At 62.8% G+C, this 48,236-nt stretch carries 37 protein-coding genes; 27 read left to right on the top strand and 10 right to left on the bottom strand.

Annotated features, from left to right (window positions below; translation table 11 throughout):
• Nucleotides 1–255: 255 nt before the first annotated feature.
• From ACRESJ_RS21325 to ACRESJ_RS21335, 3 genes are all read right to left on the bottom strand, one after another.
• On the bottom strand, nt 256–792 hold the full coding sequence (locus tag ACRESJ_RS21325) for a TetR/AcrR family transcriptional regulator (protein ID WP_431759669.1): 537 nt from the start codon (nt 790–792) through the stop codon (nt 256–258).
• Nucleotides 793–903: 111 nt separating this feature from the next.
• Nucleotides 904–2,226, bottom strand: coding sequence for a spinster family MFS transporter (locus ACRESJ_RS21330; RefSeq protein ID WP_431759670.1), 1,323 nt, complete (start codon nt 2,224–2,226; stop codon nt 904–906).
• Nucleotides 2,223–3,206: a flavin reductase gene (locus ACRESJ_RS21335; protein ID WP_431759671.1), complete on the bottom strand. Its 984-nt coding sequence runs from the start codon at nt 3,204–3,206 to the stop codon at nt 2,223–2,225. The genes ACRESJ_RS21330 and ACRESJ_RS21335 overlap by 4 nt, the downstream gene beginning before the upstream one ends.
• A 197-nt stretch (nt 3,207–3,403) precedes the next feature.
• Here ACRESJ_RS21335 and ACRESJ_RS21340 point away from each other — a divergent pair, with 197 nt between their 5' ends.
• The 6 genes from ACRESJ_RS21340 (at nt 3,404) to ACRESJ_RS21365 (ending at nt 12,722) form a co-directional block, all read left to right on the top strand.
• Nucleotides 3,404–4,840, top strand: coding sequence for a coniferyl aldehyde dehydrogenase (locus ACRESJ_RS21340; protein ID WP_431759672.1), 1,437 nt, complete (start codon nt 3,404–3,406; stop codon nt 4,838–4,840).
• Between the two features lie 55 nt (nt 4,841–4,895).
• A complete protein-coding gene (locus tag ACRESJ_RS21345) occupies nt 4,896–6,548 on the top strand; it encodes a methyl-accepting chemotaxis protein (RefSeq protein WP_431759673.1) in 1,653 nt (550 codons plus the stop codon).
• A 109-nt stretch (nt 6,549–6,657) separates the two neighbouring features.
• Complete coding sequence (locus tag ACRESJ_RS21350) at nt 6,658–8,226, top strand: amidase (RefSeq protein ID WP_431759674.1); 1,569 nt, start codon at nt 6,658–6,660, stop codon at nt 8,224–8,226.
• Nucleotides 8,227–8,527: 301 nt separating this feature from the next.
• On the top strand, nt 8,528–10,249 hold the full coding sequence (locus ACRESJ_RS21355) for an FAD-dependent oxidoreductase (RefSeq protein ID WP_431759675.1): 1,722 nt from the start codon (nt 8,528–8,530) through the stop codon (nt 10,247–10,249).
• Nucleotides 10,246–11,946 carry an FAD-binding protein gene (locus ACRESJ_RS21360; protein WP_431759676.1) on the top strand — a complete coding sequence of 567 codons (1,701 nt, stop codon included), beginning with the start codon at nt 10,246–10,248 and terminating at the stop codon, nt 11,944–11,946. Before ACRESJ_RS21355 ends, ACRESJ_RS21360 begins: the two co-directional genes overlap by 4 nt.
• Nucleotides 11,943–12,722, top strand: a complete 780-nt coding sequence (locus tag ACRESJ_RS21365) for an SDR family oxidoreductase (protein WP_431759677.1) — start codon at nt 11,943–11,945, stop codon at nt 12,720–12,722. The genes ACRESJ_RS21360 and ACRESJ_RS21365 overlap by 4 nt, the downstream gene beginning before the upstream one ends.
• Nucleotides 12,723–13,485: 763 nt before the next feature.
• On the opposite strand, the gene ACRESJ_RS21370 is transcribed toward ACRESJ_RS21365, so the two are convergent.
• Nucleotides 13,486–14,271, bottom strand: coding sequence for an enoyl-CoA hydratase (locus ACRESJ_RS21370; protein WP_431759678.1), 786 nt, complete (start codon nt 14,269–14,271; stop codon nt 13,486–13,488).
• A gap of 140 nt (nt 14,272–14,411) precedes the next feature.
• Between ACRESJ_RS21370 and ACRESJ_RS21375 the strand changes: the two genes are divergently transcribed.
• The 10 genes from ACRESJ_RS21375 (at nt 14,412) to ACRESJ_RS21420 (ending at nt 26,048) form a co-directional block, all read left to right on the top strand.
• Nucleotides 14,412–15,197 (top strand): SDR family oxidoreductase, encoded by a 786-nt coding sequence (locus ACRESJ_RS21375; protein ID WP_431759679.1) that lies wholly within the window; start codon nt 14,412–14,414, stop codon nt 15,195–15,197.
• A gap of 56 nt (nt 15,198–15,253) precedes the next feature.
• Nucleotides 15,254–16,222: a bifunctional MaoC family dehydratase N-terminal/OB-fold nucleic acid binding domain-containing protein gene (locus ACRESJ_RS21380; protein ID WP_431759680.1), complete on the top strand. Its 969-nt coding sequence runs from the start codon at nt 15,254–15,256 to the stop codon at nt 16,220–16,222.
• An 8-nt stretch (nt 16,223–16,230) separates the two neighbouring features.
• Nucleotides 16,231–17,364 (top strand): acyl-CoA dehydrogenase family protein, encoded by a 1,134-nt coding sequence (locus tag ACRESJ_RS21385; protein ID WP_431759681.1) that lies wholly within the window; start codon nt 16,231–16,233, stop codon nt 17,362–17,364.
• Nucleotides 17,336–17,755: a MaoC family dehydratase gene (locus ACRESJ_RS21390; RefSeq protein WP_431759682.1), complete on the top strand. Its 420-nt coding sequence runs from the start codon at nt 17,336–17,338 to the stop codon at nt 17,753–17,755. The genes ACRESJ_RS21385 and ACRESJ_RS21390 overlap by 29 nt, the downstream gene beginning before the upstream one ends.
• A 17-nt stretch (nt 17,756–17,772) precedes the next feature.
• The gene (locus tag ACRESJ_RS21395; protein WP_431759683.1) at nt 17,773–18,951 is read left to right on the top strand and encodes a lipid-transfer protein; all 1,179 of its coding nucleotides are present in this window, start codon (nt 17,773–17,775) and stop codon (nt 18,949–18,951) included.
• Nucleotides 18,952–18,961: 10 nt separating this feature from the next.
• Complete coding sequence (locus tag ACRESJ_RS21400) at nt 18,962–20,131, top strand: acyl-CoA dehydrogenase family protein (RefSeq protein WP_431759684.1); 1,170 nt, start codon at nt 18,962–18,964, stop codon at nt 20,129–20,131.
• Between the two features lie 65 nt (nt 20,132–20,196).
• The gene (locus tag ACRESJ_RS21405) at nt 20,197–21,402 is read left to right on the top strand and encodes an acyl-CoA dehydrogenase family protein (RefSeq protein ID WP_431759685.1); all 1,206 of its coding nucleotides are present in this window, start codon (nt 20,197–20,199) and stop codon (nt 21,400–21,402) included.
• The gene (locus ACRESJ_RS21410) at nt 21,399–22,541 is read left to right on the top strand and encodes an acyl-CoA dehydrogenase family protein (protein ID WP_431759686.1); all 1,143 of its coding nucleotides are present in this window, start codon (nt 21,399–21,401) and stop codon (nt 22,539–22,541) included. The genes ACRESJ_RS21405 and ACRESJ_RS21410 overlap by 4 nt, the downstream gene beginning before the upstream one ends.
• Before the next feature lie 349 nt (nt 22,542–22,890).
• Nucleotides 22,891–24,573: a class I adenylate-forming enzyme family protein gene (locus ACRESJ_RS21415; protein WP_431759687.1), complete on the top strand. Its 1,683-nt coding sequence runs from the start codon at nt 22,891–22,893 to the stop codon at nt 24,571–24,573.
• Between the two features lie 92 nt (nt 24,574–24,665).
• Nucleotides 24,666–26,048 carry a DUF1329 domain-containing protein gene (locus ACRESJ_RS21420; RefSeq protein WP_431759688.1) on the top strand — a complete coding sequence of 461 codons (1,383 nt, stop codon included), beginning with the start codon at nt 24,666–24,668 and terminating at the stop codon, nt 26,046–26,048.
• 307 nt (nt 26,049–26,355) lie between these two features.
• On the opposite strand, the gene ACRESJ_RS21425 is transcribed toward ACRESJ_RS21420, so the two are convergent.
• Both ACRESJ_RS21425 and ACRESJ_RS21430 read right to left on the bottom strand, forming a co-directional pair.
• Complete coding sequence (locus tag ACRESJ_RS21425; RefSeq protein ID WP_431759689.1) at nt 26,356–26,811, bottom strand: nuclear transport factor 2 family protein; 456 nt, start codon at nt 26,809–26,811, stop codon at nt 26,356–26,358.
• A gap of 68 nt (nt 26,812–26,879) precedes the next feature.
• On the bottom strand, nt 26,880–28,208 hold the full coding sequence (locus ACRESJ_RS21430) for a spinster family MFS transporter (protein ID WP_431759690.1): 1,329 nt from the start codon (nt 28,206–28,208) through the stop codon (nt 26,880–26,882).
• Nucleotides 28,209–28,458: 250 nt separating this feature from the next.
• Between ACRESJ_RS21430 and ACRESJ_RS21435 the strand changes: the two genes are divergently transcribed.
• The 11 genes from ACRESJ_RS21435 (at nt 28,459) to ACRESJ_RS21485 (ending at nt 44,049) form a co-directional block, all read left to right on the top strand.
• Complete coding sequence (locus ACRESJ_RS21435) at nt 28,459–29,544, top strand: alkene reductase (RefSeq protein WP_431759691.1); 1,086 nt, start codon at nt 28,459–28,461, stop codon at nt 29,542–29,544.
• The gene (locus tag ACRESJ_RS21440; RefSeq protein ID WP_431759692.1) at nt 29,541–31,394 is read left to right on the top strand and encodes a long-chain-acyl-CoA synthetase; all 1,854 of its coding nucleotides are present in this window, start codon (nt 29,541–29,543) and stop codon (nt 31,392–31,394) included. Before ACRESJ_RS21435 ends, ACRESJ_RS21440 begins: the two co-directional genes overlap by 4 nt.
• Nucleotides 31,387–32,472 carry an MBL fold metallo-hydrolase gene (locus tag ACRESJ_RS21445; protein ID WP_431759693.1) on the top strand — a complete coding sequence of 362 codons (1,086 nt, stop codon included), beginning with the start codon at nt 31,387–31,389 and terminating at the stop codon, nt 32,470–32,472. The genes ACRESJ_RS21440 and ACRESJ_RS21445 overlap by 8 nt, the downstream gene beginning before the upstream one ends.
• Before the next feature lie 67 nt (nt 32,473–32,539).
• Entirely contained in the window at nt 32,540–34,207 is a 1,668-nt protein-coding gene (locus tag ACRESJ_RS21450) for a DUF1302 domain-containing protein (RefSeq protein ID WP_431759694.1), read from the top strand.
• A gap of 84 nt (nt 34,208–34,291) precedes the next feature.
• On the top strand, nt 34,292–35,503 hold the full coding sequence (locus tag ACRESJ_RS21455; protein WP_431759695.1) for a thiolase family protein: 1,212 nt from the start codon (nt 34,292–34,294) through the stop codon (nt 35,501–35,503).
• A gap of 4 nt (nt 35,504–35,507) precedes the next feature.
• Nucleotides 35,508–36,458, top strand: coding sequence for an OB-fold domain-containing protein (locus ACRESJ_RS21460; RefSeq protein WP_431759696.1), 951 nt, complete (start codon nt 35,508–35,510; stop codon nt 36,456–36,458).
• 1,073 nt (nt 36,459–37,531) lie between these two features.
• Nucleotides 37,532–38,518, top strand: coding sequence for a WD40/YVTN/BNR-like repeat-containing protein (locus tag ACRESJ_RS21465; RefSeq protein ID WP_431759697.1), 987 nt, complete (start codon nt 37,532–37,534; stop codon nt 38,516–38,518).
• Between the two features lie 14 nt (nt 38,519–38,532).
• Nucleotides 38,533–40,956: an efflux RND transporter permease subunit gene (locus ACRESJ_RS21470; protein WP_431759698.1), complete on the top strand. Its 2,424-nt coding sequence runs from the start codon at nt 38,533–38,535 to the stop codon at nt 40,954–40,956.
• A gap of 96 nt (nt 40,957–41,052) precedes the next feature.
• Nucleotides 41,053–42,303 carry a helix-turn-helix transcriptional regulator gene (locus ACRESJ_RS21475; RefSeq protein ID WP_431759699.1) on the top strand — a complete coding sequence of 417 codons (1,251 nt, stop codon included), beginning with the start codon at nt 41,053–41,055 and terminating at the stop codon, nt 42,301–42,303.
• Between the two features lie 133 nt (nt 42,304–42,436).
• Nucleotides 42,437–43,204, top strand: coding sequence for an SDR family oxidoreductase (locus ACRESJ_RS21480; RefSeq protein WP_431759700.1), 768 nt, complete (start codon nt 42,437–42,439; stop codon nt 43,202–43,204).
• Between the two features lie 11 nt (nt 43,205–43,215).
• Entirely contained in the window at nt 43,216–44,049 is an 834-nt protein-coding gene (locus ACRESJ_RS21485) for an SDR family NAD(P)-dependent oxidoreductase (RefSeq protein ID WP_431759701.1), read from the top strand.
• A gap of 205 nt (nt 44,050–44,254) precedes the next feature.
• Here the strand turns inward: ACRESJ_RS21485 and dmpG are convergent, their stop codons facing one another.
• The 4 genes from dmpG to ACRESJ_RS21505 form a co-directional block, all read right to left on the bottom strand.
• Nucleotides 44,255–45,283: a 4-hydroxy-2-oxovalerate aldolase gene (gene dmpG, locus ACRESJ_RS21490; protein ID WP_431759702.1), complete on the bottom strand. Its 1,029-nt coding sequence runs from the start codon at nt 45,281–45,283 to the stop codon at nt 44,255–44,257.
• A gap of 10 nt (nt 45,284–45,293) precedes the next feature.
• On the bottom strand, nt 45,294–46,220 hold the full coding sequence (locus ACRESJ_RS21495) for an acetaldehyde dehydrogenase (acetylating) (protein ID WP_431759703.1): 927 nt from the start codon (nt 46,218–46,220) through the stop codon (nt 45,294–45,296).
• Between the two features lie 28 nt (nt 46,221–46,248).
• Nucleotides 46,249–47,040, bottom strand: a complete 792-nt coding sequence (locus ACRESJ_RS21500; protein WP_431759704.1) for a fumarylacetoacetate hydrolase family protein — start codon at nt 47,038–47,040, stop codon at nt 46,249–46,251.
• 75 nt (nt 47,041–47,115) lie between these two features.
• Nucleotides 47,116–47,889 carry a glucose 1-dehydrogenase gene (locus ACRESJ_RS21505; RefSeq protein ID WP_431759705.1) on the bottom strand — a complete coding sequence of 258 codons (774 nt, stop codon included), beginning with the start codon at nt 47,887–47,889 and terminating at the stop codon, nt 47,116–47,118.
• Between the last annotated feature and the right edge of the window lie 347 nt (nt 47,890–48,236).

Genomic DNA, 48,236 nt, shown 5'->3' on the forward strand with positions numbered 1-48,236 from the left:
AGCCATGCTCCCACAGGTTTTTGTGTTGTCCATGGATTTTGTGGTCGACGAAAGAACCTGTGGGAGCGGGCTTGCCCGCGAAGAGGCCGGCAGCCTCAGCATCTTCGTTGCCTGACACACCGCTTTCGCGGGCAAGCCATGCTCCCACAGGTTTTTGTGTTGTCCATGGATTTTGTGGTCGACGAAAGAACCTGTGGGAGCGAGGCTCGCGAAAAACGTTAACGATGACGTGGACATCCTGAATGGGCGCGGCGCCTAAATGTTTTTCGCGAGCAAGCTCGCTCCTACAGTTTTATGTGTTGGCTTGTGATTTTCGATAATGCAGGTCGCAAGGCTGGTGAGCGCATCGGTGAGTTGCGCTTCAGTCATTTCTTCGTTGTACCACTGTGATTGCCCAAACAGCAGAACGATGACGGTATTGGCCGTCCAACGGATGTCATGCGCAGACATGCCTGCCTTGCCATACTCATCACTGATGATTGCGCCCAAAAGCGATGAGTATTTGTCCTTCAGCTTCTGGATCTGATCCTTCTGTTCTTCACTGAGGTTGGCGAATTCACGGGTAATCAGGGCCAGTTTGTTTCTTTCACTGAAGTTGAAGGCGACAAAGGCTTGAATGAATAACCGCAGACGCTTGCCAGGGCTTCGGGCGCCTTTCATTCGATGCGTCGTATCCAGCAAAAGGTCTGACAAACCGGTTTCGATCAGTTCGAACAACAAGGCCTGTTTGTTTTCGATGTGATGGTACAAAGAGCCTGCATGCAGCCCCAGGTAGCTCGCCAGATCGCGCAAGCCGATGGCCTGAAAACCGTGGGTGGCAAAGAGTTCAACCGCCGCGTCGAGAAGTCGATCGCGGGCGCTCGGTACTGCGTTGGCTATTGCGATGTTCGTGGCCATGGTTGTTTATCCCGCGTGGCGGTAGTTTGATCTGGAAGCATGCCGGGCCGTGCGCATCAGTAGCAGCACCGAACAAATCACTGGCAGGTTCACCAGCAGCAGCGCATATCGCAGTGACTCGCGGCCAAACACAGGCAGCAGCATGTCGCTGAACAACCCGGTGATCAGCGGCCCGACGCCAACCCCGAGCAGGGTACTGACGATGGTTTGCAGGGCCATGGCGGAACCGCGGCGGCTGGGCGGCACCAACTGGGTGACGAGGTTGTAGGACGGGGCAACCCACCACACGGCAAAAAACGAATACAGCGCACACCAGAGCATGGCGGCTGGAATCGGCACATCACCCAGGCGCACCAGCAAGGTGTCGGACCACAGCAGGTAGGGGACCAGCGCGCAGAGGGCTGCCAGGTGGCCCAGTACAGGAATGGACACTTGCCAGTGGGGATGGCGACGGCACAGGCGATCGCTCAACCAGCCACTGAACAGGCCGCCAATGCCGGCTGAGATACCGCATATCACCCCAGCCAGCAAGCCTGCGTGTTGCAGCGACAAGCCATGGGAGCGCACCAGGAAACTGGTGTTCCACATGCCGATGGCATAGGAGCTGAGCGTGGTCAGGCCACCGGCGAGGATCAGGCAACGGTACGCTGGCAACGCCCAGAGCTTGCGCGCTTCGGCGCCCATCCCCAGCAGCGCAGTGTGAGCATGGGGCGTGAGATCCCAACGGCCACGCTGCGGCTCACGCACGAAAAACGCCAGAACCGCAGCAAACGCCAGGGCCGGTACGCCCAGGGCAATGAACGCGGTGCGCCAGCCATATTGCTCGACCACCCAGGCGCCGATGCTCAAACCGATGATCGAAGAAAACGTCGGTGCCGCGGTAAAACAACTGATGGCGAACGAGCGTCGTTGCGGCGGATACAGGTCTGCGATCAACGACAGCGAAGCCGAGGTGGTCGGCGATTCGCTGATTGCCACCAGCATCCGCGCACCGGCCAGCGCCAGGAAGCTGCCCGCCAGCCCGCAGGCCATGGTCGCCACGGCCCAGAGCACGCACGACATGGCCAGCAGGCGAATACGCGGCATGCGATCCACCAGTCGACCCGCTGGCAGGCCCATCAGCGCGTAGACAGCCGCAAACGCCAGGCCCGAGATCAGGCCAATGGCGGTATCGCTGACGGCGAATTCGGACTTGATCGGTTCGACCATCACCGCGAGGATCTGGCGGCCGACAAAGTTGTCGGCAAACACCATGGCCAGCAGCAACAGCAAGCCATGGCTGCCCCAGCCGACCGTGGTGGGCAGCAGTGCACCAGCGCGGGCGGTCATCGCGGCGCCCACAGATCCGGCAAGCCGGGATCACTGACGACGATCAGGCGCTTGAGCAAAACCTTCAATGCCTGTGCGTCAGCGGCACCGAGCTTGGCCGAGAGATCCTCTTCCACCGCCTTGGCCAGCGCCAGTTGATGCAGTGACATTTCGCGGCCTTGAGCGGTCAGGACAAAACGCAGCGATTCTGCCGAACCCTCGAACGCCACCAGCCGCTGGCGTTCAAGAAAACGCATGCTCGCCAGCGTCACTTCACGGCCGGTGTAGCTGACGAAGGTGTTGATTTCTTCGAGCGTCATGTTGTCGCGAATGCACAGGATCGACAGGATGAAAAACGTCTGTTCGTCCAGCTGCTGGCTATTGAGCAGTTGCCGCAGGGCGTCGAGTGCCTGGTAATGCCCGCGCCCGAGCAGGTAGCCGAGCAAGTCCTCGGTGTAGCTGCATTCCGGTGGCGGCGGGGTGGTCGCCAGGCGAAGCTCGCTACGCGGCTTGCGCGTAGCCAAGGCATATTGACCGCTCTGGAAGGCCAGCGGGGCACGGTCGCTGTGATCGAAGGCGAGCACTTCGCCGACGAAGATCACGTGGTCTCCGCCTTCGTACTGGAACGCCGTGCGGCACTGGAAACGCGCGGTGCAATCCTGCAGCAGTGGCGCCTCGCTGACGCCATCATCGAGTTCGATCTCGGCGAACTTGTCCTCGCCCTGGGTGGCGAAACGCCCCGACAGGGTTTCCTGCTCGGTGGACAGCACGTGCACGTTCCAGTGTTTGCCGTTGCTGAAGACCGGCAGGCTGCGCGCTTGCTTGGACAGACTCCAGAGCACCAGCGGCGGGTTGAGCGACACCGAGTTGAAGCTGTTGGCGGTGATGCCTACCGGCGAGCCATCTTCGCTCTGGGTGGTGATGATCGTGACACCGGTGGTGAACGTGCCGAGGGCGGCACGAAAGGCCTGGGGATCGAAACTGATGTTTTGCATTGCCATGACTGGCCTCATGGAGTGGGATTTTCGTATGGCCAGTATTGGGCGATTGCATGGCCCTAACATCGTCTCAACGGACTAACACTAATGCGGGTCTCTCGTCCGATTGGACGAGGCGGCGCGGCGGTCCGCGAGGCTAGGGTGGCGCCAGGCGCATCGGGCGCTCACCGGCCATCGAGCCAACCTGCAAGGGGATAACAATGAGTTCAGCCACGTCTTCCGTCGACGGCCTTTGCGGCCTGCTGGCACAACAGAAAAACGCCTTTGCCGGCGCCGGCCATGTCAGCGCCGACACCCGCCGCCAGCGCCTGCAACAAGTGATCGATCTGTTGGTGCAAAACCATGAAGCATTGACCACGGCGATCGACCAGGATTTTGGCGGACGGCCCGCCGGTTTCTCCTTGATGAATGATGTGCTGGGCTCCCTGGCTTCGCTCAAATACGCCCGTGACCACCTGCAGGATTGGATGCCGGACGAACCGCGCGAGATGTTTTCCCCTTATGACCAGCTCGGCGCCCGGGCCTGGGTGATGTACCAGCCAAAAGGTACGGTGGGCATCCTCGGTACCTGGAACGCGCCGCTGTATACCCTGTTCAGTCCATTGGCCTCGGCCCTGGCGGCCGGTAACCGGGCGATCCTCAAACCTTCGGAGGTGGTGCCGCGCACCGCTGAACTGGTGGCGCGCCTGTGCGCCGAACACCTTGACCCGCTGGTGGTGGCGATGGTCAACGGCGGGCCGGAATTGGGCGACGCATTCAGCAGCCAGCCTTTCGATCACCTGGTATTCACCGGCAGCACGGCGATTGGCCGACAGGTGATGAGCAATGCCGCAAAGAACCTGGTGCCCGTGACCCTGGAACTCGGCGGCAAGTCGCCGGTGATCATTTCCCGCAGTGCCGACCTGAACAAGGCCGCGTTCAGCATCGCCGCAGGCAAGGCCAGCAACGGCGGGCAAATTTGCATCAACCCGGATGTGGTCTACGTGCCCAAGGCCCGGCTCGAGTCGTTCCTCGATGCGATGCGCGGTACTTATCGCGACCTCAATCCGACCGTGACGGGCAACCCGGATGTGGTGGCCGTGGTCAACCAGCGTCACCTGGACCGGGTCGAAGGCCTGGTTGAAGACGCAGGCCAGCGCGGTGCGCGCATCGAGTGCCTGCCTGAAGCGCTGGCCATCGATGCCCATGACCGTCGCCGACCGCTGCGGGTGGTGATTGATCCGGCGTCGGACAGCTTGATCATGCACGAGGAAATCTTTGGCCCAGCCATGGTCGTCTTGAGTTATGACGATCTGGATCAGGTCATCGCTGACATCAACGGCAGGCCGCGTCCCCTGGCGTTGTACTACTTCGGTGAAGATGCCCAGGAGCAACGTCAGGTGCTGGAAAACACTTTGTCCGGCGGGGTCACCCTCAACGACGTGATGATGCATGCGGCCATGCACGATGCGCCCTTCGGCGGCGTGGGCGCGTCGGGCATGGGCCATTACCACGGTCGCGAAGGCTTTCTCGAATTCAGTCACATGCGCACGGTGTTCAAGGCCTCGGCCCACGACCCGCGCCGCGAGTGGGGCCTGTTGCCGCCGTACGGCGAGCACTACCTGGCAGCCATGCTGGCCGGGGTCACCTCCGACTGATTCCAGCGCGGGGTGTGTTCACACCCTGTTCGCTGCTTGAGACAGGCCATTGAAAATGTTCAAGGCAATCACTATCGCCCAGCGCCTGTGGCTCTGGGCGCTGTTGGCCACGTTGCTGTTCGTGCTGGCGGTGCTGTTGGGGGCCTATGGCCTGCAACAGGCGCGTGACAGCCTGCGGGCAATCAATGAGGACAACCTGGCAACGCTGATGAGGTTCGGTGACATCCAGCACCGCCTCGATGAAAGTCGGCGGCAGGTACTGCTGGCGATCCAGCACGATCCGGAAGGCCCGCTGGTGGCAGCGTTCGATCGTCCGGTAGAAGCCACACTCAGTGCCATCGAGAGTAACAACCGGGCACTGGCGGAAATCTGGGCGAGCTATCGCCAGCGCTCGTTGAGCGGTGAAGAGCAGCAGGCGGCCGATGCCTTCGACCAGCATTACCAGGCGTGGCAGGACGAGTTGGGCATCCTGGTGGAATCCTTGCGAGCCGGGGACTTTCGCTTGTCGGGCGTCTTGTCCTTTCTGCGCATGGCCGAGCCTGAAGGCAATGCCGCCGTCCTTGAGTTGAGCAAATTGCAGGCTTTGCAGAAGGCCAGTGCCGCGCAAGCCTACGAGGCGGCGCAGCAGCGCTATCGCTCGACGCTGCTGGCTTACATGGCGCTGGCGGTGGTGGGTGGGCTGGCGGGCAGCCTCACCGCGTTTTCCACTTTGCGCCGTCTCAGGCGTGCCTTTGCCCAGGCCGGTTCCAGTGTGCGTGCCATTGCCGGTGGCGACTTGTTGCAACCGATCGAGATCAAGGGCAGCGACGAGTTCGCGCTGATGCTGCGCGACATTGCCCAGATGCGTGACGGCCTCAACGGGCTCATTTCACAAATGCGTGAACTGGTGCGTCGGGTCAGTCGAGAAGCGGCGCACATGGCCGAATCGGCGGAGCTGGCGAGCGCGGCGACCCAGCAACAGGCCGATGCGGTTCGCGGGATTTCCCGGGCCGTGGAGGATTTGTCCGGGTCGATCAACGAAGTGGAAAGCCATGTCGGCGTTTCGCGGGACATCACCCAGCATTCGGCGGGGCGCTCGGGCAAGAGCGAGGGCTTTATCCGCGGCATGGCCCAGGAGATGAATCGCATCAGCGATGTGATCAGCGATACGGCTGTGCACATCCGCGAACTGGAAGGATTTTCCGCAGACATCAGCCACGTGCTCAAGGTGATCCGCAACATTGCCGAGCAGACCAACCTGCTGGCGCTCAACGCCGCTATCGAGGCTGCGCGGGCCGGTGAGGCGGGGCGCGGGTTTGCGGTGGTCGCTGACGAAGTACGCTTGCTGGCCCAACGCACGGCCAGCTCGATTGGCGAGATCGACCTCACGGTGCAGCGCATTCAAGAGGGCACCCTGGCCGTGGTCGATGGCATGGGCAGGGTGGTCAGTCGAGTGCGCGACGGCGTCAGCCTGGCCCATGAAGCCGGTGATTCAGTGGCGCAAATTCGCAGTGGCACCGATGATGTGATCCGTAGCGTCGACACCATTGCCACGGTGATTACCGAGCAGGTGCGGGTTACCCGGGAAATGGTCACGCGGGTCGAGAGCGTCTCCAGCGGCACCGATGCGCTGTCCGCCAACGCCGGGCGCAGCGCGGAGGCCGCCACAGACCTGAAGCAACTGGCGCGGGAGCTGGATCAGTTGTCCGCACGTTTCAATGTCGGTTGAACGGTTGGTTTATGCCAAGTGAGCACCGCAGTTCCTGCGCGAGCGAACCCTCGCGCAGGAATCAACACCCGAATCCCCAATAACCCATAACAAGGGCGCGATCATTCCCATGGAAAACCACGAAAACGAAGCATTCCAAACCACCACGGGCTGGCCGCGTCGCAGCGTGCTAAAGGCCGGTGCCGTCGCGCTCGGCGTCGGGCTGCTGGGGCGGTTTGCCGACGTCCGCGCGCAAGGGCTTTCGGCCAGCGATTACCAGGCCATGGATGCGTGGGCCATGAGCCAGGCGATCCGCAGTGGCGAGCTCAGTGCCGAGGATCTGTTGGCGGCGACGCTGGCCCGCTACAACGAGGTCAACCCGAAGGTCAATGCCGTGAACATGCTGCACGAAGCCTACGCCCGCAACCTGCTCGCCCAGCGCCGTGCGGCCGGCACCCTCAATCAAGGGGTGCTGGCCGGTGTGCCGCTGCTGATCAAGGACCTCAACACCGGACTGCAAGGCACCATCACCAGCAACGGCTGCCGGATGTTCAAGGACGCGCCGCCCGCCACCCGCACCAGCACCCTGATCGCTCGCTATGAACAGGCTGGTGCGGTGCCATTTGGCAAGACCACGTGCCCAGAGTTCGGCTTGACCACCACCACGGAATCCCTGGCCTGGGGGCAGACCCACAATCCATGGAACCTGGCCATGAGCGCCGGCGGTTCCTCCGGTGGTGCGGCCGCAGCGGTGGCGGCCGGGATCGTACCCGTGGCCCACGCCACCGACGGCGGCGGTTCTATCCGCATTCCGGCGTCCTACTGCGGTCTGGTGGGGCTTAAACCCAGCCGCTATCGCACCCCGAGCGGGCCGTTGCATTTCGAAGGCTGGTTCGGTGCCAGCGTGGCCAACGTGGTTTCGCGCTCGGTGCGCGATACGGCGCTGTTCCTCGATGTCGGCCAAGGCCATGAACCGGGCAGTAACTATTGGCTGCCTCCATTGGCGCGACCCTATGTCGAAGAGTTGCAGCGCGAGCCGGGCAAACTGCGCGTGGCGGTGGTTCGCCAGTCGCTGACCGGTGCCCCGCTGGAACCGGCAATTGTCGCGACGCTGGAGCAGACTATCAAGCAGCTACAGGCCCTTGGGCATGAGCTCGACGAGTTGACCCTGAACGTCGACCCGCGCCAGCTGTTCGGCGCCCATGGCATGGTCATCGGTACCGCGTTGCGCACTCTGATCCATGATCGTGAGCAGGTACTTGGACGGGCGGCCACGGCGCAGGATCTGGAGAAGATCACCTTGGTCAACCTGGAGCGATCGAAGGGCACCAGCGGTGAGGACCTGTACCGCGCACGCCAGTCGTTCGAAAGCATCGGCGCGACCATGGAGCAGCACTTCGAACGCTACGACGTGATCCTGTCGCCGGTCACCGGCAGCCTGACCCCGAAACTCGGCCTGTTGTCACTCGACCAGCCATGGGAAAGCTACGCCCACCACGCCATGGGCAGCGCCGGCTTCACCGTGCTGGCCAACGTCAGCGGCCAACCGGCCATTTCCCTGCCGTTGGGGCAAAGCGACAGCGGGATGCCGGTGGGCATGATGTTCACTGCGCGGTTGGGTGGCGAAGACGTGCTACTGCGTTTGGCCAGCCAACTGGAACAGGCGCATCCGTGGGCGGCGAGGCGGGCGGCGGTGTAATCCGGGCTCCCGGTAGATCGTTCCCACGCTCTGCGTTGATCGTTCCCACGCTCTGCGTGGGAATGCCGCCAGAGACGCTCCGCGTCTCGCTGTCTACGGGGGTGACGCGGAGCGTCACGGGATGCATTCCCACGCAGAGCGTGGGAACGATCAGTAATGGGGAGGGCGAGTCTCGCCGCCCCTAGTCCACTTTGACGATGAGCCCATCCCCCCGCAGCCCTGATCATGGGCTGCACTCCGCCAGCGCACCCGCTGCGTCGTCGGCGGTTTTTTTCTGACCTCAGCTAATGGCATAACAACAATGACGGCTCAAGTTCAGTCACAGACCTATTACGACGTGATCGTCGTCGGTTCGGGCGCCGGTGCGATGACGTCGGCGGTATTTCTCGCCGACCAGGGTTTAAGCGTACTGGTGGTGGAAAAAAGCAACCAGTACGGCGGCACCTCGGCCATCTCCGGCGGCGGTATCTGGATCCCCAACAACCACTATTTCGCTCGCATGAGCAGCAACGACAGCTACGCCACGGCGCTGACCTACCTGAAGGCGGCCGCTGGCGAGCATGTCGATGAAGTGCGCCTGCGTGCCTACCTGGACAATGCGCCGAAGATGATCGAACAGCTCACCCGCACCAGCCGGGTACGCTATGCGGTCGCGGCCAAATACCCCGATTATTACCCGCACCTGCCGGGGGCTCTTGCCGGTGGCCGCACCCTGGACCCGGAGCTGTTCGACACCAGCCTGTTGGGTGATGAACTGGCCAACCTGCGCAAGCCGTCGCCTTCAACCCTGCTGATGGGGCGCATTGCCTGGACGGCGCGTGATGCGCACAAGGCCATGGCCCGCAGTTTTGGCTGGCGCCTGCTGATCATGAAGCTGATGCTGCGCTACAAACTGGATTTCAAATGGCGACGCAAGAGCAAGATGGATCGCCGTGCGTCCCTGGGCAGTTCGCTGGTGGCCTCGCTACGGCGCTCGCTGATGGATCGCAACGTCCCGCTGTGGCTCAACACTGATTTTTCCGGGCTGATCACCGAAGGCGGACGGATCGCCGGCATCACCGTGCAGCAATCCGGCAGCGAACGGCAACTGCGTGCGCGCCACGGGGTAATCCTGGCCTCGGGGGGCTTCGAGCAAAACCAGGCCCTGCGCGACCAGTACCTGCCCAAACCCAATCGCAAGGCCTGGAGCGCGACACCCCCGGGCAACAACACCGGCGCGGCGCTCGTTGCTGGCATCGATCAAGGGGCGGCCACCGCATTGATGGACTGGGCCTGGTGGGCGCCGACCATTGCCGTTCCGGGTGAAGACAAGCCCCGTGGGATCTTCGCTGAGCGTGCGTTCCCCGGCGCCATCGTGGTCAACAGCCAGGGCCAGCGTTTTGTCAACGAAGCGGCGCCGTACCTGGAGTTCGTCGATGCCATGTACAAGGACGACGGCAAAACCGCCGGCAAATCCGTTCCGGCCTGGGTGATCTTCGACGGCCATTTCCGTTTCAACTACGCCATGGGCCCGTTGATGCCCGGTCAAGTCATGCCCGACAGCCGCCTGCGCAAGGAGTGGCTCAACAACCTGTACTGGAAGGCCGACACCCTCGCTGGCCTGGCGCGGCAAATCGGCGTCGACAGTGCCGGCCTGGAAGCCACGGTGGCCAAGGTCAACGGCTACGCAAGCTCCGGTGTGGATCTCGACTTCGCCCGGGGCGGCAACGTCTTTGACCGTTACTACGGCGACTGCAACGTCAAACCCAACCCGTGCCTGGCGCCGTTGCGCAAAGGCCCGTACTACGCCATGCGCCTGGATGCCGGTGACATCGGCACCAAGGGCGGCCTGCTGACCAACGAACATGCCCAGGTGGTGCGCGAAGACGGCACGGCCATCGCCGGGTTGTACGCCATCGGCAACTGCTCGGCGTCGGTGATGGGCACCAGCTATCCCGGCGCCGGTGGCACTTTGGGGCCGGCGATGACCTTCGGCTATGTCGCCGCCAACCACCTGGCCAGTCAACGTCAGGAGCGCAAATGACCAGTTTCGAAAATCTACCCAGCACCGAAGTGCTGCCACCCTTGCAAGTGGCAGACGGCAGCCAGGTGGCCTGGGACGAACAGTGCGACGTACTGGTCGTCGGCTGGGGTGCGGCGGGTGCCTGCGCCGCCCTTGAGGCTCGCGCTCAGGGCGGCGACGTCATAATCGCCGACCGCTTCACCGGCGGTGGGGCCAGCGCCAAGAGCGGCGGGGTTGTGTATGCCGGTGGCGGCACGCGGCATCAACGGGCGGCGGGCTTTAACGACAGCCCCGAAGCCATGTTCGATTACCTCAAGCACGAAACGCAAAACGTGGTCAGCGACGACACCCTGCGGCGCTTCTGTGCCGACAGCGTGAGCAACCTGGAGTGGCTGGAAAGCCACGGCGCACCCTACGCCCATCAGATGCCCCCGGGCGGCAAGACGTCATATCCGTCCGATGGCTACTTCCTCTACTACTCGGGTAACGAGCTGGTGCCGAGCCATGGCGGGCCATTGCCGGCCGCGCCACGCGGTCATCGCACCGTGGGCAAGGGCCAGGGCGGCGCGGTGCTCTATGCCCACCTCAAATCGGCATGTCTGAAGGCTGGGGCTCGGCCGCTGTTGCAAGCGGCGGCGCGACGGCTGGTGACCGACTCTCAGGGGCGGGTGCTGGGTGTCGAATTTCTCTGCATGCCTGCAGGCAGCAAAGAAGCGCAGCTGCATGCGCGATTGGCCGCTCGCGCAGAGCGCTTGCAGAATTTTGCCCCTGGCTACTGCAACAAGTTGCGCCGCAAGGTCTGCCAGCTCGAACGGGATTTCGCCCGGCCGCGATGGGTGCGGGCTCGCAATGGCGTGATCCTCAGCACTGGCGGTTTCATCTTCAATCGCCAGTTGCTCGATCAACACGCGCCCAAGTTCCGCCGCAACTTCAAGGTCGGTGCCACCGGTTGCGATGGCAGCGGCTTGCGGCTGGGCGCCAGTGTCGGTGGTCAGGGGAAGGGGCTTGAGCGGGTATCGGCGTGGCGCTTCCTCAACCCGCCGTACAGTTGGCACAAAGGCATTGTGGTCAATCGCGAAGGGCGACGCTTCTGTAACGAAGAGGTTTATGGCGCGACTCTGGGCCAGCCCTTGATGGAGGAGCAGGGCGGCAAAGCCTGGTTGGTGCTGGATGCGCCGTTGCGCAAGAAGGCCATCCGCGAGGCACTGTTCGGCGGCTACTGGTGGTTCCAGAGTTTTCCGGCTTTGGCGCTGATGCTGTTCAAGGTGCGCAAGGGCAAGAGCCTGAGCGAGCTGGCCAATGCGACATCCATGGACCCGGAGATACTGCGCGCCTCGGTGCTGGCGGCCAACGCCGCCGCCCGTGGCGAGGCGCCGGAGCCGTTCGGCAAGTCCGAGGGCGGGCGTCATGTGCTGATGGAGGGGCCGTTCTACGCCTGCGATATTTCCGTGACCAACCCGGTGTTTCCGCTGGGGGCGCTGACGTTGGGCGGACTTCGAGTCGATGAGCGCAGCGGTGCCGTGCTGGACGAGCAGGGCCAGCCGATCGCGGGCTTGTACGCGGCGGGGCGCACGGCCCTGGGGATTCCGTCGCACTTGTACATCAGTGGCCTGTCCCTGGCGGACTGCGTGTTTTCCGGCCGACGTGCCGGGGCCAGCATCGCCCGCGCCCAAGGCCAGCCATCGCCAATGACCCACGCACATGAGATGACACGATGATGCTCGATCAACAAAACAATAATGGCCGGGTAAATGGCAAGGTGGCGCTGGTCACCGGCGGCGCCAGGGGTATCGGCGCTGCCTGCGCGCGACTGCTGGCGGCCGAAGGTGCCCAGGTGCTGATCAGCGACCTCGACGTCGAGGCCGGCCAGACCCTGGCCGCCGAGATCGGACCGAACGCTGCGTTTATCCGCCACGACGTCAGCAGTGAAGAGGAGTGGCGGCAGGTCATCGGTCATGTGCGCGAGCGCTACGGTCGGCTGGATATCCTGGTCAACAACGCCGGTATCCTGATCTGCGGCAGCCTTGAAGAAACGAGTTTGGCCGATTGGCACAAGATGCTGCGGGTGAATGCCGACAGTGTGTTTTTGGGCTGTCGCGAAGGGATTGCGTTGATGAAGGACGGTGGTGGTTCAATCATCAACCTGTCGTCCATCGCGGCATTGGCCGGGCGTGACGATTATCTGGCCTACAGCGCTTCCAAGGGGGCGGTGGCGGCGTTGTCGCGCTCGGTGGCGGTGCTGTGCCGTCGGCGTAAGTACCGCATTCGTTGCAACACCTTGCATCCGGATGGGGTGCTCACGGATATGACGCGTGGTGGTTTTCCTGAAGGTGTCGATCCGGATCGTTTGACCATCGATAGTGACCCGATGAATCGCATGTGCCGGCCTGAGGATGTGGCGGCCAGTGTTTTGTTTTTGGCTAGCGATGAGGCGAGGGCGATTAATGGGGTGGAGTTGCGGGTTGATAGTGGACAGATGGTGATGAGTATCTAGCGAAGGCTATTTGCTGGTGTACATAGCCATTGCTGCGGTAACGGCTGTTGGTGCTCTTACTGTGGGGGCTGGCTTGTCGGGTCGCCGCATCGCAGCGATGGCGGTTTAGCGGTGTACATATCCATTCCTGCGGTAACGGCTGCTTATGGTTTCGCCCTTACGGCGAGTCCCTTTGGCAAACGCCCCAAAGGAACCAAAGGTCTTGCCCCAGCGTCCGGCCCCTCGCTGGGGCTCGGCGTTCCTTCGCTCCGGCATCCATCCGGGGGCATCGCCTCCGGTTTGCTGCGCTGCACCTCCTCTCGATGTGTTCGACTGCGTCGGTCACACAGCCATCGCCAGCAGGCTGGCTCCCACAGAATTCTGAGGCGTTCAAAATATTTGGCTCAACCACAATCCCTGTGGGAGCTGGCTTGCCAGCGAAGAGGCCGGCACATTCAACATCTTCATTGCCTGTCACACAGCCATCGCCAGCAGGCTGGCTCCCACAGAATTCTGAGGCGCTCAAAATATTTGGCTCAACCACAATCCCTGTGGGAGCTGGCTTGCCAGCGATGAGGCCATGCCAGGCGACATCTTCATTACCTGTCACACAGCCATCGCCAGCAGGCTGGCTCCCACAGAATGCTGCGACGCTCAAAGTATTTGGCACAACCACAATCCCTGTGGGAGCTGGCTTGCCAGCGATGAGGCCATGCCAGGCGACATCTTCATTACCTGGCACACAGCCATCGCCAGCAAGCCGGCTCCTACAGGATCTGTGTTGTCAGTTCCCCTCAAACCGGGCCGGTCGCTTGTCAATAAACGCCTGCATCCCTTCCTTCTGATCCCGCGAGGCGAACAGCAGGGCGTTGGCTTTGCGCTCCAATGCCAGGCCGGCCTCGAGCGGGGCGTCCATGCCGGCGAGGATCACTTCCTTAATCTGCTCGGCGGCCAGTGCCGGCATCGCCGCGATGACTCGGGCCAGTTCCAGGGCATGGGCCTGCACCTGGTCGTCGTCCACCAAGTCGCTGACCAACCCGGCCACCCAGGCTTCCTCGGCGCTGATCGGTTGGCCGGTGAGTGCCATGCGCATGGCCTTGACCTTGCCCACGGCGCGCACCAGGCGTTGGGTGCCGCCGATGCCGGGCATGATGCCGATGCGGATTTCCGGTTGGCAGAAGCGTGCGCTGCGTCCGGCGACGATCAGGTCGGCGTGCATGGCCAGTTCACAACCTCCGCCATAGGCGTATCCGCAGACCGCCGCGATCACTGGCTTGGGGCAGTGCTGGATCGGCCCCCACACTCGCTCGGTGTGGCGTTTGTAGATATCGATGGCGCCCACCCCGGCCATGCTGTTGATGTCGCCACCGGCGGCGAACACCTTGTCGCCGCCCGTCAGCACGATGCAACGCACCTGAGGGTCAAGTGCCAGCTCACTGAAGTGACGCGACAGCAGCGCCTGCAATTCCAGGCTCAAGGCGTTGGTCGCCTGGGGCCGGTTGAGCCGCAGCAGGGCGACACCGGGCAGGGGGTGTTCAAGCAGAACCGGTGCTTCGGACAAGTCGGACATGGGCATTCTCGCAAACCAATCAAGGTGTAAATGGGGCCAGTGTCCTGTTCGCGAGGCGCAATTTTCATCGTCCGTTCAGACGTAGTTTGGCCCGCAGTTCGTCCCTAGAGTGACCCTTGTCAGTAGAAAAGGAGCACATGATGGAGCTGCATTCGGGTCTTGATTACAGCGGCAAGGTGGTATTGATCACCGGGGGCACCAAAGGCATCGGCGCGGGTATCGCGCTGGGGTTTCTGGCCGCGAACGCACGGGTGATCGTCTGTGCCCGGCGCGAACCTGAGCAGGTGCCGACACTCGGCAACAAGCGCGCAACCTTCATCGCCGCCGATGTGCGCGACCACGATTCCCTGCAACGACTGTTCACCTCGATTGAACGCGACTTCGGTCGTCTCGACGTGGTGATCAACAACGCCGGTGGCAGCCCCAACGCCGAGGCGGCCACGGCGTCGCCGAGGTTTCATGAAAGCATCATCGGCCTGAATCTGATCGCACCGCTCAACGTCGCCCAGCACGCCAACCGGCTGATGCAGGCACAAACCCAGGGCGGTTGCATCGTCTTTATCGGCAGCATCAGCGCGCTGCGCTCCTCGCCGGGCACCGCCGCTTACGGTGCGGCCAAGGCCGGTGTGCTGGCGTTGGTGCAATCGCTGGCCGTGGAGTGGGGGCCCAAGGTGCGGGTGGTCACGGTCAGCCCTGGATTGGTGCTGACCGAGCAGGCCCATCTGCATTACGGCTCCGAGGCCGGTATCGCCGCTGTTGCGGCGGGTATTCCAGCGGCGCGCATGGCGGTGGCCGACGACATCGCCAACGCTTGCCTGTACATCGCATCGCCACTGGCCAGTTACGCCAGCGGTTGCAACCTGCTGTTGCATGGCGGTGGTGAACGCCCGGCATTTTTGGGTGCCGCGCAGGTGCTACCCACCTGATCGACCTATTGCGGCGGCCGGGTCCGGTCGCCGCCTTCAATCTGAAGGAGACGACTTTGGCTGATCCACAATTGCTGTCCAATGTGCGCGCCCTGGTGGGGCGCCAGTACGGCCGGGTGTATGCCTGGGACGAGGTCAATGCCCCGATGATTCGCCAATGGTGCGAAGTCATGGGCGTGGACAACCCGTTGTACACCGACCCGGCATTTGCCCTGGGCACCCGGCATGAGGGCCTGATTGCTCCGCCTGCGATGTTGCAGGTGTGGACCATGGAAGGCCTGCATGCCAACAACTATCCGCCTGGCTCCACCGACGAGAACCCCTACGAGGTGCTCAAGGAAATGGAAGCCTACGACTATTCCTCCACCGTAGCGGTGAACTCCGAGCTGAGTTTCACCCGTCCGGTTCGCCTGGGTGAAAAGCTCTACTACACCACGCGACTGGATGCGGTCAGCGATGAGAAAACCACGGCCCTGGGCACCGGTTTCTTCGTCACGCTGGTCATGAGCCACTTTGTCGAAAAGGTTGGCGGTGATGAACCGGTGGGCGAGTTGCTGTTTCGCGTGTTCAAGTTTCGCCCCGCCAATGCCCAGGCACCGGTCAAGGTCGAGGCCGCACCGCTCAAGCCCAAGCGCCCGTTGCCGGGCATCAGCGACGACACGCGATTCTTCTGGGAAGGCTGCGAAAAAGGTCAGTTGCTGATCCAGCGCTGCACCGCCTGCCAAACCCTGCGCCATCCGCCTGCGCCGGTGTGCATCGAATGCCACAGTTTCGACTGGGACACCGTTCAGGCCAGTGGCCAGGCGACCTTGTATTCGTTCGTGGTGATGCACTACCCCGAAGTACCGCCGTTCGATTACCCCAACCCCATCGGCCTCATCGAGCTTGCCGAAGGCGTGCGCCTGATCGCCGGCCTGGTCGGTGTCGAGCGCGAGCAATTGCAGATCGGCCAGCGTTTGCAGGTCGAGTTCCAGACCTTCGATGACCAGCAGACCCTGCCGATGTTCCGGCTGGTAGAGGCATAGGAGCCCCCATGGATTTCGAATTGAGCGAAGACCAGCGCGCCATTGCCGAGATGGCCGATGGGCTGTTTGTCGACCATTGCCATGACGACTACATGCGCCAATGGGACGTCAGCGGCGAGCCGACGATGGCGCCGCTTTGGGCGTTGTGCATCGAGACCGGCCTGCATGCCTTGGCCATCCCTGAAGAACACGGCGGCAGCGGCCTGGGCATGACCGAGCTGATGCTGGTGTTGCAGGCCCAGGGCAAGGCCTTGGCGCAGGTGCCGTTGTGGCGTCATCAATTGGCCGCCGCGACGCTGGCCCGTTACGACGCGAGCGACAAGGGCGGGTGGATTGCCAAAGCGGCGTCCGGCGAAGCGCTGCTGAGCCTGTCACTCGATGGCTTGAGCAGTGCCCTGGGCATCGAGTTGCAGGCGCAACCGAGTGCCGGTGGCTGGTCGATCAGTGGACGGGTTGCGGCCTTGTCCCAAGGTGATCAGGCCGGCGCCGCACTGGTACTGGTACAGGTCGAGGGCCAGCCCCGCCTGTTGCTGCTCGACCTGTCGGCGCCCGGGATCAAGCGCGTATCGGCGGTGCTGACCCACGGCGAAGCGGTGGCCGATCTGCACATTCAGGATTTGACGGTTGACGCCTCGGCGCTGTTGCCGGCAGAGGCGGTCGCCTGGCTGGAACTGCGCTGCATCGCGGCATTGGCGGCCCTGCAACTGGGGGTCAGCGAAGAGCAGATCCGCCGCACCGTGGGCTATGTCAGCGAGCGTCGCCAGTTTGAACGCAGCATCGGCAGCTTCCAGGCCGTGCAGATGAGCATGGCCGACAGCCATATCGCCGTCGAAGCCTTGCGCTCGGCGTTGTGGCAATTGGCTTATCGCATCGATGCCGGCCTGCCCGCACCGAGCGAAGCGCTGGCCGCCGCCTGGATGGCCTGTGAAGCGGGGCACCGCATTGGTCATGCCGCGCAGCATGTGCATGGCGGCATCGGCGTCGACCTGACGTATCCGATCCATCGTTTTCTCTACTGGAGCCGTGGCCTCTGCCTTGCCCTGGGTGGTTCGGCAGCAAACCTGGAACGTTTGGGCGACTGGCTCAACGATAACGACAAGCTGGGATGGAAATATGACCTCGAAGAACACCAAGCGCTTTGAAGACGTGCGCCCCGGCGAAGCACTGCCGGAGTTGGCGGTGCCGATTACCGTGACCCTGATCAACGGCGGCGCGATTGCCACCCGTGATTACTTTCCCGGACACCATGACGCAGAAGCGGCCCGTACCCTGGGTTCACCGCACATCTTTATGAACATCCTCACCACCAACGGCCTGGTGCAGCGGTTCGTCGAGCAGTGGGCCGGTCCGCTGGCGGAATTTACCGCGCTGAAAATCAAGCTCGGCGCGCCGAATTATCCCGGCGACTGCATGACCTTCAGTGGCAGCGTCACCGCTGTCGATGCGCACACCCGTTCAGTGGAAATCACCTTGAGCGGCAAAAATTCCATGGGTAACCACGTGACCGGTACGGTCGCGCTGGTCCTGCCCTGATAGCCGGAGAGACACAGATGACTGATTCATCGATTTCCGGACGTGCCGCGATCGTTGGTCTGGGCGCGACCGAATTTTCCAAGAACTCCGGGCGCACCGAATTGCGTCTGGCCATGGAGGCCACCTTGAGCGCGCTCAAGGACGCCGGCATCGACCCGAGCGAGGTCGAGGGCTTCAGCTCCTATTCGGTGGACAAGGTCCCGGAATACGAGATCGCCCGCTTGCTGGGGTGCAAGGACGTCAAGTTCTTCTCCCAGGTGCCCCATGGCGGCGGTGCGGCTTGCGGCCCGGTGATGCATGCGGCCATGGCCGTGGCCACCGGGATGGCCAAAGTGGTGGTGGTGTATCGCGCCATGAACGAGCGTTCCTGGTATCGCTTCGGCACCGGCAGCTACGGCTTTGCCTCGACACCGACCTTCGACAACGTCAACTACGGCTGGTACATGCCCCACGGCTTCCATACGCCGGCGGCCTGGGTCGGAATGTTCGCCCAGCGCTACATGCACACCTATGGCGCCACCAGCGAAGACTTCGGCCGGGTAGCGGTGGCGGCGCGGGATTTTGCCTCCACCAATCCGCAAGCGTTCTTTCACGGCAAGCCGATCACCCTGGAAGAACACCAGGCCTCGCGCTGGATCTGCGAACCGCTGCACCTGCTCGACTGCTGCCAGGAATCCGATGGCGCGGTGGCGATGGTCATCACCTCGGCGGAGCGCGCCCGTGACCTGCGACAGAAGCCGGTGACCATCAAGGCCGGCTCCCAGGGCATCAGCCATGGCCAACAGAGCATGACCTCGTTCTACCGCGAAGACATCACCGGGCTACCGGAAATGGGCGTGGTTGCCCGCGAGCTGTATCGCCAGTCGGGCCTCGGTCCGGAGGCGTTCCAGACCGCGGTGATCTACGACCACTTCACCCCGTTCGTGTTGCCGCAGCTTGAAGAGTTCGGCTTCGTCAAACGTGGTGAAGCCAAGGAATTCATCCGCGCCGGGCACCACGCCCGAGGCGGCAAACTGCCGATCAACACCCACGGCGGGCAACTGGGCGAAGCCTATATCCACGGCATGAACGGCATCGCCGAAGCGGTGCGCCAGGTGCGCGGAACGGCGGTCAACCAGGTGGCGGATGTGCAGAACGTGCTGGTCACCGCCGGCACCGGCGTGCCCACCAGCGGCCTGATTCTCGGCGCAGCCTAAGGAGCAGCAGATGTTCGTCGACCTCACTCCCGAACAACATGCCCTGCGCCACAAGGTGCGGGACTATTTCCAGGCCCTGATGACCCCGGACATGCGCGACCAGTTGCGCGGCAAGGAAGGCGGCGAGCTGTTTCGCCAGACCATCCGCCAGATGGGTCGCGATGGCTGGCTCGCCGTCGGCTGGCCCAAGGCCCACGGCGGCCAGGGATTCGCCGCCACCGAACAGTTGATCTTTTTCGAAGAGGCCAACATCGCCGGTGCGCCGCTGCCGTTCGTGACCATCAGTACCGTCGGCCCATCCTTGATGGCCCACGGCAGTCCATTGCAGAAAGAACGCTTCCTGCCCGGCATCGCCGCAGGCGAGATCATGTTCGCCATCGGCTATTCGGAACCGGATGCCGGCAGCGACCTGGCAGTACTCAAGACCAGCGCTCGCCAGGACGCCGACGGCTTTGTGGTCAATGGCAACAAGCTGTGGACCTCGGGCGCCGAATCGGCTGACTTTGTCTGGCTGGCGGCCCGTACTGATCCGACCCAGGCGCGACACAAGGGCATTTCGCTGCTGATCGTCGACACCACGACACCGGGCTTCTCCCACACCCTGATCCCGACCACCAGCATTCCGACCACGGCCACCTACTACGACAACGTGCGGGTGCCGAACGAGATGCTGGTGGGCGAGTTGCACGGCGGCTGGAAGATGATCACCTCGCAACTCAACCACGAGCGCCTGGGCCTGGGCACCTGGTCGGACAAGGTGGTGGCGCTGTTTCGCCGGGTCTACCTGTGGGCGCGGGCCCGTGACGAGCAGGGGCGGCGGGCGATGGACAAGGCCTGGGTGCGCAGTTCCCTGGCTGAGTGCTACGCGCGTCTGGAGGCGATGCGCCTGATCAACATGCGCATCGCCGCCGACCTGGAACGCGAGCGCATGGACGTGGCGTTGAGTTCGACCACCAAGGTGTACGGCTCGGAGTCGGCCATCGAGATCCTGCGCAAGCTGGCGGCGATTGTCGGCGCCAATGGCTCGATGCGCAGCGGCTCGGCGGCGACCCTGCTGCAGGGCGAACTGGAATATGAGCTGCGCAGTTCGGTGACCCTGACCTTTGGCGGTGGCACCAATGAAATCCAGCGCGAGCTGATCGCCCAGTTTGGCCTCGGCATGCCGCGCACCCAACGCTGACGTACGTCCATCAACAACAAAAACCGAACTCGCCCCGAAGCCGGGGCGAGTCGAAGGGGACATTCATGAGCACTATCGAGCAATTCCGGCACGACACCCGTGCCTGGCTGCAGGACAACTGTCCGCTGTCGATGCGCACCGGCATGGCGGAAGGCGATGTGGTGTGGGGCAGCCAGAACCCGCAATTTCCCTGTGAAGACGCACGCCTGTGGTTCGAACGCATGCGCGACAAACGCTGGTTTTGCCCCGAGTGGCCCGAGGAGTATGGCGGCGCCGGCTTGAGCGACGAGCAACTGGCGGTGCTGGAAAGCGAGATGCGCCGCATCAAGTGCCGGCCACCGCAGATCAACCTCGGCATCTGGATGCTGGGGCCGGTGCTGCTGGCCTTCGGCAGCGAAGAACAGAAACGCGATCTGCTGCCCCCCATCGCCCGTGGTGAAGTGCGCTGGTGCCAGGGTTTCTCCGAGCCGAACGCCGGTTCCGACCTGGCCAGCCTGAAAATGGCTGCTCGTGATGCAGGCGATCACTTCGTGGTCGACGGCAGCAAGATCTGGACCTCCTACGGCGACAAGTCCGACTGGATGTATGCCCTGGTGCGCACCGACTTCAGTGCGCCGAAACACGAAGGCATCAGCCTGATCGTGCTGGACATGCGCAGCCCTGGGGTCAAGCCGCAACCGATCGACTTGATCAGCGGTAAATCGGCCTTCTGCCAAGTGTTCTTCGATGGCGTGAAAGTGCCCAAGAGCCAATTGATCGGTCCGTTGAACGGCGGGTGGAACCTGGCCAAGTACCTGTTGCAGCACGAACGCAAGGCGATGTCGAAATTCGGCGAATTCAGCCTGCCGTCCCACGTCGACCTGCTGGGCCTGATGCGCGAGTACGTACCGGCGCCGCAAAGCCAAAGCGAGCATGGATTGCATGCGCGGGCCACGGCCTGTGCGATGAATGAGCACGCCTACAACCTGACCGTGCAGCGCATGGGTGAAGAGGCGCGGGCGGGCGATGACATCGGCGGCCTGATGTCGATCATGAAATTTGTGCACACCGAGCAGGAGCGCGACAAGTTCGAAGTACTGCTCGATGCCATGGGTGGACAGGCCTTCGGTTGGGAGAGCACGGCGTTCAGCGAGCAGCAACTGGCAGTGACCCGTTCGTGGTTGAACAGCTATGCGCTGACCATCTCCGGTGGCGCTTCGGAGATTCAACTGAATGTCATCGCCAAGCGCGTGCTGGGCTTGCCGGACGGTAAGAAAGGAGTGAAAGCATGAGCCTGCGTTATAGCGATGAACAGCGGTTGCTGGCCGACAGTGCCAGGGATTTTCTTGCCGCCCGCAGCCCGGTCAGTGTCCAGCGTCGGTTGCGTGATGAGGCTGTGGTTCTTGGCTTCGAGGATCAGGTTTGGCGCGATGCCGTTGATTTGGGCTGGAGCGCGATTCCTTTTCCGGAAGCTTTCGGTGGCCTGGATTTTGGTTGCAAGGGCCTGGGGCCGATCTTCGAATCCATGGGACGCAACCTGTCTGCCACGCCGTTGCTGTCCAGCGTGGTACTCGCGGGTTCGCTGGTGCATCTGGCGGGCAACTCGGAACAACAGATGCACTGGCTGCAAGCCGTCATCAGTGGAGAGCAGCGCCTGGCCCTGGCCGTGGACGAACACCCGCGTCACGACCCGAGTCGCATCGCGCTTCAAGCCGTGGCCAACGATGCGGGCTATCGCTTGCACGGTGAAAAATTCTGGGTGGTCGATGGCCTGGGTGCTGATGCCTATGTGGTGGCTGCGCGCACGTCCGGGCAGCCGGGCGACACACAGGGCATCAGCCTGTTCCTGGTGCCGGCCGATGCACAGGGCTTGACCGTCAGCGCCTTGCCGCTGATCGATTCGCGCAACAGCGCACGCGTGCAACTGGATCAGGTGCAAGTGGGCAGCGAAGCCTTGCTGGGAGCACTGGGCGAGGGCTGGGGCGCGCTGGAAACTGCGTTGGACCGTGGTCGTACTTGCCTGGCGGCGGAGCTGTTGGGGATGGCCGAGCAGTTGTTCGAAACCACCCTGGAATACCTCAAGACCCGTGTGCAGTTCGAAACGCAGATCGGCACCTTTCAGGTTCTGCAACATCGCGCCGCGCAGATGTACATCAACCTGGCGCTAAGCCGCAGCGCCCTGATGGCCGCGCTGGCGACCCTGGATGACGCCAATCTCGACACTCGCGAACGCGCACGATTGGTCAGCCTGGCGAAATGGAAAGCGGGCGACACGGCGATCAAGGTGGCCAACGAGGCGGTGCAGATGCACGGCGGCATCGGCGTCACCGACGAGCTGGATGTCGGCCTGTACCTCAAGCACGTGCGCGTCGCGCAGAGCTGTCTGGGGGATCGGGATTTCCATTGCGAACGGTATGCGGCTAACGCCTAGCACCCGGCATTGAACAACACCCAAATCCTGTGTACGACCGCGGACCACTGTGGGAGCTAGCCTGCTGGCGATGACGGAGTGTCAGTCACCATTGATGCTGGATGTGCTGGCCCCATCGCGGGCAAGCCCGCTCCCACAAGGATTCGCAGGAGCACGCAGCATTTGCGTACGACCCAAATCCCCTGTGGGAGCTAGCCCGCTAGCGATGACGGAGTGTCAGGCAACGCAGATGCTGGATGTGCTGGCCTCAACGCTAGCAGGCTAGCTCCCACAGGGAACAGTGGAGCATTCGGCATTTGAATACGACCCAACGCCCACAGACCCTTCAGCTGTTCTGGAGAAAACAAAAATGAACATAGAACCCTGGCAAACCGCGTGGCGGCAACTGGTTGCCCCCGGTGCGCCGTTTGAAGTGGTGACGCCCGATGACGGCGCTCCGCGCTATTTCCGTCACGCCGCCCATGACCTGTTGCAGGTGCTGGACGCCGGTCGCGTCCACGGTGATCGTGAGTTCCTGATCTGGCAGACGCAGCGCCTGACCTTCAATCAATTCTTCGATCAGGTCGACCGCCTGGCCGGGCAGATGGTTGCGCGCTTTGGTTTGCAACCCGGTGAGCGCGTGGCGATTGCCATGCGCAACCAGCCGGCGTGGCTGGTGGCCTTTGCCGCGATCCAGCGCTGTGGCGCGGTGTGTGTGCCGCTCAACAGCTGGGGGCTGCGCGACGAGTTGCAATACGCCCTGCAGGACAGCGGGTCGCGTCTGTTGCTGTGCGATGAAGCGCGCCTCAATACCCTGCACGAAGACCTGAGTCGCGAGCAGCGGGCGACGATTGTCGTCGGGGCAGGGGAAGGGCTGTTGCCCGAATATTGCCTGGGTTTCGAAGCACTGATCAGCGCTCCGGCATTGCCGGTGCCCGCGCTGCAAATCGATCCCGACGCACCGGCACTGATCCTCTACACCTCCGGCACCACCAGCCGCGCCAAGGGTGTCGTGTCCACTCACCGGGCCATCTGCCAGGCGCTGTTCGCGCTGGATTTCCAGGGCGCGTTTTGCGCCATGAGTTCTCCCGAACGCGTCGGCGTGGTGATCAACAGCGGCTACCCGCCAACCACCTTGGCAGCGGTGCCGATGTTTCACGTCAGCGGCCTGCATGCGCAATTCCTCTCGGCTTTGCGTGGTGGGCGGCGCTTGTTGCTGATGTACAAATGGGATGTGGAAACGGCGCTGGACCTGATTCGTGATGAGCGCTGCACTCAGTTCAACGGGGCACCGGTGATGATGCAGCAACTGCTCGCCTCACCGCGCTTTGGCACCGAGCACACCGCCAGTCTGTTCGGTCTGGGCCTGGGCGGGGGTGCCTCGTCCGCCAACGTGCTGGACAACATGCTCAAGCTCAAGCCCGACGTCATCGGCGGTGCCGGCTACGGCCTCACCGAAAGCAATGGCATCGGTGCGGCGATTGGTGGCGATCCGTTCGTGTACAAGCCGGCGACGGCGGGCTGGGCCTTGCCGATCGTCGATATACGCATCGGCGACGATCCGCAGCAGCCACAACCGGCGGGCACTCGCGGGGTGATCTGGCTGCGCTCGCCGACCTTGATGAGCGCCTACTGGAACCTGCCCGAGGCCACCGCACAAAGCGTGCGCGACGGTTGGTTCGACACGGGCGATATCGGCTGTCTCGACGAAGAAGGCTTCCTCAGCATCACCGGTCGGGTCAAGGAATTGATCAACCGTGGTGGCGAGAAGATTTCTGCGGCTGAAATCGAAACCTGCATCCTCGACATGAACGGCGTGCTGGAGGCGGCGGCGTTCGCCGTTGCCGATCCGCTGCTGGGCGAAGTGGTGGGGCTGGCCGTGCATGGGCAGGCCTCGTCGCTGCCCCAGGAGGCACAAATCTGCGCGTTCATCGCCGAGCGCCTGGCCGCCTACAAGGTGCCTGCGCAGGTCTATCGCTCACTCCAGCCCTTGCCACGCAATGCCACCGGCAAGGTGCTCAAGGCACAGCTGCAAGAAAAGTTGGGCGTCTGACGCCTGCGTAGTCTTTCCGGACGATGTTGGGGCCGGCACAACGAGAACAAAGTGTCCCTACCACAACGCCTTATCAGCGAAGGAGGCAATACATGAAAATAACAAGAACAGGTCTCATGCTTGCGGCCGCAGTCACAGCCAACAGCGGGCTGATCGGTTATGCGCACGCCGAAGTATCAGCCCAGGAAGCCGCCAAGCTGGGCAAGGAGCTGACCTGTGTCGGCGCCGAGCAAGCGGGCAACGCCGAGGGCACTATCCCGCCGTATACCGGCAAGTACCTGGGAGAAGTGCCGGGCTGGAATCATGTGAAGTTCTCGGGCGATCAGCCTATTGATCCCTATGCCGCAGAGAAGCCGATCCTGGTGATCACGGCGCAGAACATGAGCCAGTACGAGGCCCACCTGACCGAAGGCCAGAAAGCCCTGCTCAAGAAATACCCGACCACCTACAAGATGAACATCTACCCAGGCCACCGGGATTTCCGCTACCCCGACTACGTCTGCCGCCGCGCGATGAGCAACGCGCTGAACGCCAAACTGGTCAATGACGGTGCCGGTTTCACCGGTTTGGGCCAGGTGCCGTTCCCGATTCCGAAGAACGGCATGGAATTGCTGTGGAACCATCAACTGCCGGCACGTGCCTACACCGAGGAAAAAACCACCGATCTGGCTTCGGTCCTGCCCAACGGCAGCATCGGCTGGGGACGTGCATTCGCCCGTAACCTGTCGCAAGCCAACTCGCCAACCGTAGAGCCTTCTACCGACGGCAAGATCCAGGCCATGAGCAACAACATGACCCTTAAGCCGGCGCGGGACAACGGTACGCTCAGCATTGCCCACGAACCGTACAACTTCGTCACGGAATCGCGTCAGGCCTGGTCCTACAGCCCATCGACTCGTCGCGTACGACAACTGCCGGGTTACGGTTACGACCAGCCAATGATCGGCACCAACGGCACCATGACTGTCGACGAAGACCGCTTGTTCAACGGCTCGCCGGAGCGGTTCAGCTGGAAGCTCATCGGCAAGCGTGAGATCTACTCGCCGGCCAACGCCTTCAAACCTAACGCCGGTACCCTCAAATACGCCGACATCCTGACCCCCAACCACCCCAATCCTGACGTCATGCGCTATGAACTGCGTCGTGTCTGGGTGCTGGAAGCCGATTTGAAAGAGGGCTTCCGTCACGTCTATGGCAAGCGTGTGCTGTTCATCGACGAGGACACCTGGAACGCCGTCATGGCCGACAACTACGATGCCCGTGGGCAGCTGTGGAAACACGCCATGATCAACTACTACTACCACCCTGACATGAGCGGCTGGCAGGCCGGTTCGCAGTTCTTCCTCGACTTGAACTCCGGCCAGTACACCGGCTACGGCATGTCCAACGAAGCGAAGAAAGGCCCTGTGCTCAACGAAGGCAAGTTCACCCCCGACCAGTACACCGCGGATGCTGCGCGTGCGATAGGGCGCTGATCGCTTCGGCAACACCGCAATAAAAAAGGCCTCGCCGGATCACGGTGGGGCCTTTTTTGTACGCAATACCATTCCCTGCGGGAGCGGGCTTGCCCGCGAAGAGGCCAGAACATCCAACATCTTTGTTGATTGGCACACCGCAATCGCTAGCAGGCTAGCTCCCACAGTTTTGATCACTGCCGAACACAACCTCCGCATCCACCACAAATTCCTGTGGGAGCTAGCCTGCTAGCGATGAACCTGAGAGCGCCGCGGGGTATCAGATTCTCCGCATCATCGTTGACGTCCATCGCGAGCAAGCTCGCTCCTACAGATCCAGTGGGTTACCCAGGGTCAGCAGATGCCCACTCAAATCCCCAATCATGTCCAGGTACGAATAGTCCCGAAAACTGAACCGCCAAACCCCGTCGACACACTCGAACTCATCCACATAACGCCCGCTGGCGATGGGTTGCAGGGGCAGGGTGTCGGTGGCCTGGAGCACGGTGTAGCACGAACGAACCTTCGCGGTTTGCGAGGCTTCGTCGATGTGGATGATGGGGTTGCTGATGATGTGTCGGGTGCGGGGTGTGCCGCAGGGGTAGAGCTTGATGCGTTGCTGCCAGATCTGCAGCAGGGCGGTGTGATCGAGAAACGCTTCATGACTCTGCACCTTGATGCGGGCATGGCGAAACAGCTCGGCGGCCTCGATCAGTTGGCCGCTGTCCATGCATTCGGCATAACGGTAGAGCAGGTTGCTGATGTAAATGGCGTGGGTACTCATGGTGATCCTCATAAAAAAGCCGCTGCAACCCGACAAGGTTGCAGCGGCGTTTTGGTGCGAAAAGGCGATCAGGCAGTTACGGTCTGTACCGGTGCGATAGAGGGGGCGGGACTCTTCATCTGTTGTCGATAAAGTGGCAGCGCCAAGGCGAGGAATACACTGGCCAGCACCAGCATCGACACGGACGAAGCCAGGGCATAGCGCAACGACTCACTGCCCAGGGTCGGCAGGAAGAAGTCGCTGAGCATGCCCACCAACAGTGGCCCGACACCGACACCCAACAACGTCATGGCCATCACGAAAATGGCCGTCGCCTGCGCCAGACGGGTCGCCGGGAACAGGTGGGTGATGGCGCTCAGGCACGGCGTTGCCCACCACACGCCAAAGAAGCCGAAGGCGCTGTAGAACAGGAACGCTTGCGGTACGGCGATACTGCCGATGTGGAACGCCGTGCCCTGGGGCCAGAGGAAGTAGGCGAGGGCGAAGGGGATGCTGATCAGTGTGCCCAGCAAGGGAACGCCGATCTGCCAGCCGGCATCGCGCCGAGCCATGCGGTCGGTGAGCACGCCGCAGACCAGGGTGCCGATGGTCGACCCGGTGCCGCCGACCACGCCCACCAGAAAGCCGGCCTGTTGCAGGTTGAGGCCGTGGGAGCGGATCAGGAAGCTCGGGCTCCAGGTACCGATGGCGTAGCCGGCAATCGCCGCCGCGCCGCCAGTGAGCACCAGCAACAGGAACGAAGGCATGCGAAACAGCTCGACGAGGGTGGCCAGCCAACCCTCCTGTTGCAACTGGACCTTACCCAGTGGCGCTTCCTTTTTCGGAGTTCGCACAGTCAACAACAGCAGCAAGCCAAGGAAAATCCCCGGAGCACCGATCAACAGGAAGGCATAGCGCCAGCCATGATGCTGGGCGATCCAACCACCCAGCCCCAGGCCGACGATCGCCCCCAGGCTGGAACCGAGCATCAGCACCGCCAGGGCAGTGGAACGGCGGTTCGCCGGGTACAGGTCCGAAACCATCGCCACCGACGGCGCCGTGCCACCTGCTTCACCAACAGCCACACCGATGCGCGCCAGTACCAGGGTCAGGAAGTTACCCGCCATGCCACAGAGCATGGTCATCAGGCTCCAGGCGATGCAGCTGAAGGCGATTACCGGCTTGCGCCCGATGCGGTCCGACAGGCGCCCCAGCGGGAAGCCGAACACGGTATAGAACACCGCGAAAGTCACCCCGGACAGCAGGCCGATTCCGGTATCGGAAATACCGAATTCGAGCTTCACCGGCTCGATCAGAATCGCCATCAGCTGGCGGTCGATGTAGTTGAACACGTAGATGCTGGCGAGCACGAACAGCGCGTAGTGCGTTCGCCATGTCACGGGGGTGGATGGGTTCACTGCGGGTACTCCCGGTTTTGTTCTAGTTGACGCGATGCTCGGTCGGCTGCGGGTTTTTCTCATCGTCCATTTAGACGATTTTCCGGTTCACCGGACGACCAGCACGCACGATAGCCGACCTAGTCTTGTCGGACGATGTTTCCCTCTCGCTCCAGGTCAATCATTCAGCCCATCTTCGCTGGCGTGCCAGCTTGCCCAGCTGTGGCAAGCCCACGACAGCCTGCAAACAATAAGAAGCTGAGGAATTGAAATGAGCGTCTTGTTCGAGCCGGTCACCCTGGGTGAGCTGCAACTGGCCAACCGCATTGTCATGGCGCCCATGACCCGCAGCCGTGCCCTGGCCGATGCGGTCCCTGGCAGCGATATGGTCGAGTACTACCGCCAGCGTGCCAGTGCCGGGTTGATCGTGGCCGAAGGCACCGCGCCGTCCGCCAGCGGCCTGGGCTATTGCCGCACGCCGGCGATCTACAGCATCGAACAGATGGCAGGCTGGCAGCGGGTCACCGACGCCGTGCACGCCGAGGGTGGGACGATTGTCCTGCAACTGATGCATGTCGGCCGCGCCGCCAGTCAGCACAACAAACCGGCGGGGGCGACCACCGTGGCGCCTTCGCCATTGCGTGCGCGGACCCAGGTGTTCAGCGACAGCCATGGCCTGGTCGACACCGACGAGCCACAAGCGCTGACGCTGCAAGGCATTGCCGAGGTCATCAATGACTATCGTCAGGCCGCACTGAATGCGCGCCTGGCCGGTTTTGACGGGGTCGAACTGCACTGCACCAGCGGCTACCTGCCGATGCAGTTCATGGCCTCCGGCAGCAATCAGCGCAGCGATGCCTACGGCGGCGATGTCACCGGGCGCGTGCGTTTCGCCAAGGAAGTGATCGAGGCCATGGCCACCGCGATTGGCGCCGGGCGCGTGGGTTTTCGCCAGTGCCCGGGCAACCCCTACAACGACATCGACGACCAGGACCCGGCCGCCACTGCCGCAGCCTTGTGCCAGGCCGTGGCGCACCTGCCGCTGGCTTACCTGCACATCATGCGCTCGCCGCTGGTGGAACTCGATGCCTTCGCCCTGGCGCGCCAGCACAGCCCCCATGCCTTGATTCTCAACGATGGTTTCGACGGCCCTTCGGCCAGTGCCGCTCTCGCGTCGGGCGAGGGGGCTGCCGTGTCGTTCGGCCGTCACTTTATTGCCAACCCTGATCTGGTTGAGCGTTTGAAACGTGGTTTGCCGCTGAGCCGCTTCGATCGCAAGACGCTGTATACGCCGGGCGCAGCAGGTTACTCGGATTACCCCTGCAGCCAAGCCATCGCCCAGGAGGTGACGCAATGAACATGAATGAATTGCCCAACGTCCTGACAACCGGCGTGGTGTCACGGGAGCAGACTCAGGCGCTGCTTGACCAACGCTCCGCCGCCGCAGGAAAGATCAAGCCACGCGACCTCTACACCCTGGCCGACCGCCTTGAGCAACAGGCACAGCAACACGGGGATCGCCCGTTCCTGATCTACGGCAAGCAGACCCTGAGCTACGCAGAGGTTGATGCGCGGGCCAATCAGATGGCCCACACCTTTTACGCCAATGGCCTGCGCGCCGGCGATGTCTGCGCCCTGGCCATGGAAAACCGCCCGGCGGTCTTCTGCACCTGGTTTGGCCTGGTCAAGCTCGGTGTGGTGGTGGCCTTCATCAACACCCAGGTTAGCGGCAAGCCTTTGCTGCATGCGCTGCAAACCACCGACGCCAAGGCCTTGGTCGTTGGCGAGGAATGCCTGGCCAATGTGCAGGCCACCGCAGGTTTTCCAGACCTGCCGTGCTGGCTGATCCGCGACCCGGAAAATCCCTGGACCGAAGCGCTGCCCAAGGGCATCGACGGGCATTTCGCTGCGCGCCTGGAGAAGGCCCCGCGCACGCCGTTCCCCCGTGATATCCGCGCGCACATCGAGGCCCAGACCCCAACCCTGCTGATTTTCACCTCGGGCACCACCGGCTTGCCCAAGGCGGCGCGCTACAGCCACATGCGCTGGATGTCCTCGGGGGACGTGATGGAAGTCACCCTGCAAGCGACCCAGGACGATGTGTTCTATTGCTGCCTGCCGCTGTACCACGGCGCGGCCGCCACCTCCGTGACCTCGACCGCGCTGCGGGCCGGCGCGGCCATCGTGGTGCGACGCAAGTTCAGCGTGCGTGAGTTCTGGAGCGATGTGGCGCGTTATCGCATCAGCATCTTCCAGTACATCGGTGAGATCTGCCGTTACCTGCTCAACCAGCCTGTACGAGTGGACGAGCGCGAACACAGCCTGCGTTGCATGTTGGGCGCCGGGTTGTCGCCGGATTCCTGGCAACGCTGGCTGGAGCGCTTTGGCCCGATCCAGGTGTTCGAGGGCTGGGGTGCTACCGAAGCCAACGCCGCGGTGATCAACGTCGACAACTACTTCGGTTCCTGCGGACGCGTGCCGGACTGGAACAAGACCAACCTGCGGCTGGTGCGTTACGACATCGAGAACGACTGCCATCCACGGAACGAAAACGGTTTTTACCAAGTCTGCAAAGTCGGTGAGGTTGGCGAGGCCATGGGCTTTATCGTCGATCACCCGGAGATCGGTGGCGGGCGATTCGAGGGTTACACCTCAAGCGAAGCGACCGAGAGCAAAATCCGCCGCAACGTGTTCCGCGAGGGCGATGCCTATTGGAGTTCCGGCGATTTGCTGCGCGAGGACGCAGACGGTTACTGCTATTTCGTCGACCGCATCGGCGATACCTATCGCTGGAAGAGCGAGAACGTTTCGACCCTGGAAGTGGCCGACGCGTTGGGCGATCTCTCGGGGCTGGAACTGATCAACGTCTATGGCGTCCAGGTGCCCGGTCATGAAGGGCGCGCCGGCATGGCCGCAGTGCTGATGCAGACGGGCCATGGGTTCGATCCAGAGGCACTGTTCGCCCTGACCGAGGCTCGTCTACCGCGCTATGCCGCCCCGGTGTTCGTGCGGGTCACGCAGGCGGCGGACCTCACGGCCAGCTTCAAGTTGCGCAAGGTCGACCTGCAGCGCCAGGGCTACTGCCCGACCCGTTGCAGTGATCCGCTGTTCATCCGCGACGAGCAGGCCCGCACCTATGTGCCTTATTCCGTAGAAGCCCTGACGCGGGCCGGCCTCACGCCCTTCGCGGTGACCCACCATGACTGATCTCGACGCCAACGGTCACGAACTGCGCGGCGGCCTGCGTTATCCCTTCGTGCAGGCGCCGGATTCCGGGCAGGTTCGCGAAGTGGCGCCGGGCGTGTGGTGGCTGCGCATGCCGCTGCCATTTCGCCTGGACCACATCAACCTCTATCTGCTGCGTCACACCGACGGTTGGGTAGTGGTGGACACCGGCATGAACACCGACCAGACCCGGGACGTCTGGGACCGGGTGCTGACTGAAGTGTGTGCCGGCCTGCCGCTGCTGGCGGTGGTGTGCACGCACTTTCATTCTGACCACGCCGGGGTGGCCGCCTGGCTGTCGGAACGTTTTCACTGCCCGGTGTACATGACCACCAGCGAGTTCCAGTCGCTGCACGTCAGGTTTCCCGCCGATCAACCACCGGGCTGGGACTTCCTCGATTTCTACCGCAAGGCCGGCGTGACCGACGAGCAAAGCCTGGAAATGTTCGGGGTGATGAGCAACGCGCATTTTCTGCCTGCGCCCTTGAACCATTACCGCCGTTTGCACGAAGGCAGTCTGCTGAACATCGGTGGCCGCACCTGGCAGGTGGTCATCGGGCGCGGCCACTCACCGGAACATGCCTGTCTGTATGCCGCCGACGACGGCTTGCTGATCTCCGGCGACCAGGTGCTGCCGCGCATCACGTCCACCGTCGGCGTGCATGCCACCGAACCCTTGGCCAACCCGCTACGAGACTGGCTCGATTCCATCGAGCAGCTGCGCGCCTTGCCGGACAGCGTGCTGGTCCTGCCAGCCCACGAACGGCCGTTCTTCAATTTGCATCAACGCCTGGACCAGCTGGAGGCCCATCACCAAGGGCACCTGGCGCTGATGCTCGCCAACTGTGACGAGCCGCGCACCGCGGTTGAACTGATGGCTGTGTTGTTCCCCAGGTTGTCAGGTCGTTTCGACGAACTGATGGCGCTTGGCGAAACGTTGGCCCATGCCAACTACCTGGTGGCCGAAGGGTCGCTGGAACGGGAAGAGGACCGGGGGCGATATCGCTACCGGTGCGCTGTAAGGGGAGCGTGCGCGGCTAGTGCGCTCAAGGTGTTTTGAGCGAGCGACACGGCAGCAATGTTGAACATTCCAGGCAGCCAATCGGTTGCCCTAGAGGAGAGTCAGTGTGATCAACAAAAATAACAATAACTCCAGGGCCATGGCTTCGAGCGCGTTTCAGGTCAGCGCCCTGGCGGCCGCCATCGCGTTGGTGTCCACACCGGTGTGGGCCGGTGACACCATCGAATTCGACAACGGTCTGACCATGGACTGGTCGGTCACCACCAGCTACGGCATCGGCGTGCGAACCGCCGATCAAAGCCGTCGGCTGCTGTCGGTCAACGCCGACGATGCAAACCGCAACTTCGATCAGGGCGGGCTGACCACCAACCGCGTCGGCGCCCTGGGCGAGCTGATCCTGCGCAAGGACAACTACGGCGCGGTGGTGCGTGGCAGTACCTTCTACGACGACGTTTACCACCAGGAAAACGACAACGATTCGCCGTCCACAGTGAACAAGACCGGGCGCAACGACGAGTTCACCAGCGATACCCGCTACTACAGCGGTGGCCGCAGCAAACTGTTGGATGTCTATGTGTTCAGCGGCTGGCGCTTCGACAACGACACCATGCTCGACGTCAAGGCCGGGCGGCACATCGAATCCTGGGGCGAGAGTTTGTACTACCCGGGCGTCAACGGCGTGCAAAACCCTTCCGACGCGGTCAAGGCCTCGCAACCCGGGGTTGAAGTCAAAGAAGTGCTGCTGCCGGTGGGCCAGTTCTCCGGCTCGTTCCGCCTCAATCCGCAACTGACCTTCGGCGCCTACGTGCAATACGAGTGGAAGGGCACCGAGTTGCCGCCAGTGGGCAGCTACCTGGCGAGCAGCGACGTGGTCGGTCCGGGCCGCGAGTTCATCTACGCCAACGGCCAGAAGATCGCTTATCGCGGCACCGATGAACCGCGCGACAGCGGCCAGTGGGGTGTACAGGTGCGTTATCGCCCGGTGCCGGCCGTCGAGCTGTCGCTGTTCCACATCAACTACCACGACAAGAACCCGGCCACCGCGCTGGTCGGCTACAACCCGCTGCCGGTTGGTGGCGGCCGGTTGGCCCTGGCGTCCAACGGTTATCGGATCAAGTATTTCGAAGACATCAAACTGACCGGTGTCAGCGCCACAACCAAGCTGGGTGATGTGCAGGTCGGCGGCGAATGGTCGTACCGCGACGGCGTGCCGGTGATGGTCAATACCGGCCTCGGCGCGGTACCGGCCAAGGGCAAGGGCCAGCAGATGCAGTTGTCGGCGATGCGCATCCTCGGCGACCGTCCGTGGGCCAGCCAGACCACCCTGACCGCCGAAGTCATTCGCACGCAAGTGGACAGTGTCGAGTCGACCTCGGCGGCGCCGAACCTACAGGGCCTCAATCTGCTGCCGTCAGTGGCCCGCCTGGTGGCGCCTTCCGATGACTACACCTTCAGCACCCAGAGTGGCTGGAAGACCAAATCCTCCAGTGCTTACACCGTGGGCGCCTCGTTCAGCTATCCGGGCGTGGCCCAGGGCTGGGACCTGGAAGTGCCGTTCAGTTTCTCCAACGTGTTCAGCGGTGCGACGCCAATGGGCGGCAGCATTGCCGGGGTCGCCGGCGATCGCCGCCTGAGTGCCGGCACCACCTTCAAGTACCTGGGCAACCTTGAACTCGGCCTTAGGTACATCGCCTACCTGGGCGAACCGGACCCGATCAAGCGTCCATTCGCCGACCGCGACTACGCCACCTTCTCGGCGAAATACACCTTCTGATCGACCCTCGGGCCCGTGCTGCGTTGGCGGGCCTTCCAATCATTTTGTCATTGCCGCAGCCCGGCGTTGCGGCATGGAGGTACCATGGGACTCAAAGGACACGCGGCCATTGTCGGCAGCGCGCAATACAAACCGGAAAAATACGCGACCGCGCCCCGGATGTTTCACCTCGAACAGGTCGCCGACCTGGCGGCCCAGGCCCTGCGTGATGCCGGGCTCAAGGCCTCGGACCTCGACGGGCTGGTGATCAACGGCCCGCACTTCCACGAAGCCTCGGTGTTCGTACCGGCGATGGCCGCCGAGTACCTGGGCCTGCGCCTGAACTTCGCCGAAGTGGTGGACCTGGGTGGATGCACCTCGGTGGGCATGGTCTGGCGCGCCGCTGCCGCCATCGAATTGGGCCTGTGCCAGGCAGTGCTCTGCGTCATCCCGGCACGCATGGCGCCATTGGGTCCAGACGAGGATCCCGGCTGGATGGCCCGTTCCATGCGCTTTGGCGGACATAGCACTGCCTTCGGTGCGCCCGAAGCCGAGTTCGACCTGCCTTACGGGCATATGGGCCAGAACACCGGCTACGCGATGATCGCCCAGCGTTATGCCGCCCAGTACGACTACGACCAGCGAGCGATGGCCAAGATTGCCGTCGACCAGCGCACCAACGCCCTGGCCAACCCGCAAGCCATGTTCTACGGCCAGCCATTGACCATCGAACAGGTATTGGCCAGCAAGATGGTCGCCGACCCGCTGCATGTGCTGGAAATCGTCATGCCGGTGGCCGGTGGCGCCGCATTGATCATCACCAACAAGGAAGTGGCGGCACGCGCGCGCAAGCGCCCGGCCTTCATTACCGGGTTTGGCGAACACCTGGCGTTCAAGTCGCCGTCCTATGCCGAGGACATGCTCAACACGCCGATTGGCCCGGCTTCCCGACAAGCCTTTGCCATGGCCGGCCTCAAGCCTGGGGACGTCGATGCCGCGCAGATCTACGACTGCTACACCATCACCACTTTGCTGACCCTGGAAGACGCCGGTTTCTGCGGCAAGGGCGAGGGCATGGCGTTCGTGCGCGAACACGACCTGACCTGGCGCGGTGATTTCCCGATGAACACCCACGGTGGGCAACTCAGCTTCGGTCAATCGGCTTCGGCCGGGGGCATGAGCCAGGTGATCGAGGCGGTGACGCAGATCGCCGGCGCGGCCGGTGAACGCCAACTGGGTCGCTGCGACAGCGTCTATGTCTCCGGTACCGGCGGCGTGATGAGCGAGCAGGGCGCATTGATACTTCAGGGAGCATAAGCAGATGTCCAACAACAAACCGATGCCGGTCGCGACGCAGATTTCCGCTCCCTTCTGGGAGGGCCTCAAGGCTCGCCGCCTGCTGATCCAACAGTGCAATGCCTGTTCGCACTGGAACTTCTACCCGCGCCGCCATTGCCCCAAGTGCCTGGAACATGACCTGGCCTGGCGCGAAGTCGATGGCACCGCGACGCTGTACAGCTACACCGTGACGCGCATTGCCACCTTGCCCGACTTCATCGATGAAATGCCGCAGAAGCTGGCGGTGGTTGAGCTAGCTGAAGGGGTGCGCATCAACACCAACCTGGTGGGTCTTGCAGAGGGCGAGATCCAGATCGGCATGGCCTTGAAGCCGGTGTTCGCTGAAGTGGACGCCAAGGGCAATCGCCTGTTGCGCTTCACCGGCGTGGACAAGGCTGTGGCGAGCCTCGAATCGCTGCCGGCCCAGGACAGTGAACCGGCGCCTGTTGCATCCGAACAGGCGCCTGCGCGGCAGGTTGACCTCAACGACGGACCCGCCTTGCAGGCGCTGATCAGCGAGCAGTTCAGCGACTGGAGCAATGTGGTGGTGGTCGATCAGGCGTTGATCGATGCCTTTGCCCTGTTGTCGGGCGACGACTACTGGATTCATACCGATCCGGAGCGCGCGCGTCTGCAAAGTCCGTTCGGCGGCACCATCGCCCACGGCGCCCTGGTGCAGGTGCTGCAATCGCGGATGAAGCTGGCGCTGGGTTTCGAGATCAGCGGTTTCACCACCCAGATTAACTATGGCTCCGATCGCTTGCGTTTTCCGGCGCCAGTGCCGGCGGGTTCGCGTATTCATTCGCGGGCGCGGGTGAAAAAGGTCGAGCAGTTGGCCCGTGGGACGCAGTTGACGCTGGAGCTGAATATTCACGTGGTGGGTCAGGAGCGGCCTTCGGTGATTAATGATCTGGTGATTCTCTACATGGCTTGATCGGCGTTTGAGCTCGCTCCCGCAACTGGATGGACTCGATACCCTGTGGGAGCGGGCTTGCTCGCGAAGGCGGCCTTAAAGCCGACCTGACTCTCGCGAATGTACCCAATCCCACTGTGGGAGCTAGCCTGCTGGCGATGGCGGCCTTACAGCCGGCCATGCTCTCTGGAGGTGTACATATCCATTGCTGCGGTAACGGCGGCTTATGGTTTCGCCCTGACGGTCGACTCCCTTTGGCAAACGCCCCAAAGGAAGCAAAGGTCTCGCCCCGGCGTCCGGCCCTTCGCCAAGGCTCGGGGTTCCTTCGCTCCGGCATCCATCCGGGGGCATCGCCCTCCGGTTGGCTTCGCTGGCACCTACATGCGATGAGTTCGACTGCGTCGAACGGCGCTGCGCGCCAATCCCCGGATGAATACCTCCACTCAGCCTGCCGAAGGGGCGGGTGGATCAAAATCAAAAGCTGCAGGCGAGCTGATACTCGGCCTGTTGAGTGGTGAGAAGCAGGTGTATGCCGATCTGCTTACTGTAGGTGCTGGCTTGCTAGCGATGGCGGCTTCAACGCCGACCTGACTTTTACCGCCGAACTCAACCCCTGTAGGAGCGAGGCTTGCCCGCGAAGGCGACCTGACATTCACCACCGCTATCGCCAGCAAGCAAGCTCCTGCGGATTTGTGTTGCCCACAATCATCAATAAACACCGAGAACTTGTGGGAGCTGGCTTGCCCGCGATGGCGACCTGTCAGCCAACCTGACCTTCGTGGATGTACTCAATCCCACTGTAGGAGCGAGGCTTGCTCGCGAAGTTGGTCCGGATAACGCGGGCATTCAGAAAACCCGCGTTTTCGTTGTCGTCCATCGCGAGCAAGCTCGCTCCTACAGGGAAATGCACCCCAAGCCATTTGCGCCATTGCATAAGCCATTTGGACGATGTGCCCCTAAGTCCTTGGGCCGACTATCCCCTTCGAAGGCAGCGCCGTTCCGGTTGCTTTGCCTGCCTTGGCGCCTGACAAGAACAAGAGGATTGGCCCTATGACTTGCCCTAAGCAAGCGTGCCCCGAACAGGAGCGTTTCCTATGCGTTCTGTGATCGGTTACATAGTCTGCCTGGTGGTCGCCTTGACCATTGGCTACACCTTTTCCCCGAAATCCCCACTGCAACAGGAGCTGTTGGCCACGCGCCCGGACCGGGTGCAGATCAACGGTTTGCTCAATCTCGGCTCGCGAGTGGTTGCCGTGGGCGAGCGTGGCAGCATCCTGCTCAGTGATGATCAAGGCGTCAGTTGGCAACCCGCCAGCGTCGCCACGCAACGCAACGCCACCTTGACTGCCGTGGTGGCGCTGGACGCCAAGCGTCTGCTCGCGGTTGGGCATGACGGCTGGATCCTGCGTTCCCAGGACGCCGGCAGCACCTGGCAGGAAATCCGTTACGACAGCGATCTGGGCGAACCGCTGCTGGGCATCTGGAGCGCCGGTGGCGACAACGTCATGGCGTTCGGCAGCTTCGGTAAGTTCTATCAATCCCTCGATGCCGGGCAAACCTGGGCGCCGCAGACCCTGGACATCGACAGCGCGCACCTCAACAGCATGGACGGCGGCAAGGATGGCCGGCGCATGCTGGTGGGTGAGCAAGGACTGGTGCTGCGCACGAGCGACGGTGGCCAGCACTGGCAGACCTTGCCGGCGTTCTACAGCGGCTCGCTGTTCGGCATCGTGCGCCTGAGCGCGGATAACTGGGTGAGCTATGGCATGCGTGGCCATGTGTTCGTCAGCCACGACTTCGGCGCCAGCTGGACTCAGATCAAAGTCGGCAATCAGCTACCGCTATACGGCCATGCCGTGCTGCCCGATCACTCGGGGCTGGTGATTGTCGGTGCCGGCAGTTCGTTGGTGCGCCTGGATGCACGGGGTGAGTTGGTGGGCGTTGGGCGTCTGGCCGGGCTGGGCACTTTGACTTCGGCGACGGTGGTGGGCTCGCGCCTGCTGGTGGGTGGCGAGCGCGGTGTATTGCAAGGTTCGGGTGGCAGCGTCGCTGCCCTGGTGACCACTCAGGCCACCCAATAAATGAGAGGCGGGCAATGAATCAAGGTAAACACTGGGTGACGCGCTGCGTCGATACATGTGCCGATCACCTGATGGCCTGGCGCAAGGGGCTGCTGTTGCTGTTTGTCCTGGTGACGTTGGGCCTGGGGTACAGCGCCACCCACACGCAGCTGGATCCGGGTTTCAACAAACAGATCCCGGTGCGTCATGAGTACATGATCAACTTCCTCAAGTTCAGTCGCTATTTCACCGGCGCCAACCGCTTCCTGGTCAGCGTGCGCTGGAAAGGCGAGGGCGACATCTATAACGCCGAGTACCTCGACACGCTGCGCAAAGTCACCGACGACGTGTTTTTTATTTCCGGGGTCAGTCGCCCCAGCGTGACATCGCTGTTTACCGCCAACGTGCGCTACATCGAAATCACCGAGGAAGGTTTCTTTGGCGACGTGGTGGTGCCGCCACGCTTCAGCGGCACCGCCGAGGACCTGGCGCAGGTGCGCAGTAATACGGCAGCCTCCGGCCAGGTCGGCCGTCTGGTGGCCAACGACCTGAAGTCGGCCATGGTGCGTGCTGACCTGCAGGACATCGACCCCAAGACCGGCCAGCCTGTGTCCTATGTCGACATCGCCAAACGCCTGGAAGAAATCCGCGGCAAGTACAACAGCCCCAATATCGAGATCAACATCGTAGGCTTCGCCAAGCTCGTAGGTGATGTGGTCGAAGGGCTGAACACGGTGATCGGCTTCTTTGTCGTGGCCTTTGTGATCACCGGGTTGCTGCTGTGGCTCTATTCCCGTTCCCTGCGCCTGACAGTGGTGGCGCTGCTGGTGGCGTTGCTGCCGGTGGTCTGGTTGCTGGGCCTGTTGCCGCTGCTGGGATTGGGCATCGATCCGATGTCGATTCTGGTGCCGTTCCTCATTTTCTCCATCGGCGTGTCCCATGCGGTGCAGATGACCAACGCCTGGAAGCAGGACGTATTGGCCGGCAGTTCCTCAAAAGAAGCAGCGCATTCGGCGTTCTGCAAAATCTTCATTCCCGGTTCCCTGGCGTTGCTGATGAACGCCCTGGGCTTCGCGGTGATCATGCTGATCGACATTCCTATCGTCCACGAACTGGGGGTCACGGCCTGCATCGGCGTCATGTTGATGATCATCACCAACAAATTGATGTTGCCGATCATCATTTCCTATCTGCGCCTGGAGCCCGGGTTGTTGCATCGTGCGCAATCCCGCCCGGCGGGCAAGCATCGCCTGTGGTGGCGTCTGTCCGCGCTGGCCGAGCCTGGGCCTGCGCTGGGGGTGTTTGCCATCAGCCTGTTGCTGTTGTTGGCCGGGGCCTGGAAGGCCCGTGACCTGGCGGTAGGCGATATCGGCGCCGGTGCGCCGGAGTTGCGGGCCGATTCACGCTACAACCAGGACAACGGCAAGATCATCGGCAGCTACTCCATCGGGCTCGATGTGATGTCGGTGTTCGTGCAGGTCAAGGGCGTCGAGGAAGGCTGCCTGTCGCCTACGGTGATGCGCGCGGTGGAAGCCTTCGATTTCCGCATGCGCACCGTTTCGGGCGTGCAGTCGATCCAGAGCGTGGCGGACATGGGCAAGCGGGTGATCGCCGGCAACAACGAAGGCAACCCGCGCTGGGCGGCGATTCCGGGGTCGCCCCGTGGCTTGAGCCAGGGGGCGCGGGCTTATATGCCTGATGACGGGCTGGTCACCGACGGCTGCCAGCAGATGCAGATCCTGGTATTCCTGGCTGACCACGAAGGCAGCACCGTCAGCCATGCGATCACCGAGGCCAAGCGAATCATTGCAGAAGTCAGCTCGCCGCAGGTCGAATTCCTCCTGGCCGGTGGCAACGTCGGGGTCATGGCGGCTTCCAACGAGGCGGTCAAGCGCGCTGAAATCATCATGCTCGGGGCGCTGTTCGGTTCGGTGGCGCTGTTTTGCTGGCTGACCTTCCTGTCGATCCGCGCGGTGCTGTGCATTCTGGTGCCGCTGGCGATTGTCGCGATCTTGTGCAACGCCCTGATGACCCTGCTCGGCATTGGCCTGAAAGTCGCGACCTTGCCAGTGATGGCGCTGGGTGTCGGTGTGGGTGTCGACTATGGCATTTACCTGTACGAGCGCATCCAGCACGAAATGCTCCGGGGCGCGAACCTGCGCGAGGCCTTCTACGAGGCCATGTGTCAACGGGGCACGGCGGCGGTCTTCACGGCCCTGACCATGTCCATCGGCGTGTGTACCTGGGCGTTTGCCCCGCTGAAGTTTCAGGCTGACATGGGGGTGCTGCTGTCGTTCATGTTCCTGGTCAACGTGCTGGGGGCGATCTTTCTGCTGCCAGCGCTGGCGGCCTGGTTCAACCGGGGGCGACCGCTGGTTATCGAGCGCGTACGTCAGCCAGTAGCAGCACAAGGTCAGTTCCGTCTGAAAAACAACCCGGCAGCCAAGGAATCCCGGTAGCATCCGGAAAAAAGGGAGAACCTTGGGTTCTCCCCAGCCGAAATTATAAAAATAACAAGGGAAGGGCATGGTCCTTACCCGAGCGAGGAAAAGCCTATGCAAGATGTCGTCTTGACCCATGAAGCCCTGGCCAGTGTTGGCCTCGATCTCACGCGCTACAACGAGCTGGTGGGCGAAATCTATGAAGGCGCTCTCGATCCGAAGCTGATGGCCAACGCCCTCAGAAGCTTTCTCAAACTCTTCGATGCCAACTACGTCACCTTGATCCTGCGGGTGCCGGACGAGCCCGATACCGGCTTGATGATTATCGTCGGCGACATCGAGGGCGCCGGTGAAATCAACTACATGACCTATCCGCAAACCAACTCGCCGTTCGGCAATCAGCCGCTGGACCAGGTGTTCACGGTGGACGACATCATGAGCGCCGCGCAATGGGAGCAGAATGGCTACTTCAAGACTTTCTGCGGGCCCCATGACGTGTATCACCTGATGGGCGTCGACATTTCCACCCCGGACGGCGGCAAGCTGCGCTTTCGCATGACCCGGCCCAAACGCTCACCCAATTTCTCTGCCCACGAGCGGGCCCTTTGCAGCAGTTTCCTGCCGCACCTGCGCCGTGCCTCGCAATTTCACAACCTGCTCGATCGTAGCGAATCCCTGAGCGAGTTGTATTCCCAAGCCATCAGCCGCCTGTCGGTGGCGACCCTGGTGCTCGACGAGAGTGGCAGCGTGTTGCAGATCAATCCGGTGGCCCAGGAGATCCTGGCCCGTTCCGATGGCCTGAAACTGGTGGGTGGGCGCCTGGAGGCGACGTACCCCAGCGACAACCGCGAGTTGCAACGCCTGATTCGTGGCGCCTTCGACCCGGATGCCCCGAAAGGCGCCGAGGCCATGTCGGTGACGCGGCCTTCTGGGCTGGTCAATCTGGGTGTAGTGGTGGAATCGATTCCATCCCTGGACTGGGCCGAGGAGAAGGGCCAGCCGGCAGCGCTGGTGTACATCCGTGATGCGTCGAGCAAATCCCTGGCCAGCGAAGTGGTGACCAAGCAACTGTTCAACCTGACCAAGGCCGAAACCGCCCTGGCCATGGAACTGGCCAACGGCTTGTCCCTGGAAGAGGCCGCCGAGGTCTTGAACATTCGACGCAATACCGCGCGGGCGCATTTGCGTTCGATCTTCTCCAAGACCGGCGTGCGTCGTCAGACCGAGCTGGTGCGCATCATGCTCAACAGCGTGGTGGCCCTGGGCAAACCCAAGCTTGGGTTGAAAGTGGTCGAGAAAGTCCGGGTTCCACCGCCGAAGCTCGCCGCTGCGAAATTGGCCGAGCCGATTTACCGCCAAGCCTGATCCTGTCAATCCGGCGCCGGGTGTCCTTGCCCGGCGTCGCGCCTGCTGACGCCGTATTTTTCTAGTCTGCTCAGACGATGCCGCCGCGTGATCGCCCTGTCGATACTGGGCGGACCTATCACGGAGAACCACCATGCCTATAACAGCCATCACCGGCAGTGCCTCGGGAATCGGGGCCGCCGTATCCGCCGCCATGCGCGCCGCCGGGCATCAGGTCATCGGTATCGATCGCGGCAACGCCGAAGTGATCGCCGATCTGTCTACCCCGCAGGGACGTGACGCAGCCATCACCCAAGTACTGGAACTCAGCGGCGGTGTGCTCGACGGGCTGATCTGCTGCGCCGGCGTCGGCGTCACGGCGCCCAATTGCGGCCTGGTATTGGCGGTCAATTATTTTGGCGTCAGCCAATTGCTCGACGGCCTGCAGGGTGCTTTATCCCGTGGCCAACACGGCGCTGCGCTGGTGATCGGCTCGGTGGCGGCGACGCATTCTGGTCCGGAAGGCCAGCCGATGATTGACGCGATGCTCGCGGGTGATGAAGCGCAAGCGCTGGCGTTGGCCAACAGCCTCGGCCAGCCACATGTTGCCTATGCCGCGTCCAAGTACGCGATCACTCATCATGCCCGCCGTCTGGCAGTGAGCTGGGGCAAGCAGGGCCTGCGGGTGAACGTGGTGGCGCCGGGCGCGGTGGAAACTCCGCTGCACCAGGCGTCGCTGGATGATGCACGGTTCGGCCAGGCGACCCGGGATTTTGTCGCGCCTTTGGGCCGCTCCGGGCGTCCTGATGAAATCGCCGCCATGGTGGCTTTCCTGCAATCGCCACAAGCATCATTCGTCCATGGCAGCGTGGTGTTCGTCGATGGCGGCATGGACGCCATGGTCCGCGCCTCGCGTTTCTAAAAGGAGTCAGCATGAACAAAGTTGCATTCATCACCGGCGCCAGCCGGGGTATTGGTCGCGAGGCGGCGCTGGCGTTCGCCCGCGCCGGGTTCGACGTGGCGATCAGCGCCCGTACCCTCAACGAGGGCGAGCAACATGAACATGCCCTGCGTGACGCAGCCGGGGCGCCGCTGGCGGGCAGCCTCAACGGCACTGCGCAGGCGTTGCGGGATCTCGGTTGCCGGGTGCTCGTGGTGCCGATGGACCTGCTCGACAGCGCCTCGGCCCTGGATGCCTGCGAGGCGGTGTTGGCCGAGTACGGGCGTATCGATGTGTTGATCAACAATGCGATCTACCAGGGCAGTGACCTCAACGCCGGGTTCATGGACCTGCAGGCCCAGACCCTGGAGCGGATGTTCAAGGGCTACATCCTCACACCGTTCCTGCTGACCCGGGCCGTGACCGAACACATGGTGGCGCGGGGCGGCGGGGTGGTGATCAACGTCACCTCCGGTGCCGGCGAAAGCGATCCTCCGGTGGCGGCGGGCAAGGGCGGTTGGGGGTATGCCTATGGCGCGGGCAAGGCGGCGGTGTCGCGGTTGTCAGGCGTGTTGACGACGGAGTTGGGGGCGGCGGGTGTGTGCGCTTACACCCTCAATCCGGGCGTGGTGACCACTGAAGCGTTGAAGGCGACTATCGGCGACAAAGGCCTGATCGCCCTGCGGGCCGGCAGCGCGCCACCTGAAGTGCCGGCGGCTGTGATGCTGTGGTTGGCCACCGCAGAGCGGGCACCTGAGTTTCAACGCAGGACTATTGCGGCTCAGCCTTTTGCGTTGGAGCAGGGGATTGTTGCCGACTGGCGTTGAATCCCGGCGGTGTTCTGATCGTTCCCACGCTCCGCGTGGGAATGCAGCCCGGGACGCTCTGCGTCCCAAACAAGAGCCGCTCTGTGTCCCATAACCAGAGCCGCTCTGCGTCCCAATCAAGAGCCGAACGCGGAGCGTCCGTGGAGGCATTCCCACGCAGAGCGTGGGAACGATCTGCGCGGGTTCGCTCCTACAGGGGGCTTTTTTACCCCTGCCGACGCTGGCGAGCCAGGGTCATGGCGGTGTCTTCGATCATGTCTTCCTGGCCGCCGACCATGCCACGACGGCCCATCTCCACGAGGATTTCCCGGGCCGACACGCCGTACTTCTTCTCGGCGCGCTTGGCGAACAACAGGAAGGAGCCATAGACCCCGGCGTAACCCATGGTCAGGGCATCGCGGTCGCTGCGGATCGGGAAGTCCATGATCGGCACCACCAGGTCTTCGGCCACGTCCTGAATGCCGAACACACTGACACCGGTGTCGATGCCCATGCGATCACACACCGCCACCAGCACTTCCATCGGCGTGTTGCCGGCGCCAGCACCGAGGCCCGCGCAGGCGGCGTCGATGCGGTTGGCCCCGGCGGCGATCGCGGCGATCGAGTTGGACACGCCCATCGACAGGTTGTGGTGGCCATGAAAACCGATCTCGGTCTCTGGCTTGAGGGCAGCGCGCATCGCCGCCACGCGGGCGCTGACGTCATGGGGCAGCAGATAGCCGGCCGAGTCGGTCAGGTAGATGCAGTTGGCGCCGTAGCTCTCCATCAGCAGGCCTTGTTTGACCAGGCCTTCGGGGCTGTTCATGTGGGCCATCATCAGGAAACCCACGGTGTCCATGCCCAGGCCGCGCGCGTGGGAGATGTGCTGTTCGCTGACATCGGCCTCGGTGCAGTGGGTGGCCACGCGAATGGTGTTGACCCCCAGCTCATGGGCCATTTTCAGATGATCGACCGTGCCGATACCCGGCAACAGCAGCGCCGAAACCTTGGCTTTCTTCATCAACGGAATCACCGCCGACAGATATTCCTCGTCAGTGTGGGCCGGGAAACCATAGTTCACCGAGCTACCGCCCAGACCGTCACCGTGGGTGACTTCAATCAGCGGCACGCCGGCGGCGTCGAGACCGCAGGCGATGTCCTTCATCTGTTGCAGGCTGATCTGGTGGCGCTTGGGGTGCATGCCGTCGCGCAGGCACATGTCGTGAACGGTGATGCTTTTGCCGCGAAGATCCATGGTCGGCTCCTTATGCGTGGGCGGTTTGGGCGGTGGCTTGCAGCACCAGTTCGCCCTTGAGGATTTCCTCGGCGAACATCTCGGCGGTGCGCGCCGCTGCGGCGGTCATGATGTCGAGGTTGCCGGCGTACTTGGGCAGGTAGTCGCCCAGGCCTTCGACCTCCATGAAGATCGACACCCGGTTGCCGTCGAACACCGGGCCGTTGACCAGCTTGTAGCCGGGTACGTAGCGCTGCACCTGCTTGATCATCGCTTCGATGGCGGCGGTGATGGCGGGCTGGTCGGGTTCGCTTTCGGTCAGGCAATGCACGGTGTCGCGCATGATCAGCGGTGGCTCGGCGGGGTTAATGATGATGATCGCCTTGCCTTTCTTCGCACCGCCGACTTTTTCCACGGCGCTGGAGGTGGTGCGGGTGAACTCGTCGATGTTCTTGCGGGTGCCTGGGCCGACCGACTTGGAAGCGGCGGTGGCGATGATTTCCGCGTACTCCACCGGCTGCACGCTCGACACAGCCGCCACCAGTGGAATGGTCGCCTGGCCACCGCAGGTGACCATGTTGACGTTCATTACGCCCAGGCCCAGTTGCGCCTTGAGGTTGACCGGGGGCACGCAATACGGGCCGATTGCCGCCGGGGTCAGGTCAATCATCAACACGCCCAGGGCGTTGAGCTTGCGCGAGTTCTGCGCGTGCACGTAGGCCGAGGTGGCGTCGAAAGCGATCTGGATCTGGTCGTCGAGAACGTGGGGCAGCAGGCCGTCAACGCCCTCGGCGGTGGTCTTCAGGCCCAGCTCGCGAGCTCGGGACAGGCCTTCGGAAGTGGCGTCGATACCGACCATCCACACCGGTTCCAGCACGTCGCTACGCATCAGTTTGTACAGCAGGTCGGTGCCGATGTTGCCCGGCCCGATCAGCGCGCATTTGATCTTTTTGCTCATGGTCTTTGGCTCATGGAGATGGAAGGGGTCAAGGAACAAAGCGCAGGCTGGTTTCGCCCAGGCCGCTCATCGACAGGCTGATCCGGTCACCGGCTACTACCGGTACCAGTGGTGCCAAGGCACCGGACAGAATGATTTCGCCACGACGGAACGGGATGCCCAGTTCACCCAGGGTATTGGCCAGCCAGGCCACGGCGGCGCAAGGATGACCCTGCACCGCCGAGCCCAGGCCCGAGCCTGCCGGCTGGCCGTTTTTCAGCAGCTGCATGTGCACCGCGGCCAGGTCCAGCGAGCGCGGGTCAATGCGCTGGGTGCCGAGGGCGAACACGCCGCAGGAGGCGTTATCGGCCACGGTGTCCTGAATGCGGATCTGCCAGTCGGTGATTCGCGAATCGACGATTTCAAAGCACGGCGCGACCCATTGGCTGGCGGCCAACACGTCCTCGGCGCTGATGCCCGGGCCTTGCAAGTCTTCGCCGAGGATAAAGGCGATTTCGCCTTCAGCCCGTGGCTGGATCAGGTTGTATTTGGCCAGGCTGACATCGCTGCCGTCCTCGACGTGCATGGCGTTGGTGAGGAAGCCGAAGTCCGGTTGATGGACATCGAGCATTTCCTGCACGGCGCGGCTGGTGACCCCGATTTTCTTGCCGATCACTTGCTCGCCGAGGGCTTCACGGCGTTGCAGGAATTGCAGGGAAATCCGGTAGGCGTCCTCCAGTGTGATCTGGGGATAGCGTTGGGTCAGGGGAGACAGGGTCTTGCGGTTGCGCAGGGCGTTGAACAGTTCTTCGCCGAGTGCATTGATCAAATGGGCGTCCATGGGCGGGGCTCCAGATGGCAGGAAGAAAAAAAGGCCCGCCCCCGCGAGCAGTAGGGGCGGACCCAAAGGAGTCAGTCAGCCGGGCCAGACCGATGAATCGGCACCGCCATCGACATCGATGATTTTGCCGGTGACCCAGGCCGAAGCCGGGCTGGCCAGGTAGAGTGCCGCAGCCGCGATGTCTTGCGGGGTGCCGAGGCATTTGAGCGGGGTGTTGTTTTCCATGACCTCGCGCATGACGCTGGGCATCACGCCGTTGAGCGCTTCGGTCAAGGTCGGGCCGGGCGCCACGGCGTTGACCCGGATCTGTGGTGCGAAATCCTGGGCCAGCAAGCGGGTCAGATGACTGAGGGCGGCCTTGGCGGTGCCATAGGCGCTGAAATGGCGCTGGGCATAACGCGCCGCCACCGAACTGACATTGATGATGTTGCCGCCACCGGCCTCGCGCATCAGCGGCACGCACAACTGGCAGAAGGCATAGCTGGTGGCGACGTTGAATGTGAGCACCTGGGCGAACTGTTCAGGTGTCATGGTCAATGGATCGTTGGGCCCGCCGCCACCGACGTTGTTGACCAGGTGGGTGATGCGGCCCATCTGCTCAACGCTCTGGCGCACCAGTGCCTGGCGTTGGCCGGCATCGTTGACGTCGCAGGCGACGGCCACGGCGCGTCGGCCCAGGCTGCGGACTTCTTCGGCCACGGCCTCTACCTCGTCCAGCGAGCGGGCAGAACACACCACGTCGGCGCCGGCTTCGGCGTACGCCAGGGCTATCGCCCGACCAATGCCCCGGCCACTGCCGGTGACGATGGCGACGCTGCCGGGGATCTGGAAACGTTGCAAAATACTCATGGGCCCTTGCTCCGTGGGGTCGATGGTTGATGGGGGCAATATCGCTGGGGTGGTTTGTTTGGGCATCGTCTCAATGGACTAGCGGGGGGCTTGGTTTTTTATGTGTACATATCCGTTGCTGCGGTAACGGCGGCTTATGGTTTCGCTTTTACAGCGAGTCCCTTTTGGCAAACGCCCCAAAAGGAACCAAAAGGTCTCGCCCCTTTCGTACGGCCCCTCGCTGAGGCTCGGGGTTCCTTCGCTCCGGCATTCATCCGGGGGCATCGCCCTCCGGTTGGCTTCGCTGGCACCTACATGCGATGAGTTCGACTGCGTCGAACGGCGCTGCGCGCCAATCCCCGGATGAA

Source organism: Pseudomonas sp. (genome assembly GCF_050739655.1).
GTDB lineage: Bacteria > Pseudomonadota > Gammaproteobacteria > Pseudomonadales > Pseudomonadaceae > Aquipseudomonas.

What these genes read in the sequence shown, in the direction of transcription:
- ACRESJ_RS21395 (WP_431759683.1), top strand. Translation starts at nt 17,773, where the DNA reads ATGACTGATTCATCGATTTCCGGACGTGCCGCGATCGTTGGTCTGGGC.
- ACRESJ_RS21500 (WP_431759704.1), bottom strand. Translation starts at nt 47,040, where the DNA reads ATGGACGCCCATTTGATCAATGCACTCGGCGAAGAACTGTTCAACGCC.
- ACRESJ_RS21460 (WP_431759696.1), top strand. Translation starts at nt 35,508, where the DNA reads ATGTCCAACAACAAACCGATGCCGGTCGCGACGCAGATTTCCGCTCCC.
- ACRESJ_RS21365 (WP_431759677.1), top strand. Translation starts at nt 11,943, where the DNA reads ATGATGCTCGATCAACAAAACAATAATGGCCGGGTAAATGGCAAGGTG.
- dmpG (WP_431759702.1), bottom strand. Translation starts at nt 45,283, where the DNA reads ATGGATCTTCGCGGCAAAAGCATCACCGTTCACGACATGTGCCTGCGC.
- ACRESJ_RS21330 (WP_431759670.1), bottom strand. Translation starts at nt 2,226, where the DNA reads ATGACCGCCCGCGCTGGTGCACTGCTGCCCACCACGGTCGGCTGGGGC.
- ACRESJ_RS21465 (WP_431759697.1), top strand. Translation starts at nt 37,532, where the DNA reads ATGCGTTCTGTGATCGGTTACATAGTCTGCCTGGTGGTCGCCTTGACC.
- ACRESJ_RS21410 (WP_431759686.1), top strand. Translation starts at nt 21,399, where the DNA reads ATGAGCCTGCGTTATAGCGATGAACAGCGGTTGCTGGCCGACAGTGCC.
- ACRESJ_RS21425 (WP_431759689.1), bottom strand. Translation starts at nt 26,811, where the DNA reads ATGAGTACCCACGCCATTTACATCAGCAACCTGCTCTACCGTTATGCC.
- ACRESJ_RS21350 (WP_431759674.1), top strand. Translation starts at nt 6,658, where the DNA reads ATGGAAAACCACGAAAACGAAGCATTCCAAACCACCACGGGCTGGCCG.
- ACRESJ_RS21400 (WP_431759684.1), top strand. Translation starts at nt 18,962, where the DNA reads ATGTTCGTCGACCTCACTCCCGAACAACATGCCCTGCGCCACAAGGTG.
- ACRESJ_RS21440 (WP_431759692.1), top strand. Translation starts at nt 29,541, where the DNA reads ATGAACATGAATGAATTGCCCAACGTCCTGACAACCGGCGTGGTGTCA.
- ACRESJ_RS21480 (WP_431759700.1), top strand. Translation starts at nt 42,437, where the DNA reads ATGCCTATAACAGCCATCACCGGCAGTGCCTCGGGAATCGGGGCCGCC.
- ACRESJ_RS21360 (WP_431759676.1), top strand. Translation starts at nt 10,246, where the DNA reads ATGACCAGTTTCGAAAATCTACCCAGCACCGAAGTGCTGCCACCCTTG.
- ACRESJ_RS21390 (WP_431759682.1), top strand. Translation starts at nt 17,336, where the DNA reads ATGACCTCGAAGAACACCAAGCGCTTTGAAGACGTGCGCCCCGGCGAA.
- ACRESJ_RS21455 (WP_431759695.1), top strand. Translation starts at nt 34,292, where the DNA reads ATGGGACTCAAAGGACACGCGGCCATTGTCGGCAGCGCGCAATACAAA.
- ACRESJ_RS21495 (WP_431759703.1), bottom strand. Translation starts at nt 46,220, where the DNA reads ATGAGCAAAAAGATCAAATGCGCGCTGATCGGGCCGGGCAACATCGGC.
- ACRESJ_RS21470 (WP_431759698.1), top strand. Translation starts at nt 38,533, where the DNA reads ATGAATCAAGGTAAACACTGGGTGACGCGCTGCGTCGATACATGTGCC.
- ACRESJ_RS21335 (WP_431759671.1), bottom strand. Translation starts at nt 3,206, where the DNA reads ATGGCAATGCAAAACATCAGTTTCGATCCCCAGGCCTTTCGTGCCGCC.
- ACRESJ_RS21445 (WP_431759693.1), top strand. Translation starts at nt 31,387, where the DNA reads ATGACTGATCTCGACGCCAACGGTCACGAACTGCGCGGCGGCCTGCGT.
- ACRESJ_RS21415 (WP_431759687.1), top strand. Translation starts at nt 22,891, where the DNA reads ATGAACATAGAACCCTGGCAAACCGCGTGGCGGCAACTGGTTGCCCCC.
- ACRESJ_RS21385 (WP_431759681.1), top strand. Translation starts at nt 16,231, where the DNA reads ATGGATTTCGAATTGAGCGAAGACCAGCGCGCCATTGCCGAGATGGCC.
- ACRESJ_RS21435 (WP_431759691.1), top strand. Translation starts at nt 28,459, where the DNA reads ATGAGCGTCTTGTTCGAGCCGGTCACCCTGGGTGAGCTGCAACTGGCC.
- ACRESJ_RS21485 (WP_431759701.1), top strand. Translation starts at nt 43,216, where the DNA reads ATGAACAAAGTTGCATTCATCACCGGCGCCAGCCGGGGTATTGGTCGC.
- ACRESJ_RS21375 (WP_431759679.1), top strand. Translation starts at nt 14,412, where the DNA reads ATGGAGCTGCATTCGGGTCTTGATTACAGCGGCAAGGTGGTATTGATC.
- ACRESJ_RS21505 (WP_431759705.1), bottom strand. Translation starts at nt 47,889, where the DNA reads ATGAGTATTTTGCAACGTTTCCAGATCCCCGGCAGCGTCGCCATCGTC.
- ACRESJ_RS21420 (WP_431759688.1), top strand. Translation starts at nt 24,666, where the DNA reads ATGAAAATAACAAGAACAGGTCTCATGCTTGCGGCCGCAGTCACAGCC.
- ACRESJ_RS21405 (WP_431759685.1), top strand. Translation starts at nt 20,197, where the DNA reads ATGAGCACTATCGAGCAATTCCGGCACGACACCCGTGCCTGGCTGCAG.
- ACRESJ_RS21475 (WP_431759699.1), top strand. Translation starts at nt 41,053, where the DNA reads ATGCAAGATGTCGTCTTGACCCATGAAGCCCTGGCCAGTGTTGGCCTC.
- ACRESJ_RS21340 (WP_431759672.1), top strand. Translation starts at nt 3,404, where the DNA reads ATGAGTTCAGCCACGTCTTCCGTCGACGGCCTTTGCGGCCTGCTGGCA.
- ACRESJ_RS21345 (WP_431759673.1), top strand. Translation starts at nt 4,896, where the DNA reads ATGTTCAAGGCAATCACTATCGCCCAGCGCCTGTGGCTCTGGGCGCTG.
- ACRESJ_RS21370 (WP_431759678.1), bottom strand. Translation starts at nt 14,271, where the DNA reads ATGTCCGACTTGTCCGAAGCACCGGTTCTGCTTGAACACCCCCTGCCC.
- ACRESJ_RS21355 (WP_431759675.1), top strand. Translation starts at nt 8,528, where the DNA reads ATGACGGCTCAAGTTCAGTCACAGACCTATTACGACGTGATCGTCGTC.